This window comes from Bartonella krasnovii, from assembly GCF_003606345.3.
GTDB lineage: Bacteria > Pseudomonadota > Alphaproteobacteria > Rhizobiales > Rhizobiaceae > Bartonella > Bartonella krasnovii.
Window position 1 is genome coordinate 865069 of the sequence record NZ_CP031844.2, and the last position, 55024, is coordinate 920092.

Genomic DNA, 55024 nt, shown 5'->3' on the forward strand with positions numbered 1-55024 from the left:
TTTGTGGTTTAAAGCCTGCTGCTTTTGCCTTTGCCATATCACTAAACATCTCGCCTTCTCCAGTGACGATCCAATGAGGATTAATGTTATAGGCTGTATAATAAGCATTAATTACTGAGGACGGTGGCTCATGTGCTCCAATTTCGTAATTAGCAAGAGTACCTCGTTGTAAATTAAGGCGTTGCGCAAAAATACCCCGTTCTTCGTTTCCGAATATTCGTCTTATTTCACGCAACCGCTTTGCAAGTTCTGTTTGTGGTTCTCTTTCAGGACGTGCCAAAAAAAATCACTCCAATATCAAATATTTTATTTACAAAGTAAAATATTTGATATACACCTATTATTACCGCCCGATATAGAGGGCAGATATTTTACAATTAACCCCACAAAAAACGGATGTGGGAGCATCCGTTTGAAGCAGGAGCGAAAGTTATGACAACCACACAAACATGCATCCAAGTATGGGATCGCCATAGTATTTTAGCTGAGCTACGCCGCCGTAATATGACCTTGGCGGAGCTCGCGAAAGCTTATCAACTCTCCTCATCCAGTGTTCAACATATCTGGACACGGTCTAACGAGAAAGCCGAACGCGCCATTGCCGATTTTATCGGTTTGCCCGTCGAGCAGGTTTTTAGCGACCGCTACCCCAAAAGTCGCCGTCGCATTTTTAAAGCAGCAAAACATGCCAATACAGATTCTGTTGTTTCTTCCCTATCACGCGGTAATGCTGCTTGAGCTTTAGGCTCTGCGTGTTAGCGCATTTGCCATGTATTTAGATACCATAAGATAAAAAGGTTTATCAATGTCTAAAGATCAATACAAAATAGACAAGAAAAATTGCATACTGTTGCCTCATCAAGCGGCCGATTGGATGGGTTGTTTTTTAGGTTTTTGTGGTCAAGTTTTCTTTATCGGGGGTGGTGGTTATGGTTGCGGCTTATAATTTATGGACCCCAGATGTCAGACGCGATATCGTTAATCCTTATTCGGAAGTTGAACGATTACAAATTATGCTTTCCTGTTCTTTTAAGGCAGTGAGTGGTGGATTTCGGCATTTGCCAATCCGATATATTATTGACCCTCCACATGGCTTATTTGATGCGGCGTTAGCACGACAGATTGCTATTCATATTTTGCATTATCAGTTTGAGGTTCCACGGCGGCGTATTGTCGCTATACAAGAACGGCAGCGGACTTCTATTTCTCTGTCACTTCAAGTGATTAATCGGCGATTAATGGAACCAGTCTTTGCTAGAGCTTATCGAAGATGGGCGGGGCGTGCGATGGATTTGTTTTTACGAGAAATGGACAAGGCGGTTGGATAATGGCACGGTTTCAAGAGATTGCTTTAGATTTGATTGTTGTACCGGAGCGTATACGCCCTGTAGATGATGAGCATGCCAAGGCGCTTGCGCAATCGATGGCACGAGAAGGGTTGATGAACCCGATTACAGTGCGCCATACACCCAATGCGAAAGAGGGGCATTACACGCTGATTGCTGGCGCGCACCGGTTACGGGCTGCGGAGCTTTTGGGGTATAGCGCCATTGATGCCGTTGTGGTGCAAGCCGATAAAGAAAATGCTGCGCTTTTAGAGGTTGCGGAAAACCTCTTTCGCAATGAATTGTCAGTGATTGACCGCGCTTTGTTTGTGCAGACGTATCGCGAATTGTGGGAAAAGAAGTATGGGGAGATTCAACGTGGTGGTGACCATGGTAATCAATATACAAAGGACAAAGTGGCAAAGGGTCAAGTTGACCCTTTGCCAAATGATGGTGACTTAAATGGCAAAGTGCAAAGTTTGCACTTTGCCAAACATGTAGCAGATCGTATTGGTTTATCGAAACGTGCAGTGCATTATTTAACGAAAATTTCCCAGCATTTACAGCCGGAGTTGCGGTCTGTTTTGCGGGGGACGGCATTGGCGGATAATCAAGCGCAGTTGTTAAAGTTGGCGAAGATGGAGCCGGTTGCGCAACGGCGGGTAGCGATTGCTTTGCAACAGGTTGAAGGGGATTTACGGCGGGCTGTTGATTTGGTCAATGGGATTAATATACCCCCGAAAGTTAATGAGCAGGAACGGGTTTTTGCTCAATTGTTGGGGGTGTGGCAGAGAGCGGATGCACAGACACGGGCGCGGTTTTATGATTATTTAAATAAGCAATCGGGGGAGGAGCAGGCATGAAGACGCGTGGTTCTCATCAACTTGATTTTTTTCAACGTCCGGTTTTCCCCTGTCGTGAACCTGTTGCGCAGATTGATTTAGAGCGGTTTCGTTCTCGCATTAAGCGGGCGATGGCGCGGGCTTTTAGAGAATGCCGCTATGAGCGCAGTGAGGTTGCAGAGCGTATGGCGCATTATTTAGGCATTGGTTGTTTGAGTAAGGCAAGCTTGGATGCATATGTTGCGGAAAGTAAGCAGGTGGATATTTCCTTGCCGCGGTTTAAAGCTTTTGTGCGGGCGACGGGCGCTTTTTGGCTTTGGGATGAGGTGGTGAGTGAGGATGGTTTGCTGTTGTTGCAAGGGGATGAAGCGCGTTTGGCAGAAATTGCAAGATTGCAGCAGGAACAGCGTGAGATTGCGGCGCGGTTGAAAGCCATGCGTGCGGTTCCGGTTCGCATTAAAAGGGGGCAGCCATGAAGGAATGGTTTAGTATTGCTGAGTTGGCTGAAGCGGCTTTGCCAGGATTGCCGCAAAGTAAGGGCGGATTGCGTAAAATTTTGGCGACCACATGGCGTCATCAAAGTGAATTGATACGTAAAGTTAAAGGCGTTTCTCGTCCTGTTGTGGAGATTCATGTTTCCTTATTGCCGGAGGGGGCGCGGGCGGCGTTGTTGTTGCGGGCGGGTGGTGTTGATGTTTTGCGCAAGGCAGAGGAAAAGAGACAAAAAGAAGCGCTTTGGGTGCGTTATGAGGGGCTTTCAAAGGCGCATAAAAGCCGTTGTGAAGAGCGTTTGAAGGCGCTTTGTTTTTGGGAAGATTTACTCCATGCCGGTATGGGGGTGCATGATGGAGCAAGTTTGTGCGCGGTGCAGTTTGGGGTGAGCCGGATGTCGCTTTTTAATTGGCGGCAGATGGTTGAAGGGTATGAGAGGTGTGATTGGTTGGCAGCGCTGGCGCCTTGTTATGGTGAGGAGACTGTTTCGCCGTTTGCACCCTGTCATGAAGAGGCTTTTGAGGTTTTATGTTCGGATTATTTACGCCCTTCTCGCCCTGCATTTTCGGCATGTTATCGGCGGATGGTTTTGGTTGCGCGGGAGAAAGGTTGGGCGCCGATCCCTTCAGAGCGGGCGTTACGCCGTCGTTTTAAGGCGCAAGTTTCCAAAGCGGTTGTAGCGTTAGCGCGTGAGGGAGAGGAGACGGTAAAAAAGCTTTATCCCGCCCAACGGCGTGATCGGCGTGCCCTGCATGCAATGGAAGCGGTGAATATGGACGGGCATAAGTTGGATGTTTTTGTGCGTGTTCCTTGGACAGAAAAGCCTGTGCGGCTTTATTTGATTGCCATTCAAGATCTTTATTCAGGCAAGATTTTATCGTGGCGCCTATCGGATGCGGAGACTTGGGAAATCGTACGTTTGGTGATTGGGGATATGGTGGAGACTTATGGGATACCAGAGCGTATGACCTTGGATAATGGGCGTGCTTTTACCAGCAAATGGATTTCTGGGGGTGTCTCCAACCGCTTTCGTTTTAAGATTAAGGCGGATGAACCGCAGGGTCTTTTGACCAGTTTGGGTATTCAATTGCAATGGACGACCCCTTATAGCGGGCAGTCAAAGCCGATTGAGAGGGCATGGCGTGATTTGGCAGAAGCGATTTCCAAACACCCGTTATGTGCGGGGGCTTATACGGGCAATAAACCGGATGCAAAACCGGAAGATTATGGTAAGCGGGCGATGGGGTTGGCAGAATTTAAAGCCCATGTTGGGGCGCAGATTGTAGCGCATAATGCGCAAGCGGGGCGCAAAGCGCTGACATGTGCGGGGCGCAGTTTTGATGAGACTTTTGCGGAAAGTTTAAAGGCAGAAGGGACGATTGTTCGTCAAGCAAGTGCAGCACAGAGGGCTTTATGGCTTTTGACTTCAGAGGCATTGCGTACGCAAAAGGGCACGGGTGAGATTCATTTTTATGGCAATCGCTATTGGGCGCGGGCGTTGAATAGCTATGCGGGAGAAAAGGTGATTGTGCGCTTTGACCCGGATAATTTACATCAAGATTTGCGGGTTTATGATTTGAATAATCAGTTGCTTTGTATGGCGCCTTGCCTTGCGGATGTGGGTTTTTACGACCAACAGGCGGCGCGTTTGAATGGGCGTTTGCGTAAAGAATATGTGAAAGCTGTTAAAGCAGAAAAGCAGTTGGCGGCAAAACTTGCGCCGGATCAATTGGCGGATGTTTATGCAAAAGTTGCAAGGAGGGGGGATGATGCAAAATCCAAGCGTTCTGTTTCCCCAAAGGTAAGCCGTTTGATGCCAAAGAATGCGGGGAATCTGGCTTTAAAAGCCCCTGATGCAGTTTTAGGGGATGATGAGGCTTTGGATTCGGGAGAGTTTAGTCAACATTTGCACCAAGCTTTAAGGCGCCTTAGCGCTTCAAGTGAGGTGCATGAAGTGATCAAGTTTCCTAGAAGATAGGAAAAGAGAGGGGGGGACTTACAAGAGTGCCTATAAGGAGGGCTGGTTTTGTATCGCGTACCAGCTTGAAGCGTTAACAAAGAAAGGGGGGAGGAGAAGTCTTAATTCATTTCAATATTTTAAATCAATACAATTAAGTTTTCAGGTGTCTTTGCCTTGATTTGAGCGCGGAGCCTTGAAGTTAGCAAGTTCCTCGATGTGTGAGAAAGAGAGGGGGATTTGTCAGGTTAGCCGTTTTAGTATTGCGTACGGCTTTAAATGTTCATTGAAGACAAAAGACAAGGGGCAAGATTTTAGCCCTTCCCCTTGTCGATGTCTAAATCAATACAAGAGGGGAATATATATGAAGTACGCGATAAATGCAACCGTTGATAAAAATCCTTGGGCGCGCCCTAAAAAACAGCCCGATGGGACAGCCCAAAACCGCAATAGTGATGATATTGCTTTATGGAACACGCTTGTGGATTCAGTGATCGCTCTGGCACAGACGAATGACTGGACTAAAGCAGAAGTGGCGCGGCGTATTGGCATGCCGGATGGCACCTTTTCGCAGTGGTATGCGGGCAGTTATGCGGGGCAATTAGGCAAGCAAAATGCCAAAGTTCAACAATGGGTTGAAACATTAAAAGAAACGGCAGGGCTTTTGGAGATGATCCCTGAAAAGCCTGCGTTTCAAAAGAACCGTATAGCTTGTGAAATCATTGACACGCTAACACTGGCGCAAAGTACGGGGGATATGGTGATGATTACCCTTGATGCGGGCAGTGGCAAAACGGAAACTTGCCGCTATTACCGCGCGACTCGCCCGCATGTTTATCTGGTCACAGCAAGCCCGCATACACGCAGTGTTCACGGTATTTTGAATGATATGGCAGCAGAATTGGACGTGGTGGAATATAATCCCACCCGCTTAACCCGTGCTATTGGCAAGAGATTAGAGCGTGTGGGGGGTGGAACATTGTTGATCGTTGATGAGGCGCAAAATTTAACGGATGAGGCGATTAATCAGTTACGTCATTTTGTTGATATCAATGGTACGGGGCTTGCTTTGGTTGGCAATGATGAGATTTCGGGGCGTCTCGTGCATCGTCAAAATGGACCTTCTTATGCACAAATTAAAAGCCGTTTGGCGATGCATTTGAAACGTCGCAAACCTTATAGCGAAGATATTGCGGCGCGCATTCATGATTGGGGGATTGAAGATGCTGGTGCGATAAAGTTTTTGACCGGTATTGGTTTGAAAGCTGGGGCTTTACGGCAGATTGATAAAACCATGATGTTGGCGCGCATGGCAGCCCTTGGGGATGAGAGTGAGGTGACGCTTAAACATGTCAAAGCCGCATGGAAAAACCGTAATGTGGAGGAATTGGCATGATGACCTTAAGCCCTAAGGAATTATCCGATACGCTTGTTGGTCTTTATGATGATTATCAAAGTGGTTTGGATATTAGCGAAGAGCTTAAATTGTGTGTGGATTTGGCTTTATCGCTTGAATTGGAATTGAGTGTTCACCGTTTGGGGGAAACGGGTGCGGTTTTGGAACAAGAAGTTTCAGAAGTTTTGAGTGAGTGTGAAGGTTCTCATGCGGATAAGAGCAATCGTGTGATTTATATGGATTTTGGAGGAGATAAATAATGGAACGGAACCCTTATATGGTGAGAGATTGCTTGATTGCTTTGCGCTCTGGCTTTTTGAAATATGAAACAGATGGGATTTTTTTGCATGCACAAGATGTTCGAGAATTGAATGCGTATTTACGGCGCTTAGCAGGCTATAACCACATTTTAGGTCATGAGCTTATGCGGTGTCGTTGGCAATTGAAAGCGGGATACGACCCTTTATCGGGTGTTGTTTTGCCGTTTCGTCGTTTTCAAAAAACACAAGAGGAGTTTTGCGATGAATAAACAGATTGAACTTGATGGCACGCGTTATATGAAGGATGCGAAAGGCGCTTTGGTGCCGGTGGATATGATCCGTCCTGCGGATTTGTTGGAAGATGAGACGGTGCGTAAGGTTATGGGGTATGCCAAAGAGCTCTCAGCACGGATTGCGCGTTTTAACAACCATACGATTGCGGATTTGAGTGATTTTGATAATTTGCTTGCGCAAGAATATGGTGTAGCGCGGCGTGGTAAAAAGGGCAATTGTACTTACACAAGTTTTGATGGTTTGCAGCGTATTAAGGTGCAGGTACAAGAAAGCTTTGATTTTGGTCCGCAATTGCAAATTGCCAAAAGCCTTCTTGATGAGTGTTTGAATGAATGGTCTGCGGATGCGCGCCCTGAAATCCGCGCCATTATTACGCGTGCTTTTAATACGGATAAGGAAGGCAAGGTGAATCGGGGTGAAATTTTTATGCTGTTGCGTTTGGATATTAGTGATCCACGCTGGAGGGAAGCAATGCGAGCAATCCGTGAAGCCATCCGTGTGACGACCTCTAAGGAATATGTGCGTTTTTATGAACGAGACACATTAGAAAGCCCTTGGCGTGCGGTGACCCTTGATATGGCGAAGACGTGAGGGAAACCATGTCTTTAGCGGCACTTCATATGGGAAGGCGTGCTTTAGCGCTTGATGATGAAACCTATCGGGCGATGCTTTATCGCCTGACAGGCAAGCACTCGGCAAAAGATTTGAGTGTTTTAGAAAGACGTTTGGTCGTCGATGAGATGCGCGCGTGGGGCTTTAAGCCGAAGAGACAAGTTTTAGAGGGTAAATATGCCAAAAAGCTTCAAGCTTTATGGATTGCAGGGTGGAATCTTGGCATTATTCGTGATCGTTCAGATAAGGCGTTGCTAGCCTTTGTGAAGAGACAGACAGGGATTGATCATATTCGTTTTTTGCGTGATAGCGATGATGCAGGCAGAGCTATTGAAGCATTGAAAAGCTGGTTGCAGCGTGAGGGTGGGGTTGACTGGAAAGGAAAAAAGATTCAAGATTCTTGGCAAAAGATGCCAGGATATTTGATTTTGTATGCCCAATGGAAGCGTTTGCATTCCAGTGCTTTGTTTGATGGGGAAGCGTTTCATCAAAGTGTTATGGCGTTAAGTGGCAAAGCTTTGAGCGAGATGGATGGGGGCGATTTTATAAAAGTGATGAATGCTTGGGGGCGGGTTATCCGTAAAGGTGTTAAAAGCGAGGGGTAAGCATGCATGCACGAGGAAGTCTATAGCGATTTTCCTGCCTTATTGCGTGAAATAGCCGATGTTGCGGGCAGTGAGGCGGCGTGGAATATGGTGCGTGCTTTTGGCGGACGAGAAGTTTATATTCCAGGGCGGCTTGAGAATGCGGATTGGTTGATTGAAATTGTTGGGTTTGAAGAGGCGCAGCAATTGATCAACCATTTTTGTTTTAATGGTTCGGGTGTGCGCCTTCTTATCCCCCTTGGTAGAGATGCTGAACGGCGGCAAAAAATGATGCAAGCGCTGCAAAAAGGCTGGTCGGTAGATGCAGCGGCTGCGGTTTCTGGTATGCATGTGCGCACAGCCTATCGCTTGAAGAAGAGAATTTCTTCAAAAGAGCCACAAGGTTTATTATTTCCAGAGTTTTATGAGTATTGAGAGTTTTGACTGACAGTGTCAGGCTTATATGGGGGGCGTGAGATTTCATAAACTGCAGATGAATTTTATTCATTGAGTGGTTTTTTTATGATTTCAATAGATGCTTCTTTTCTTCATCAACTTGCGCCTAAACTGGCGCATCATGCGCGCCAAGATTATATTATTGTTGAGATGGCTCGTTTCTTGCCTGAAGTTTTGTCTTATGGAGCACTCACCACACCTTTGCGTATTGCACATTTTTTAAGCCAATGTGCCCATGAGAGTGATGGCTTTTTTACCCTTTGTGAATATGCTTCAGGGCGTGCTTATGAAGGACGGCGTGATTTAGGCAATGTCAACCCTGGTGATGGGGTACGCTTTAAGGGGCGTGGTTTAATCCAATTAACGGGGCGGAATAATTATCACCGTTTTAGCAAGTTTTGGGGCTTAGTCGATGAACAAGCGGTTGATTGTGAAGCATTTCCGGAAGTGGTGGAACAATTTCCAGCAGCGCTTTGGTCAGCTGTTTGGTTTTGGCAGGGGAAAGGCTTGAACAAGCTTGCTGATCAAGATGATTTGCTTAGAATTACCAAAGCGATTAATGGCGGGAAAAATGGACTTGTTCAGCGTTTAACGTATCTTAATCGGGCTAAAAAGCTTTTAGGGCTTTCATGCGAGGTGAAGTCATGAAGCCATCTTATCGGGGGTCTCGGCGTTATTTATGGTGGTCTTTTTGGTTTGCTTGGGGGGTTATTTTTTTGCTCATTTTGGGAGGTTTGTTTGGAGCACCCCGTATTGTTGATATGGCGGCGATTTCTATTCCTTCTATGGTGGCAATTATTGTTGGGAATTTGGGGGTGCATCGCGGTTTTGGTTCTTTGGATTTTTCCAATAGCAAGCGTTTTAATAAGCGGCATACCAGTTCCTATGATGACGGAGAGATAGCGCGGTGGGGGAATAAACGCAATGTCTAGCCTACTTTCAAAACTGTCTTTTGGGGTGCTTTTTTTTGCACTTTTCCTTTTCACGTTGTTTGGTTGGATGAAGGGGCAAATTTTAAAAGCAGAAAAAGCGCGTGATGTGTATTGGCGCTTAGAAATTGCCAAGGTTTCCCTACAAGCAGAGCTTGAGCAGCAACAGCAAAGAGAAGCCGCACAAAGGGCAGAGCTGCAAGCACAAGTGGTGATTTCTGCTTTAAGACAACAGCTTGCAAAAATGGAGGAGGTCAATGCAGTATTGCCAACTACTGGCGGTGGCATTGGGCTTGAGCGTGTGCGCTTGCTCAACACCCAAGCCAAGGGATAGTTTTGCTTATCAGTTTTTATCGGTTGAATTGCCGCCTGTTGTTCGCATGGTGTGTAGCCGCCCAGCTTTATTGCCCGAACGCGCTTTGAATGCACGCGAAGTGGTGCATTATTGGAGCCGTGATCGCGCGAACTTATTGATCTGCGAACAGCACAGACGAGCGGCTGTCAAAGCCATTTTAATGAAGTCAAGGAGGGGGTCGTGAATTTGGATATTAGTGTGGCCAATGGCTGGCTTTCGTTGTTGTTATCCATTGTTGCCATTTCTGGGGTTTTAAAAGCTTATTTTTCTTCTGGTACGAAGGAAATGCTCAAAGACATGATGGTGCTTAAAGAGCGTGTGCAAAAGTTAGAGACGGAGATGGATTTTTTGCCTGATCGTGATGCCATGCAAAGGCTGGAAGTGAATATAGAACGCTTAAATGGGCGTCTTAATACGTTTTCTGCACAGTTGCAACCGGTGGCAGCGATTGGTGAGCGCTTGCAAGAGTTTTTATTGGAGAATGCCAAGAAATGAAAGCAGATATGGATAAAATCATCCGCGAAGAAGCGCGGTTGATTATTTTAAAAGGGCTTGCTTGTGAGCGCAGCGAAACGTTATCGAGTGCGATGATTGAGCGGCTTTTATACAGTTATGGTATCCGGCGTGATCGCGATTTTGTGCACAATGAACTGGCTTTTATGGAAGAGCAAGGCGCTGTTACATTAAAATGTGTGGGGTCTGTTTTGCTTGCGGCTTTGACAGAACGGGGGGCACGTCATTTAGATCGTAGCTTTTCCATTGAGGGGATTAAGCGTCCCAAACGTTCATCAATAAAAGACGAGGTGAGGGATGCGCAAGGTCGGGCGTGGGCGCTTAACGGCGATTGATTTATTGCCACAAGCTTGTGATCAAATTATTGCAGAGGCGGCTGAAGCTTTAAATGGGCGTGAAAAGACGCAAAAAGCCATTTATGAGGAATTTAAAGCGGCTTTGAAGGCTTTAAAAAAAGAAACAGGTCTCAATTTTTCCATTCCCTCCTTTTCGAGTTTTAATCGTTATTCTTTGCGGCTCGCGGTGATGTCACGGCGCTTAGAACAAACGCGTGAAATAGCTGCAAGCCTTTCACAACGTTTTGATGCCAAAGCTTCTGATAATATTACTTTGTTAACAGCTGCAGCGATTAAAGAGCTTATTTTTTCCACGTTAAGCAGTGGGAAAAGCCTTTCGCCAAAGGCTGCTCAAGAGTTGGCGAATGCGCTTAAAGGGGTGTTGGCTGCTGAGCATTTATCGACCACCAGACGGCAAAGATTAGAGAAGGATTTTACAAGTAAGGCAAGCAAAGCGGTTGAGGTAGCAGCGGCAGCAGCGGGGCTCTCAGAAGAGACGGCGCGGGCTATTCGCGCGCAGGTGTTGGGGATAAAACATGGCTGAAGGGCGTGAGGCTTTTGAACAGACCCCTTTAAACAATGATGCAAATGGTGATCGGTTGGGTTTTGATCTTTGGCAGACAAGTGCTTTTTCAAAAGAGAAAGATCCTTTAGCTGAAGGGGTTTTGATGGCGCATCAACGGGCATGGATTGAGGATAAATCTCCCTTAAAGTTGGTTGAAAAAGGGCGCCGGACCGGCATTACTTTTGCAGAAGCTTTAGATGATACGCTGATTGCGGCGGCAACGCTTGAGGCAGGGGGTGATAATGTTTTTTACATTGGTGATACCAAAGAAAAGGGACGTGAATTTATTAGCTATGTGAGCAATTTTGCGAGAGTACTTACCAGCCATAGTGGGAATGTGGAAGAATTTTTATTTCCAGATCAAAAAGAGGATGGGTCGACAAAATATATCTCTGCTTATCGGGTACGATTTGCTTCGGGGTTTCGCATTGAAGCGCTTTCAAGCCGTCCTGAAAATATTCGTGGACTACAGGGCATTGTTGTGATTGATGAGGCGGCGTTTCATCAAGATGTGCGCGCTGTTTTGGATGCGGTGAATGCTCTGTTGATTTGGGGAGGCAAGATTCGTGTGATCTCAACACACAATGGGGTTCTTAATCCTTTCAATGAACTGATCCGTGAGGCGCGTGCAGGCAAAATTCCTTTTTCTCTGCATCGTTACCCTTTTAGTGTAGCGGTTAAAAATGGTTTGTTTAAACGGGTTTGCGCCATGAAGGGGGAGGGGTGGAGTAGAGGAGCAGAACAACAATGGGAGAAACAAATCCGCGCCTCTTATGGGGTGCGTTTGAGTGCCATGCGGCAAGAGTTGGATGCCATACCGGCTGATCAAGAAGGGGCAGCTTTAACACGTTTGCAGATTGAAAATTGTTGTACGCGAGATATTGCGGTGCTGCGTTTTGCTTGTGCGGATGGTTTTAAAAACCAATCGGATGATCAACGAAGCCAAGCGGCGTTTGCTTGGTGTGAGAAGCATGTAAAGCCTCTGCATGTTCGGCTTGATCGGCGTCGTCAACATGTTTTTGGGGTTGATTTTGCGCGCAGCAGTGATGCCACCTCGATTGTGGTGATGGAAGTGGGACAAGATTTGGTGCGCCGTGTCCGGTTTATGGTGGAATTGCGCAATATGCCGTTTGATCAACAACAATATGCCGTTTGATCAACAAAGAGAGATTTTATTTTATGGGGTTAGTGGACTGCCACGTTTGTTAGGGGGCGCGTTAGATGCGCGGGGCAATGGGGCTTATTTAGCCGAAAAAGCAGCGCAGCGTTATGGGGCGTGTGTGCAAGAGATTCAATTGTCACAAAGTTGGTATAGCAAAGAAATGCCGGCTTATTTAGAAGCCTTTGGGGATGGGTCCATTGTTTTGCCGCGCGATAGTGACATTGTGGCAGATCATCAGGCGCTTGCTTATGTCAATGGCATTGTGAAAATTCCAGACAATCATCGTTTTAAAGGCAGTGATGGTTTTATGCGCCATGGGGATAGTGCTATTGCTTGCGCTTTGGCTTATTTTGCCAGCCGCCAGACGCCGGAAATTTACGAATATACGCCTGTGAGAGAGGTTTATGGTTTTGATGAAAGCCCACTCTTTTCAACGCCTTTTTTTTCAACGACGAGATCAAAGATATATTGATGGGATAATGAGATGGTAAAACTGGTTGATCAATGGGGTAGGGCGCTTCATATCAAAGGATTGGAGCGGGAGGTGGCAAGCCCAAGCATTGGTGGTGTTCGTGATGTGTGGTCACAAACCATTGTCAGTGGTCTCACCCCTCTTCAACTTGCTGATATTTTGCAACAGGCAGCAAGGGGGGCGCCTGAACAATTTTTCCAACTTGCTGATGATATGGAAGAGCGTGATTTGCATTATCGTGCGGTGCTGGGCATGCGTAAAAATGCCCTCACAGGGGTGGAGCCTGGGGTGATTGCGGCAAGCAACAGTGCACAGGATAAAAGAATAGCCGATGCGGTGCGTGAAGTGATTAGTGCACCTACCTTTGTTGATGATTATGTGACGGATTTGTTAGATGCTTTGGGAAAAGGCTATGCGGTTGTTGAAACCTTGTGGGACAAGAGTGCTAAGGAATGGTGGCCGGTTGCTTGGAAATGGCGTGACCAGCGGTTTTTTCAATTGGATCGGCGAGATGGCTTTCATTTGCGTTTAAAAGAAGAGGGGTCTTTGTACGGAACAGAGTTGCCTGCTTATAAATTTTCCATTCACAGACCCAAGTTGAAAAGTGGCTTACCAATCCGCTCTGGGCTTGCCAGACTTGCGGCTTGGGCATTTTTGTTTAAGTCTTATACCTTAAAAGATTGGATGGCTTTCTTAGAAGTTTACGGCATGCCTTTGCGTGTGGGCAAATATGGTGCAAGCTCTTCTCAAGCAGAGCGGCGGGTTCTTATTCAAGCGGTGCGTGATTTATCCAGTGATGCGGCGGCAATTATTCCCAAAGAGATGGAGATTGAGTTTATTGAGGCAGCTGGGGGCAGTGGCAATGCGGTTTTTGCCGCAAAGGCGGAATATTTAGATCGACAGATCTCTAAAGGGGTATTGGGGCAAACGATGACGACGGATGATGGGTCGTCTTTTTCGCAAGCGCGCATTCATGAAAATGTGCGCCATGATATTGCCAGAGCTGATGCACGGCAATTGGCTTTGACAGCTAATCGTGATTTGATTGTGCCTTTTGTTGAGATTAATTTTGGGCGCCAAGAGCGCTACCCCCTTGTTTATTGGCCGATTTCGGAAAATGAAGATATTAAAGCCATTAGCGATGCTTTAGAAAAACTTGTGCCTCTAGGATTGCGTGTTGGGGCGCAAGAAGTGCGTAATAAGATTGGCTTTTCGCAACCAACAAAAGAAGAGGATGTTTTAAGGGCTCCGGATAATGCGCCTGATGATGCGGGGCAACAAAAAGCTCATGTTTGTGCTGATTGTGGGGGTGCTTTTGATGTTTCTGTGACAAGAGAGGGTAAGAGTGGAAAAGAGCAGGGTGGAAAACATCACGACGAATTGGACCGACTTTCTGAAGAGGCTTTAAGTGACTGGGAAGAGGATTTAGAGCCCCTTTTAGAGCCTTTTAAAAAGCTTGTGAGAGAGGCTAAAAGTTATGAGGATATCCTTAAAGGCTTGGATGAATTATTAGGCGAGATGGATCATCATGCCTTGGCAGCACGCTTGGCAAAGGTGCAAATGATTGCGCGGGGACTGGGGTATCATGGATGAGGAACTTTTTAAAACAGCACCCAAAGAGGTCACCCGTTATTTTGCAGCCAAAAATATTGTTCCAAGCTTTGATTGGCGGGATATAGCACCAGAAGAGCATGCCTTTTCCTTTACGGTGGCAAAATCGGTAGGTTATGACATTTTGGATGATTTTAAAACAGCGGTTGGAGATGCCATAAAGCATCAAGTTCCTTTTCAAGAATTTCAAAAAAATTTGATGCCGATTTTACAGGAAAAGGGCTGGTGGGGAAAAAAGACCAGCATTGATCCGAAAACGGGTGAAAAGAGTGTGGTACAGTTGGGCAGCCCGCGGCGTTTAGAAACGGTCTATTGGGCTAATACCATGAGTGCCCATGCAGCAGGTGAATGGGAACGCACGCAAGAGAATAAAGAGTTTTTACCTTATCTCACCTATGCGTTGTCGAGTTCAGAACATAAGCGTTTAGAACATGAAAGTTGGGTGGGGTTTACCGCACCGGTTGATGATCCCATTTGGGATTGGCTTTATCCCCCCAATGGCTGGCGATGTAAATGCAGTGTGCGGCAGGTAAGCCGTTATGAGGCAGATAATTTAGGCTATGAAGAGGGTGCAGCGCCACCCCATGTGGAGGAGCGGGCTTGGCGCAATAAGCGGACGGGGCGTGTTGAAAAAATACCCGTAGGCATTGATCCTGGATGGCATTCTAACCCCGGGAAACATCGCGCGCAAAATTTAAGCAATTTTTTAAGTGATAAAGTTTCCCTAATGGGGGATAATCGCAAACGCATTGCTATTGAAGATATTGTGGGCTCACCACTTTTGGAAGCGATGTTTGAAGGACATATGCCGCGTGGATTTATTCCCATAGCCCCGATGATAGAAAAGGTGCGTGATGTTTTTGGTGGGGACAATTCTCTTATTCGTTTATCTTCAGACAGTGTGAAACATATTTTGTTAGAGCATCAAGCACGTGCTCTTCACTTGGAGGATTTTCGGGGTGCCATTCAAACCTTCATAAAACCTTACGGTATCATCAGGCGAAAAGGTGTACCGAGCGTTTTGTTTTTTGGGGAAAGTGGTGGGGCATGGTGGCGCTTAGCGGTTAAATTTGTGGCAAGCAAACAAGAATGGTGGCTGACTTCTATGCATAAAAAGAGCTTTCGCGAAATTCAACGTTTGTTAGAGGCAGCTGAAAAGAAGGATGAACGGTTGTTGTAAAGAGAATACCGCAAAGCTCTGTTGGTGTTTGTGAAAAGAAGCGGTGTGAGGGGAAACATGAGAAGGCGTGGAGGGCGGTCAACTCCTCGCAGATCCGGCAAAGCCGTCCTGGTATAACTGGCTCACGCCTCGCGGGTAATCTAACAGTTTAAACGTTCAAAAGCAATCTTTAAAAAAATGGCTTGAGAGAGGCTTTTTCATATAAGATGATAAAGAGAATACCGTAAAGCTCTGTTAGCTTTGCAAAGAAGGAACCGGTGTGTGGGGAAACATGAGAAGGCGTGGAGGGCGGTCAACTCCTCGCAGATCCGGCAAAGCCGTCCTGGCAAAACTGGCTCACGCCTCGTGAGTACGCTAACAGTTTAAACATTCAAAAGCAATCTTTTAAAAAAAACGCGCTTTGAGAGAGGTTTTTTGTGTGGAGTGATAATTTGTACCTCTAACTTCACAATGGCGCTCTATCGCCTTTGAAGTGCCTTTGAAAACGATTTTATGAGAGGGTTTGGTATTGGGGTTTCTCTTACAGGCTATAAGAGGGAAAAAAAGTGCTTTTAAAGTGCTTTTTTAAATTTTTTGAAGAAGTGCTCTTTTGACTGACAGTGTCAGGCTTATGAGTTGAAGGGGATTTCGTGCATTGTATTGCCAATGATAATTGTAAAGCAATAGGCAATGTATGGAGCAAGAATTTTACGAAGATCAAAAAGAAGGGCATGCTGAGATATGTCATGACGAGACATTTCATGCCGCGTTCATAGATCTTTGCCCAGACGTTTTATGCCAAGACATCACCGTTAGCCAAGCACCGGAATGGGTCGAGCTGTTGCCCAAAGCGCCAAATGTGAAGGCGCGTGATGGACGGGAATGGCATTATGACCCACAAAGGATTTTAAAGGCTTTTGCAGCCAATAAAGGACCGCTTGTGATTGATTATGAGCATGGGCAACATCACAGAGCGAGGAACGGCTTGGAAGCACCTGCCAGCGGTTGGATTGAAGAACTCGCAGAGCGGGATGGTGCGATTTGGGGTCGGGTTAAATGGACCGATATGGCAGCTAAAAAGATTGTGGCTCGGGAATATCGCTATCTTTCCCCTGAGTTTCGTCATTCTAAAAATGGTGAGATTTTAAGTTTGGCAGGGGCAGGGCTGGTGAACCGTCCTGCCCTTGTGATGACGGCTTTAAGCCGTGAACACTCTTCAACACCCCCTTTAACGCCTCTTGTGGTGTCCCCAACAACTTTGACGGAGAAAATGATGGATTTAACAGCCATTGCCAGTGCTTTGGAGCTGGCAGAAGATGCAAAACCTGCAGAAATTTTAGCAAGCATTGCAACACGCGAAAAAGAACGGGTGGAATTAAATGCCCAATTAACAAAAGCGCGAGAAGATCTAGCGCTTTTGCGCGAAGAGCAAAAAAAGGCGACGATTGAGAGTCTTTTAGACAAAGCGATTGAAGAGGGCAAGATTTTGCCGGCTACGCGTGAAGACTATCGTGCCCTTTGTACCCTTGAAGGGGGCATGGAACATTTTCAAACTTTGGTTGAGAAATTGCCCGTTCTCGCATCGACAAGCCCTTTAGAAACATGTGCCTTGGTGCAAGAACATCAGCTTGCGCCAGAAGATATTGCACTTGCTGCACGCCATTATCAACAAGAGCAGAAGCAAAAAGGCTTCGACATCACCATTAGCCAAGCAGTTGATTATATTTATGAGCAAAAGGAGCGCCAATCATGAGTACGACGATTTTGATTAAATCTTTTCGCACTGCTGGGGAGATCTCGCCTTATTTTATTGTTGCAGCGCGCAGTGATGGAATGGTGGCAATAGCTACTGGGAAGGGTGATAAATTATTAGGCACTGCCGGCTCTTGCAAAGCCAAGGCTGGCGAAATGATTGATGTTGCTCAATGCGGTTGGGGCGAAGTGGTGTGTGGAGGCAATGTTTCCTTTGGTGACTTTTTAACCTCTGACCCCAAGGGGCAGGCTATTAAGGCAGAAGCCGCAGACCGCACCATTGGCATTGCCATGAGTGATGGTTCTGCTGGTGATGTTATTTCTTTTAAAATTAATTAATCGAGGCTTATGATGAACAGACCTTTTCCCATTGATCCAACCCTTACTGCTATTGCTATTGGGTATCGCAATCCAGCAGGTTCTCTTATTGGCGATAAAGTTTTGCCCCGTGTTGGTGTTTTAAGTGAAGTGTTTAAATATAGTGAATTTCCCTTGGCGGAAAGTTTTACGGTTCCTGAACTTGAAATTGGGCGGAAAGGACGCCCGAATGTGGTGGAATTTTCTGCCTTTGAACGGGAAGCTAGTGTGAGAGATTACGGGCTTGATGACCTTATTCCCAATTCAGATATTGAAGCAGCAGCCCGCGCACGGGCAGAAAAGCGCTCCCGTTATAACCCCGAAAAGACTGCTGTAGAGGGGCTTGCCAATTTGCTGGAATTAGGGCGTGAAGTGCGTGTTGCAGAACTTGTGCAAGATAGCAAAAACTATGCAGCAGAGCGGGTGATGACCCTTAAAGGTGAGAATAAATTCAGTGATTATGACAAATCAGACCCTTATGCCACTTTAGATGAGGCGAAGGATAAAGCCCTCGTCTATACACCCAACACCATTGTCATGGGTAAAGTTGTTTGGTCAAAGCTCAAACGTCATCCCAAAATCATCAAAGCCGTTAAGGGGGGTGGCACTGCTGATGGTTTTGTCACCAAAGCGCAATTTGCTGATCTGATGGAAATACATCCCGATCGTTTACTCATTGGTGAATCGCAAGTGAATTTAGCCCGCAAAGGGCGTACGGCGCAATTGGCACGTGTTTGGGGCAATAAGATTGCTCTGCTTTACATTGATCCCACCAAGCAACAGGCGGATGGTTCTCTCATCAGTTGGGGCTTTAGTGCTCAGTTGGGTGAGCGTATCTCTGGGGTGATTTCTGATCCAGATATTGGTTTGTCAGGTGGTAAACGGGTGCGTGTGGGTGAACGGGTGTGCGAATTGGTCGCCGCCAAAGATGCCGGTGTGTTGCTGCAAGATGTTGTTTAAGGAAAAGACTTAATGGCCTATGCAAGCAAAACATTGATTGAAGAGCTCTGGGGTGATGATTTCTTGAAAGACTTATGTGCTTTTGATGATGAGAATTCTGATCCAGTGCTTTTAGATCAAGCCATTGCCCTTGCTCTAAACCAAGCAAGTGGTGAGATTGATGTGCATCTCTCTCATCGCTACTTGGTCCCCATTGCTGGACAGCCGGCGGCTCTTGGCATGATCTGTGTCAATATTGCTGTTTATAATTTAGCCATACGCCATACGGCACTGACCACAACCATTGAAGATCGCTACAAACAGGCGGTTGATTTACTAAAACGCATTGCAGAAGGCAAAGCGGGTTTGGGGGTCGATGAACCTAAAATTATGAGTGAAGATGGACCGCTTCGTGATGGGGCTTTTTTCCATGCCAAACCGCGTGTGATGGGAAGATAACATGTCTGTTTCAACCCATATTGAGATTAAAGAAAGCGGGCTTGAAGCGGCTTTATCTTTTTTACAAAAGAGTGCTCATGCTCCGATGGGAACTTTATCACAAGGGGTTGGGCGCCTCATTCAAGAAAGCACAAGGCGGCGGATTCAAAGCGAAAAAACCTCCCCCCAAGGAGAAAAGTGGAAAAACAATTATGCTCGTACCTCCATTCTTTATGCCAGTGGGGCGCTCTCACGCTCCATTGATATGAAAGCCTCACCAGAACAGGTGATCATCGGCTCTGGGTTGGTTTATGCGCGGATTCATCAATTGGGTGGGGTTATTCGCCCGAAAAATGGCAAAACCCTGCGCTTCTTTCTTAAAAGCAGCAAGGCACAGCGTTTTGTTTGTGTGCCTCAAGTGACCATGCCGGCACGCCCTTATTTAGGGCTTTCAGAGCGCAATAAAGTGGAAATTGTCAAAGCAGCAGAGGATTGGCTGGAAAGGGTCTTTTCATGAGACAAGCTGTTGAGAGTCTGGGGCGCATCAATCAGTTTCGTGAGGCGGTGATAAGGAGCCTTAAAAGGGCTTTGCCAGATGTGCGCGATTGCGGCTGTCAATTTGGGCGTTTCAATTTAGAAGAGCTTGAAACACAAATGCTTGTTGCGCCAGCTGTGCGTGTTGCAGTGTTAGAAAGTCGTTTAAATCCTATGCCTTCTGGACAGATGAGTGCTGATCTTCATTTAGGGGCTTTTATTATCACCACGGGCAAAGAGCGGGATGTTTCCAGTTGGCTTTTGGCAGAAGCGATAGGGGTTTTATGCCATAGCGGACAATTGTGGGGGTTAACGCATGTAAGCGCCCCGCGGGATGTGTCAATTGACCCCATTATTTCTGCGGCGATTAAGCAGCGCGGTGTATCGATAAGCGTGGTGGAATGGCGTCAAGATTTGCATCATTTGGGACAAGATATTTTTGCGGATGCGGGACAAACGACAACTTAAAGCTGGGTTGATTGCCTGTGATGATGAGGTGTTTTCATGAATGATGCGCATTTATTGGGCGAGACTTTTCGGCAAATCATGAAGCGCCTTGATGCGCTTGAACGCTGTCTTGCCAACCAGCACATGATGGGGCGGGTGGCGCAAATTGATGGGCATAGGGTGCGGGTGAAACTTTCTTGTGAAAGTGCCAATGGTCAAGCGGTTTTATCGCCTTGGCTACAAGCGCAAGAAGCTGCTGGCGCTGTTTCAAGCAATATGCCTTTAAACATTGGTGATCCGGTGCGCTTGTTAAACCCCCATGGCGAAATTGGCTCTGCGTCTCTGGTTGTACGCGATAGCTATAGTGACGATGCACAAAACCAGGCACGCTCGCCGCAAGAGCTTGCGCTTTGTTATGCGGGTGGTGCACTGCGAATGACTAAAGATGAACTTATTCTCTCCCATGGTGAAAACCAAATCCGTTTGAGTGCACAAGGGCTCATGCTTTGTCATCAATCAACCCGTGTTGAATTAACGGACTGCGTGCAGATTCAAGCAGAAGATTTAAAGCACAATCAAAAATCTGTTGGAGCAAGCCATAAACATGGTGGGGTCAAAATGGGTCCCTCCACAACCTCTAGCCCTCTTTAAAGGAGTTTTATGATGCGTGAGAAAACTTATGTTATTTTAACCAATGCCGATTTTGTGGCAGGTCAGCGTTCACCGGGGAAAGGTGAGGAAATTCGTTTAAGTGAAGAGGCAGCGAAATATCCACTTCTTCTTGGTCAGATTGCTGAAAAACCGGCCCCAACGACTTCTCTTACAAAAACAACGAAGGGGGCTTAAATCATGCGTTGTGGGATGAGCGAAAAGGATGGCTCTCTCTTATATGGCTTTGCGCATTGCCAACAATCCATTCATAAATGTTTGATGACACGGGTGGGAACACGGGTTTTGCGTCGCCATTATGGGTGTGGTGTTAGAGAGTTCCAAGATGCTAATGCCAATCCTGCAACGATTTTACGTCTTTATCAAGAAATTGTACAAGCGCTTGATGATCCAGAATGCGGAGAACCTGGGTTTTCACTCCAGAGGATTGATTTGACCAAAGCAACGCGTGAGGGAACATTCCACTTTGTTTTAAGGGGCATTTTTTACCCCGATGGGCATTTGGGGGATTGGTCCCATGGGCAAGAGAGACAATTTCCGCTAGAGGTCTCCTATGGCAGAGCTTGAACATTTATCCCTTTCACAGCTTCCGCTACCACAAGTGATTGAAGAGCTTTCTGTTGAAAGGCTTTTAGAGCAAAAGATTAAGCGTTTAATGGATGTTTTTGCCGCTCATCATATTCCCTATAATGTGGAAAAGACCGCTTATGATCCCGTGGTCATTCAATTACAAGCGGCTGCTTATGAAGAATTGCTGTTGCGCCAGCGGATCAACGAGGTAGCACGGGATAATTTGCTCACATTTGCGCATGGCACAAGTTTAGACCATTTGGGGGATTTTCATGGGGTCACGCGCCTTTTAGATGAGGATGATGAGCGTTTTCGCCGCCGCATTCGCTTAAATAGACAAGGACATTCCACAGGGGGTACAGCACCTCGCTATCAATATTTTGCTCTCTCCAGTGATATCCATGTCAAAGATGTTTTTGTTTATCGTGTGGGCAAAAGCCCGCTTATTCATGTGGCTCTTTTTAGTGATTCCCCTTCAGGAGTGGCCGATGAGGCTTTGATTGCCAAGGTGCAAAGAGCTCTTGATGATCCTCATGTTAGAATGACCAATGATACCCTCTTGGTCAAAAGTGCCGTACAGCGGGTGATTGATATTTCGGCTAACCTTTGGTTGTTACCCGGTGAGCGAGAACAGCTTTTAGAAAGGGCAGAGCAGAATTTAAGAGAAGAATGGGCGCGTGCAGGCAGGCTTGGGCGTGATCTATATTCAAGTTGGATATTAAGCCGCCTGATGGTTGAAGGTGTGCACCATGTGGAGGTTACAAAGCCACAGGAAGATATTCTTGTTGCCCCGCATGAGGCGATAGCACTAGGGGAAATTGCTTTGTCAAAACGGGGGTATGCTTATTGATGTCTGCGTTGTTATTGCCCCAAAATTCAAGCTTGTTTGAACGCTGTTTGGCTGGGGCTATGGCTCTTTCCCCGCAAGTCAAAAGGGCGCTCGAAGATATTGTGCGTGCCAAATTGATCACGCGTCCCCCTTCTTGGTTGCCCTTCTTAATTGACGAATATGGTTTACAAGAACTCACACCTTATTTCTCGAATTCTTATGATCTTCTTGACCAGGGGATTGAATGGCAGCGGATACGTGGCTCTGTAGCTGCAATTGATCAGGGACTTCAATGGCTTGAACTTTCAGCACAATTCACACCCGCGTGGACAGAGCGTGCATGGTGGAATTCCTTTCAACTTGAATTTGACCACTTGCCTGAACGAGGTGATCTCGAGGCAATTGAAGCCATTGTCGACCTTTCCAAAAGCTTGCGCTCTGATTTTCGCCGTGGTGTCACTGGTTATGATGTGGAGGCTATGGAAGCCAATATGTCAAGGCTTGATGAGTGCATGCTGGATTTTGAGAGCGGCGTACGCTTAACAGCTGGAGGAACACTGTTTTCCTTTGGACGCACAACAGAAATCAATCACGTTCTCACAAAAGAAGAAGGCACATTGATTGGTAATTGGATTGATGATGGTGACGAAGAGTTAAGCTGGGAGAAAATTGATTATCCATGGGATTTGGCAAATTTTCCATGGTGTTCGATCAAAAAACACGAACGCGACATATTGATGGCAGAGTGGTTCCAAAACCGCACGCTTTATTTGGCTTTAAGAGACGTTGAAAATACTCTAATTGGCTATCGCCGATGCTATGCTGTAGCGCCTGTTGAACCAGCTTTGGAGGGTATTTACAGCCATTGTGGCAACAAATTTAGTCCTTCGAAAACTGGCACCATGCTGTTTCTTGCCGCCCGTACAGATTTTAAGGATGTTGATGACAAACAAGCCGCCTCTGTTTCCCTTCTCGTTCATGGCTCTGTGGCAGAGCAGACACCTCTAGGCAAACTTTGGTTAGGGGCTGATGAACTGCGTGGTGGTGTGGAGATCCTTAAAACACCTATCAACATTTCTTTGCGTGCTGATGTTCGCGAACAATTCAAGATTTTATTGAGGTTTTAACATGAAGCATGAAAGTGGCTTACCCTTTGCAATTGATCGCTCTCGTGGCAAAGATGAACAACAAAGCGTTGTGTTTTATGGACAACGCCCTTTTCTTCAAGCAGGAGAACTCAATGAAGTTCAAACCATCATAAGGGGGCGCCATAATCGTTTGGGGCGCCTTGTGGCACAAGAAGGAGACCGTGTTGAACGGGCGGACGCCTTTGTCAATAAAGATACAAGAACTGTCACTTTAACAGAGGGCAAGATTTATATCGCCGGCGATATTTTTCCTGTCTCAAATGCCGTCTTAGAGAATGTTTCTATGGTTGGACGCATAGAAATCGGTGTAAAACTGCAAAAAAGCTGGATAACTCATGAAGAGGACCCAGAGCTCTTAGGACAAGTTCCAGGATCTTTAGCAGAAGGAGAGGGAGGTGCGGCACGTGAGGTGGCAAAACTTGTCTGGGCTCTCAAAGATGATGACCAGCAAGGCACATTTTTTCCGGTTTATATTTTGCAAGATGGTGTTTTGATTGATCAAAAATCTCCCTCTCTGCTTGAACCAGCCATGCAAGCTATTGCGACGTACGACCGCGCCCATGGGCATTATATCGTGAATGGTTGCCGTGTCACAGCTTTGGGCCAAGAGGGACAAAAGCAAGTGTTCAGTATCCAAGAGGGAGAAGCCAATATCAACGGCTTTAAACGCAAACGCTTAGCCGCCTTGCGCCATGAAGAGATGGAAGACTTTTCGACAAGTGAAGTTCCTAGTGAAACCCATATTTTTGCGCCTCAAAGCAAAAAAACAAGCTTTACCTTTAAAACCTATTACACCCCCATTGCAGCTGTTCATTCCATTTTATTGACGAAAGAAAAAACCGTTACCCTGACCCGCGGGGCTATTACATCTGGGCGTGATGGCGTTCCTGACAAAAGTATCACTTCTTTTGTCAAAATCATTCAAGGAGGTAAGGAATTTAAAGAAGGCAAGGACTTTAAAAAGACCGGAGATACCATTGATTGGGCACCTATGGGCGATGAACCACTTCCTGGTAGTAGCTATACGGTGACCTATCGATATCGCGCAAGTGTGAAGGCTGATAAAGTTACAGCACAAGAAATCACTGTCTCAGATGGCGCGATGAACGGTGATATTATCGTGAATTACTCTTACAAACTCCCCCGCATTGACCGTATTGGATTAAATACAGGAGGTGATGTTGTTTATATCAAAGGGGTTTCGGCAGACCAACCCATGGCGCCCAGTGTTCCCGAAGATGTGCTTTCTCTTGCCACTATTACCAACAATTGGCTTGAAACACCCCTTGTGGTCAATGATGGCACACGTGTTGCCCCCTATGATGAGATGTGGCGTTATTTTCAACGCGTGCTCTCCCTTGACCGCTTGATGCAATTAGAGCGCATTAAAAGCAATGTGGATTCTAAAGAGCCAGTTGCCAAAAAAGGCATGTTTGCAGATCCTTTTCTCGATGACAGTTACAGAGACGAAGGTTTTGAACAAACAGGGGCTGTGGGAAACGGTATTTTACAGCTTGCCATTGACCCAACATTCTATACTGCTTCCTTGAACGCCCCTGTCACCCTTGACTGGACCAATGAAGTGATCATTGCGCAAGAATTGACAACAGCTTGCGAAAAGATCAATCCTTATCAAAATTTTGCGCCTCTCCCTGGTACAGTCACCCTGACCCCTGCAACAGATTTTTGGCATGTTGAGCGCACCGATTGGCTCTCCAGTGTGACCAATCAACTCAATATGGGGCAGAACCGTGGGAGAAGCATCGTTAAGACAGAAATCAGTGATGATTTGGTAAATACAACAAGCGAGCAAATCGACTTTTTAAGACAAATTAAGTTGAACTTTAAGATTGAAGGCTTTGGCAGTGGCGAAATCTTGGAAAGCCTTAGCTTTGATGACGTGAATGTCTTGCCAACAAGCCGCCTTAGTGCCGATAGCAAAGGCACCCTTGAAGGGAGTTTCAAGATTCCTCCAAACATTACGGCTGGGACAAAAAATGTGATCGCACGAGGGAAAGGTGGAACAACAGCAACGGGGCTTTTTACCGGTCAAGGGGTGATTGATGTAAAAGTGATGCGGCGCACCACCACGGTGAAAATCTGGACACAAGTAGACCCGCAAGCGCAAGTCTTTACCCCCGATGAAACACGGCAAATCACCGGCATTGATTTCCATCTTTGTAAAATTGGCAATCAAGCCCATGATCTCGTCATTGATTTGGTCACTACCGAAAACGGCTATCCCACGGCCGATATTCAAGCCCAAACCTCCTATTCCATGAAGGGCGCCAAAACCGGCTGGGCGAGTGCACGCTATAGTGTTCCTTTGTTAGTGCCCGATGATCGTCTCACCGCCTTTGTGCTTAAAACTGATGATGGAGATCATTCTGTCTCTCTCGCCAAACTTGGAGATTTTGATAAAGAGCACCAAAGGTATGTTTCAAGCCACCCTTATGTGACGGGTCCACGCTTTTCTTCTGTTAATGCACAGAGCTGGACAGCACACCAAGATGAAGCCTTGGCATTTCGGATTCTCGCTGCACGCTATAAACAAACAGAAAAGAGGGTTGATCTTGGCACCTTTGATCTTGTGGACTGCTCTGATTTGCAGGTGCGTGCAGCCATTGAATTGCCTTCAAGCGATTGTTCTGTCATCTTTGAAATTGAAAGAAACAACGGTACAGTTTACCAACTGCTGCCCTTTCAATTGCTTAGTCTAACCGAATATATCAGTGAAAAAGTCAAGCTTCGCGCTATTCTTAAAGGCACAGAGAAGCTCTCACCCGTCTTATTTGCTCCGGTGCAATTGATTGCAGGAAAGATTCATAAAACAGCAACCTATATCACAAGAGCTTTTGCCTTTGGGGAAAAGGCAAGGTTAACGAGCTATATCAAAACCTTCTTACCGGGCGGTTCCTCTTTCACCCTCGAGATGCAACTGGATGATGGTACCTTTGTCCCTTTAAAACTGGATGAGACAGAACAACTCTCTGAACCGCTTTGGACAGAGCGTAAATTTGTGAGCAGTGACAAAACAGCACGACAAGCACGCCTTAAACTTACCCTTACCGGTGGACCTGCTGCACGCTCCATGGCGTGTGATTTTGGCGCCGGCATCATATGATGGGAGAAAACACATGACTAAAACTAAAAAACTCGACATGGAATTGCCCAAAGAAGGACGCTTTATTAGTTCTGAATTTCCAATCTTGCGCGAAAACCTCACCAAACTAGATCAAGCGCTTATAACGGTTGAGGAAAGTATAGAGGGAAAAGCCCCTTCAAAGCATACACATACCATAAGTGATGTGACGGGTTTAGAAAGTGCTCTTCATGGCAAGATGGCAGCCGATAAAACCTTTACCTTTGCTGATTTAAGCGATATCGAGGGCGCCAAAGATGCCGCAAACAACTATGTGCTTTATAAATCAGGCAACAATAATTTTACCTTTGGCAGTGCCGTTTCCTTATTAGGGGCACACAAACATAAAACAGAAGATATCGTTGGATTAGATGACTTTAGAGCCAAAATTAACGAAGATCTGACAAGTTATGGACATCTCAAACAAGCCAATGAATGGCAAAATGATAACAAATTTACCAGTAAAGTCACCATGAGTGGTGGTTTGAAGATCGTCGATAACTCACCATTTAAGGCATCTTCCAGCATGAGTGGTGGTTTGGAGATCGTCAAGAATTCATCATTTAGAACATCTCCATTAGTTGGTTCATCCGCCGTCTCCATCGAGCTTAAAAGAAGTTTTTCAGTCTTAGAATCAGTGGTTACCCGTTTAAGCGCAAATGGAAGTATGCTGAAAGGACCACTAACTGTTGATGGTGATGTTGTTTATACCAAGGCGCAAGTGGATGCAGCCATCTTAGCAGAAATAAAGAGTCTTAAAAAAGATTTGATCGATAAAATCACCAATTGGCCGGCCCTTGCTGATGCTGAATTGCTCTATACACAGAACGGAAAAATTGAATGGCCCGATTGGGTCACGGATAAAACCAAAGTCGAAATTACAGCCTGGGGCGGCGGCGGAGGCGGTGGTGGAGCTTATTATGATTATTTAGGCGGCGGCGGAGGCGGTGGCGGTTGTTCCGTATGGTACGGCTATAAAGCCAGTTTAAACGGTCATGAGAATATCATCATTGGTAAAGGAGGGACTTCTGTTGCAAGGCATGGTATGACAGGCAATTCTGGAGGAATAACAACCATTGGTAAGGATTTTATTACGGCTACAGGAGGAAAAGGTGGTGGTGGAGCTTATTATTACAATTCATCTAATTACTCTTCAGGCTCTGGTGGTGTTGGAGGAGTGGGAGGAAATTTTGGTTTAGCAACAGACGAACATCCAGGACTTGCTAAAGGTGGAAATGGTTATGCTGGAACGAGAGGAATTACGAGCAAAACAAGCGGGTGTGGCGGGGATGCTGGGGGCGATACATCAAGGGGCGGCTCTGGAGGAATAGGGCAAGGTTCCTATAGTTCAGGAAAAGCAGGGCGTGGTTTTGGTGGTGGCGGGGCTGGCTCTCATGGGGATAATTCTCCAAGCGGTGCTGGTGCTGATGGTGCTGTCCTTATAAGATTATGGAAAGATTAAATACAAAACCAAAGAGAGCGCAAATTATCGTTCTTTTAAAGCTCTTTTAAAACCCTCTCAAAGGGCTTTTTTTGACTGACACTGTCAGTCTTATGAGGGAGTGCTTTTGGTTGCTATAGTCTCTTCATTGATTTGGAGAGCAAAATGGCAACAGAATTTAATCATGGTATTCGCCTCATTGAGGATGGTCAAGCTTCTCGCCCTTTAGAGATGTTTAGCCAAACCGCCATTGGGGCGGTTGTTACAGCCCCTGATGCGGATGCAAAAAACTATCCCCTTAACGAGCCCGTGTTGGTCTTTACCCATGAGACAGAAAAAATCCAAAAGCTTGGGACAAGAGGAACGGCCCTTGATGTTATCAATGCCGTGCGTGCGCAAGGGATTGAGGCACAAGTGATCCTTGTGCGTGTGGAAGAAAAATCCACTATGGCTGAGACTCAAACCGAAATGGTGGGGTCAAGTGTTGCTTTAACCGGTGTTCATGCGCTAAAACATGCTAGAGGGCATTTGGGTGTGGAACCTGGAATTCTCTTAGCGCCAGCTTATAGTGCAGGGCGCCTTGATAATGCTAAAAATCCACTAGCAGATGCTCTAGAACAGGTTGCTGAAAAGCTACAAGCGATTGCCGTGTTTGATACGGGGGGCAAAAATACGGAAGAAAGCCTTGCCTTTCGCGCAGATTTCTCCTCACGCTTTTGTTATCTGATTGATCCCTTTGTGCGGGTAGCAAATAGTGAGGGGGGCTTTAGTATCAAACCGGCAAGTCCCTTTGCAGCAGCAATGTTTATCAAACGAGATAAACAAAAAGGGGGTGTTTTTTGGTCTCCGTCCAACCAAGATGTTAAAGGTATTTTAGGCACAGCACGCCCCATTAGCTATTTTGATGGGGAAATTGATCATGAGGCTAATCGTCTCAATAAAGCCGATATTGCCACCTTTATTCCCGCCCGCCTTAGCCAAAATGCGCATGGGCAAATGGCTGCCAATGGGCGCATTTTATGGGGCAATCACACCACTTCGAGCGATCCACTCTGGCGTTTTGTCAATGTGGTACGCACCCGCGCAGCCTTGGAAAAAACCATCATTAACAATTTACGCCCTTGGGCGAATGACGAAAATCTTACCGGTCAACATGTCATTGCCATTACCCGCAGCCTTACACAGTTTCTTGATGATATGATTGCGCGCGGTGCGCTTTTAGGAGGACGGGTTTGGTTTGAGCGTGATTTGAATTCAAACAGCAATTTGCAATTGGGAAAATTGCGGGTGGAATTTGATGCAGAAGAAGTCCCCCCTCTCGAAGATTTAAGCTTCGGCAGCCGGCGCAATGGCGCTTACTTTAATCGGCTCTCTGAAGATATCCAAAATAAAATGACCCATACTTTTGGCGATACGCTTGAGGGTTATCGCAAGGCAGCAAGGAGTGATGTATGACTTTAAGAATTGTTCGTGGTTTTACCCTGATTGTTGATGATGATGTCAATCTTCACCTTGATCTTGAAACGCTCAAACTTCCCACGTTGGAAGAAATCACCGAAACCTATCAACCAGGGGGCTCTGACATGCAAATTGATGTGAGTGGTCTTGGTGTGAAAGCTTTAACCTTGCAAATGAAAATCCGCAGCCACACGCCAGAAATCATTGGTATCTTTGGTGGTCCTCCTGGTCTTCGTCATAAATTTACCGGCAAAAAACATGTGGTGTCTGAAGAAGATGGACGCGAGCATGAACATTCCATTGATGTCACGGGGCGTTTGGTCAAAGTCGATAGCGAAGGCTTAACGGCTGGAAAAGCCACAGGCTATGATTGCGAGATCAAGAATGTTTGGGATTACACAGAATTTTGGGATGGTTCTGTTTTGCACCGCTTTTCCTTTAAACGGGGCGGTTGGCTGGTGCGCAATGGGCAAGATATCGGCGGGCGCCGTCGCTCTATTCTCAATTTATAGGAATTAATCATGACAAGTTTACAAACAAGTGTTGAGGTGGAATTGCAAGTCCCCCTTGTTTATCAAGACAAGGATGGCAAAGAATCAACACGGCAAAAATTGATCTTTTATCGCCCAAACTTCAAGCAAGCACGCCAATTAGCTGTGTTGATTGGACCACAGCTGGCAAAGTTACTTTTGCCCGCTGTAGAAGAAGATAAAATACCTTTGAGCAATGATGTTCTTATTGCCAAGCTTTGTGAGGCTTTATTTACCCATGAAGCCATGGAAGGAATCACCGCGCTTCTGGCAGAGATGTCTCATGAATCTGTTGAACTGATTAATCGTCTTGATATTGTTGATCTTATGGCCGTGTTTAAGGTTTTTTTTGCTTTTTTTCCCAAACACCAATCCCCTATGCCGGACAATTTGGAGCAGAACTAGCCCTTTATTACCACTGGTCGGCTCTAGAGATCAATCAGATGGATTGGCTGGAAGTGATTTCCTATCGCGAAGAATTAGTGCGCTTGAAACAACAAGAATATGAAAGCCAAATGTTAGGATAAAATACGCTCATGGATGTTTCCCTTGTTGTCCGTTTTGTGAAGCATCTCCAAGAAGGGATCGCCTCTGCCAAGCGAGACCTGAAAGCCTTTAGCCTCGATATTGCGCATTTCCAAAACCAAACACGAAAGCATTTTAAAGGGTGGTTTGACCCTGAACATCTAAAGCAAGCCACAGCAAATGCAGAAAGTGCTTATATTCATGCGCGTGGGCGCATGGTGGGGGCAGTTGATCAAACGGCAACCTTAATTGCTCCGCTCTATAAAGCCATGCAATTTGACCAATCGATGAAGGGCTTGGAAAAGGTTCTGGATGCCCCCCTTGATCGTTTAAAAGAATTGCGTCGTTTTGCCCTTGAAACCTCAACAAAGATTCCTCTCGCCGCTCGTGAAGTTTTAGAATTGATGACCAGTGCCAGCCAAGCAGGGATTGGTGAACAAGATCTCGAGGCTTTTAGTATTTATGCCGCCAAAGCCGCGGTCGCCTTTGATATGAGCGGGGATCAAATTGGTGAGCGCTTTGCTAAATTACGCAATGTCTTTAAGCTTAATCAAGCAGGCATTGAAGATTTAGGCGATGCCATCAACCATCTTTCCAACCACATGGCGGCTAAGGCAAGTGAGGTGTCTGACTTTACCAATCGTGCCACCGGTGCGGCAACCATGTTTAAACTGACAGCCCGTGAAACCGCAGCATTTGGGACGGCGATGATTTCTGCTGGAATTGTTCCAGAGAGTGCAGCACGTGGTTTTAACTCTATGAGTGCGCGCATACAGGCGGGAGGTAAACATATTGAAGATGCTTTTACCAATATTGGTCTCTCTCGCCAAAAATTTATGGAAGATCTGGACAAAGACGCCACGGGTACCTTGGTGCGTTTTTTTGAAGCCTTGGGTAAATCAGAACAGGGAATGCGTTCGCTGATTGCTATTGCTGGACGAGACTTTACTGGTGATTTTGCTAAACTGGTGGGTAACCCCGAATTGTTAGGGCAAGCTTTAGATTATGTGAAAGACCCAAAAGTCTTTAAAGGCTCTGTCGAACAAGAGGCAGACAAACAGGCAACCGGTGCCATGCGGCAATTTGAACTGTTGCAAAACCGCGTTGTGGCTTTGGGGGTTACCATTGGTGAGGTGTTGTTGCCCCATGTGAACAGTTTAATGGAAACTGTTGGTGGTTTTTTAAACGTGCTGATAGCATGGGCTAATGAACACCCTGTTTTAACCGGTGTGATCATCAAAACCATTGCCGCTCTGATGGCTTTTAATATTGCTTTGCGGGTTGTGCGTTTTACTTTTGCCGGAACCCGCCTTGGGGTCCTGCAATTGATTGCCTCTTTTATCAAGCTTGGGTCTCTTAGCCGCATGCTGAAGGCAAGTTGGCGCGGGCTCTTGGTTTCAGGGCGCTCACTGGGCTTGCTTACCGCAGGGTTTGGGGCACGTTTCCTCAGACTTTTGCGCCCCATGACCTTATTGATGGGTGCTTTGCGGGGGATTGCCGTCTCAGGGGCGGCATTTGCGAGCAGCTTTGGTTGGGTAGGAACTGTGATCGAAGTGGTTGGGGCGGGCATGTCCTCTGTTGTGGGGGGTCTTTTTACCCCGGTAGGGGCTGTGATTGCTGCTGTTGTGGCTGTTATCCTCGCTGCTGGTTTTGCTTTGTGGAAATATTGGGACCGCTTTTCTTCTTTTATAAAGGGCTTTGCACGGGGGATAACACGGGCTTTTGGCCAAGCCTTTGAAGCCGTCATGCGTTTTTTTGGTGCTGATACCAGCACCATCACCCGTTGGAAGAATATCATTGCTTCTGCCTTTGATTTTTCTCAAAATTGGCAAAAGTTTAAACAAGGGCTTAGCGCTGTTGGCAGGTGGTTTGGCAACGTGTGGGAGGGGTTTAAACAAAGCCTTTCCAACTTTTGGAGCTGGTTGGGAAGTTTTTTTGCCCGCGAAAAGCTCTCGGAGAGTGTCAAGGCTGGTATGGAACAAGCCGGAGAAGATTTAGCGAGTTGGATTGTTAATGGCTTTATGTCGTCCATCTCACAATTGACGGACTTTTGTAAATCTTTACCTCACCGCATAAAGGGGTGGATTGGGTCGATTGATGTAAGAGATTATTTGCCAAGTTTTTTAGGAGGCAAAACGCCTCAGCCCCTTGTACAATTTGCAGGCGCTGGGCATGGCCATAGCTCTGTTCCAGAAGCAAAAGACAAAGAACGCGTCCCCATTACGCACAATCAAAATGTCACGGTGCATGTCAATGGCGCGCGTGATCCCATGGCGACCGGTTATGCGGTTCGCCATGCATTGCAACGGGCAGGGGCTAATGCCTTGCATGGTGGAACAGAATGAGGGGAGGGAGCATGCAAGATCCTTTGCTGATGCTAGGACCGCACCAATTTTATGTGGACTGGCTTAATTACCAATCTTTTGAAGAGGAATTCTCTGCCTCATGGGTTTGCTTAGAGCGTTTTGGTGGGGCCCCTGGTTTGCAATTTACCGGCTATGGCAATGATGCCAAAACCATCCATGGTGTGTTGTTTCCAGAAGAGTTTGGTGACCGGGTTGCCATTGATGCCATCACCAGAACCATACGTGCGGCTCAACCCGTTCAGATGATCCGTTGGATGAGCGATGATAGCTACAGTGCCTTAATGCTTGGATGTGTGGTGATTACCAGTGTCACGAAAGACCATGATTATATTAGCCGCTCTGGTCAATCGGGACGTATTCGCTATTCCATTAGCCTGTTGCCGTTTTTTGATGGGGGCAAGCCGCAAGGTCAATATCAAGTGGGGCAATACCAAGGGGAGCAAGAGGAGGATAGCCCATGAAAATCCCCGCAAAGCAGCTCGTGATCGAACTTGAGGATATGAGTTTAGACCTGATTTGTTATCATCATGCCTTGTCTGTTTTAGGAGATCGGAGGCAAGCGGGTTTACTGAAAGGTTATTGTGAAGCCACCCTGGAGGCTAATCCAGAGATTGCTGGGTATGATACTTTTTTACCGCGGGGTTTAAAGGTTCTTTTGCCTGAATTTATCTCCCATGAAAAGAACAGTGTGGTCAAAAGGCTATGGGATTAATGCGCACACATCCCTTTATTGAAGTGAGGGTAGGGGATAAGCTTGTTCATGAAGTTTTTTACCAACGTCTTTTAACGGCAACCATCACAGACAATGCGGGGAATGAAGCCGATACATTCGAGGCGGAATTTGATGATAGTGGCAATGATTTAGAGATTCCCTCCAGGAACAGTGCGCTCCATGTCACCTTTGGTTATGAGAACAGCATTCGTGCCTTTATGGGGCGTTTTGTTGTGGAGACGGTGATCAGTTGTGGAGGCAGTGATGGAGAGATTTTGCGCCTTTGTGGCAAAAGCGCTTCCATGCGTGCGGAGATCAAAGAACAGGGAAGCGAACATTTTGACCACAAAACCATTGCTGAGATTGTTGAGAGCCTTGCCAAACGTCATGGTTATCAAGCAAAGGTGAGCCAAAAATTTACCAAACAAACCTTGCCTTATGTGGTGCGCACCGATCAATCGGCGATTGATTTTTTAACCCGCCTTGCTGATCGGATGCAGGCGCGTTTTTTAATCAAGGACAATAAGTTTTTATTTTTAAGCGGGGACAATCTCCCCCTCCAGACCATTCATCAACAGGAATGTTCCCATTGGGAATTTAGTCTCGAGCCGCGTACCCAATACGGCATGATAGAAGCACGGTATTTTGATCGCGCAAAAGGGCAACAACACGCCGTCAAACATCACACAGGGTATACGGGGCCCATTCGCCGTCTGCGGACGTGCTATCCTTGTGAGCAAGAAGCACAAGCAGCAGCTGCCTCCGAATCAGACAGGCTTTGTCGAGCCATGGGCAGTGGCTCTTTAAGCCTTGAGGGGCATCCTGAAATCATGGCGGGCCAACCGCTTTTCCTACAAGGATTTCGAGGCGAAATCAATGGACCATGGCATGCTGCAACCGTGACCCATCGCTATGAAAAGCAAAGCGGATACATCACAGAAATAACCTTTGAGGCACCAAATAAGGGAAAAGAGGCATGAGAAACTTAAACGTGTTAGAAACAGAAAATCAAAGGTGCAACCTGCTCCTTTGATCGATCGTGATAAACATTTAGAGGAATTTGTGCGAGTTGCACCAACTGCAGAAAGGGCAATAGTGCAAACATTGCACAATTGCATCAATGGTACGCAATACGGTCAAGTTGACTGAATTCCTCCAAGCTTCTTTTGTTTTAATAATGCCTCAAAAAACCGAAAAGCTATCACGCAGTTTATGCTAAAAGAAGAGATACCATTTTATGCATGCTGCTTTTCAAATAATGCGATTCCTGTAATGCGATTCCTACTTATGACTGATTATCAAAAATTGTGATTTATAGGAGAAGAGAAAAAAGATTCATTAAAGGGTCTTTAAACACCCTTTGAAAGGTCTTTGAAGACCCTTTGAGCCCCCCTGAAAAATCATGTGAAATAAAATAAGTTGGTACAAAACCTGGTGTCAAAATATACAAAACCTGCTGGCAAGCTACACAAGCTACAATCAACAAGTTATAGCACGATAAAAGTACTGTGGCGGAGGGGGTGGGAATGCTATGTTTATATAAAATCAATAAGTTGTATAAAGGTAAGGGAATTTTATGGTTATTGATTTTATTAGCTTATTTTTCTGTCTATCCCGAACCTTTTTATAGATTATTTTCAATTATTTTATCCAAATATGAAACTAAATTTGGTTCAATGGTGCTTGACTCTTATTTTTATTAATCGTATAGTATTGATATACGATAAGGGGTGGTAATGGCAATTGTGAGTTTCAAACATAAGGGCTTAAAATTATTTTATACAACGGGGTCTACAAAAGCCATTCGAGCAGATCACGTAAAAAAATTGCGCGTTATCTTAACAGCTTTGACAAGTGCTACTACGCCCGAAATGTTGAAAGCACCTGCCTTTAAAATGCATCCTCTTAAAGGTGACCTTACAGGATATTATTCTATATGGGTGAATGGCAATTGGCGTGTGACTTTTCGCTTTATAGGAACAGATGTGGAGCTTGTTGATTATCAAGACTACCATTGATGAAAGGAACAAAATATGATGCATAATCCTGCACATCCGGGTGAAGTTCTAAAAGTAGCTTTCTTGGAAGAAATGGGGCTATCAATACAAAAATTAGCCGACCACCTCCATATGACAAGAGCTTCTCTATCAAGAGTGATTAATGGGCATGCTTCTATGAGTACAGAGCTTGCAATTAAATTAGAATTAGCTGGTTTTAGTAAAGCTAAATTTTGGTTAGATATGCAAACAAACTATAATTTATGGAAAACAATGCAACAGACACAACCGCTTATTTCTCCTCTAGTTTCTGAGGATAATCAAACACCGCTTTGATTTTGTTTATAACTTTTATGGTGCTTTTCTTTGTTTTTAGCTGCTACCCATTGCCTTAGTTTTTTTGAAGTTTTTTAATTGCTTCTATTGCTAGGCGTTTTCTATCGGCTGTTTTGGTATAAAGGGATGCCATTTTATCTTCTGTCCAGCCAAATAGTGCTTTCATTTGTGAAACTGTAGCACCAGCATTAGCAGCGCGTGTTGCTGCTAATTTTCGCAATCCATGCGCTGATTTTTTAATTCCCGCCGCATTACATGCTTCACGAAATAAGTTGCCAAAACTTTCTTTTACAAGCTTATTTCCACCTTTACCACAAATGAATGTTTCATTACCTATAGGACCAATTTTAAGAGTTTCTGCTAATTCAGGTAAAATTGGTAAAAAAACATCTGTTTTAAATTGGCTCTTTTCTGTTTTGAGATGAATAATATTATCTTTAACATCTTTCCAGCCAATGCGAACGGCATCACCACGGCGTAACCCGGTATAAAGAAGAACATCAATCCATACGCGCTCATGGGTACCGACAGACCAATGTTGATAATATTTATCTATGTCCTCTTCTAGCCATGGTCGCAATCCTTCAGTGTTAAGAGATTTCGGGGCTTTGATATTAAAAGCGGGGTTTCTGTTTAAAAGAGCATTATCAACCGCCCAATTAAAAAGACCATTTAAAGCCGTTAAAAAGTGTCTTGCTGCTGCGGGAGTATTGCGTCTTCTTTCTACAGCATCAAGAATATGTTGTTTTTCTATACTTTTATAGGCGCGATTACCAATATGTTTAGAAATATTATTTAGAATTCTATATTTAACTTTTTTCGTTGACTCTGATTGATTATGCCATTGCATGCTTTGTAAATACTGATGTAATAACCAATCGAAAGAGCCCTCTACAAGTCTGTTTTGTTTTGTTTTCTTGGAGGTGCCATTTTGCGCTTGCTTAAGGGCAAGTGTATAATTGTCAACGAATTCTTGTGTTCCGTAAGTTCCTGCAATCCGAACCCGTGGTCCATGACCAATACGGACATACCATATGATTTTACCATGGCGTGTACGTTCAAGAACAAGATAGGGTGGACGACGCTTTGGCATGGTTAGAATTCTATGCCGTCAACAGAGGGGCAAGAAGGGTGATTACTACATTCTTCTTGTTCATTTTCAAGAGGAGGAAAATCTTCAATACTGTAAGCATTATTCCTTGTTGTTGGTGATGTTATAGTTTTATTGATATGAATTAATAATTCTCCAGTAGGTTTTATTTCTACAACCTCTGCGCCTTGTTTTTTGGCTTCTCTTAAAGCGCGCGCAATGGCTGGTTGTGTTATGGTAGGTGGGCGGTGTGCCATGTCAGTTCCCCTTAAATTTAGCTGCAATTCACCCGTGTTGTGAATCATGATTTTTTTTGAAAATTTTGGTAAGAGGGTGGGGGTGCTGGGAGGAGAAAGCACCCCCATAACATCAAGCGGCTTTCGCTAAAATCTTTTGCATCTCTTGGTCTATTTCTGCTAAAAAGATTTCGACCGCTTGATTAATCCGTTCGATTTGTTCTTCATCACGATTGATGCGTTTGATCTTCATTCTCAAACCAGTGGATTTGCCTACAAAGTTTGGATTATAGCTCATGAAATCACACCATTTACGTCCCGTACAAGCCATTTGGAATTGCATTTGTGTGATATATTCGGGCTTGATATTACTATCTATAAAGAAGCGTAGATGATTTGATGATTGTGGGCATTTAATCTCAATTAAACCGTCCTCACCAATAAGCCCATCAGGACTAGCACCAGCCATTTGGATTGTAGGATGTTGAATGAAACCACACCTTGTGACCTCTGTATCATAAATGAATGCATATTCTCTCAAGGCATCTTCTTCATAGTCAATGCCCCATTGCATAGCTGGCGTTATATAAGATTGGCTTATTTCTTCTGTTAATCGCTCTGTCATAAGTTTTATTTTGTAGTCTTCATATTTGCTTGTAGGCATTCCCTTGGCTGTTTTACTGAGTACGTTATAAACGTTTGAAGCGGTGACTTTACCTAAACGGGCTTGAAACCATTCTGCTGTTCTTTGTTCCATTTCACACCGCCTTTTGTTGCTCTTGTTGTGCTTTATTCATTTGCGAGCGTTGCTTTTTTTTCAAAGCAAACAAAACGGTTTGGGCTTGTTTATAAGACATCTGTGTGAGATTTTTTACGCCTATAAAAGCAAGAATATCGTTTTCCTTTGTTTGTGTATGTTCTATTAATTCTTTGATTTCATTCATCTGTTCAAAAGAGATACCAGCAAGAATTGTGGCTCCATCTGTATCGTCTTCTTTTCTTGCTACATTAAGAAGCATGCCTAGCAGGTATCTTCGTGCATAGGTAATTGTAGAGCCAACCGCTTGTATGCTGTTTTTGCTCCCTGTAGCGTCAAAGGGAAATGTTCCTTGTGTTGATATTTCATTGCCAGATATATGCTTTAAAGTCATTTCTACGGTTATACCGTTTGAATTCTGTTCTTTGATCTGAGAAAACAAGGCAAAGTGATGTTTTGTAAGAGTTTCCTTGATTGCATCAATATATTTATCAAGCGTTGTATAGATACTTTTAGTATGTGTATTAAGGGCATTTTGTTCGATGTTTTTATATTCCATTTGCATAGCAGAAAGATCACGGACAAAGTCTTGGCGCTCTTGTCGTTCTATCTCCTTTTCTCGCAATTCGAGAAGACTCTTGAGACGCTCCAGATCAACATCACTTTGTAAGGCTCTTTCTAAAATAAGTTCCATAGCTGTAGAGTTGGTTTTACAAGCGTTTGTTTTTTCCATTAATTCCGTTTGTGTGGTACTTTGTTCATTCATCTTGATTTCCTCCATTTAAAGCGCAACTCACCCGTGGCGTGAATCACGCATGTGTTAAAAGTCGTTTGGTTATTTTTTAGTTGGTCGATAGAGATGCTATAGTTTCATCAGTAAGTTCATAGTTCTTTTCCATGATTTATTTCCTTTAAGTTAGACTCTCCCTTTGCCGCTCTTGAAAAGAACGGCATTGGTTTGTGTGATAATTTTTTGAAAAAGGGGTGCTTTTAGAAACGTGACGTATAGCTTGGGTAGTTTGGAAGGACATCCCAAGGAGTTAAACGGTGCTGTTGTTCATAAGTACCGTAGACCTCATCATTATATCTTTCTTTTGCTAAATCATCTAAAAGGTCATTGTAAGTATCACTTTCGCGTATAAAGTAATGAACCTTGCTCTCCTCATAGAGATGTTTGATATTTTCTTCTACATATGCGTCTGCAATTTCTTCAGAAATGTCTTCACAACTATTTTCAGAAGGATTTATACGAAAGATTTGGATAACATCATCTACCCCATTAACAATGCTTAGAATTTGACTTGCATCAAGCGGTCCAGATTCTGCAATGTGTTCATCTCTATCGAAGTAAACTGAATGAACTAAGAGAATTTCATTGGAATTAATAAGAATTGGCTTTTCCATAATTTCCCCTCCCTAACGCCTCTTGGCGATTGTTTATGCGTGGTTTATGGATATCTTAGTACATTATGAACGATACATAGTCAAGTACAAATTGTACTATTTTTTCAAAAAAAATAAAAAAATGACGAATCAGTACTTGTCTTGTTGATAACGTAAACAGAAAGCCATACTGCTTACATGTCAAGAATAGTACGTCGTACACGACCTATTATAGAGATAGCACCTTCAAGTTTTGGGGCTTTTATTGTTTTATCGTATGAAGCAGGCTGAAAAGGAGGATTATCATTGGGTCTGTATCGTTTATATGTTGCTCGGCCAGATTCATCTGAAATTACATAGCAGGCATTAGGTACAAGCTTTTTATCTTGCATATTTACAAATATTATAGAATCTGGAGGGCTAATTTTATTCATAGATGCACCATCTACACGCAATGCAATCCATTTACCGGCAGGAAGGTTAACAGCTTCTGTCATAGGATAATCTGAAAAATCCATTATCCCATCTTGCTCACTTAACTCTCCTGCACTAATCCATGAAATAAGAGGAATACTTATATTGAGGCTAGGATTCTCTTGAGGAGACTCACCATATAAAATCCATCCCGGATCAACGTTAAATACTTGTCCATAGAGCTCGGCTTTTTGGCGCGAAACAGGACGATTTCCATTTTCGTGACTAATAAGAGTATTTTGATTAAGAGCCGGTATAGCGCGTGCCGCTTCGCTTGGTGTTGCATATCCAGCGTTTTTACGTGCTATTTTAAGTCTATCTTTTGGCAAATAAGTCATTCGTACATTATCCACTATTTTTTTCATTCATTGTGTACTATTTTACCTTGATTTAAAATTGTACGTAATGTACTATTGTTGCCATGGTTAATAATTTTTGTATCAAAAATTTGATTGAATCTTGGGGATCTATACGCCGATTTGCTGAAGAAATCGGATGTAGCTATGAAGCTGCGCGTAAAATGCGTGACCGCAATAGTATTTCTCCAAAATATTGGAACATAATTATCCAAGTGTCTAAATCCAAAGGCCTATCTTGGGTTACATTAGATTGGTTTCTCCATAATTATGCGAATAAATACCATAGGGGTATTCATCCTATAACAAAGTCAAAAAAAGATATGCTCCATTTAATGAAAAAGTTTAGCACACCTGCCCCTACAGATAACAACGAGCACCAGCAGCAGCATTCACATTCTTAAACAGGCAAAAATAAAGAGATCAAATAAATAGATTACGCGTCATCATGCGCACGCATAAATACGCAACAGCCTTAAGGGGGGATTATGATCACTAACGCACAAACCATTCTCTGTCTTGATCTAGGCACTAAGACAGGGTGGGCGATACGTGGTGCTGATGGTCACATAACAAGTGATACAGAACATTTTCAATCACGCCGTTTTGAAGGCGGTGGTATGCGGGTACTGATGCAGCGCATGTTTACGGTGGCTTTCTAGCAACTTTAACGGCTTGGTGTGAACATCATCAGATACCGTATGAAGGCATTCCAGTTGGTACGATTAAGAAAGCGACAACGGGGAAGGGTAATGCTTCAAAAGAAGAAATGATTAAAGCGGTGTGTGCAAAAGGGCACGCGCCTAAAGATGATAATGAAGCAGATGCTTTGGCAATTTTATATTTAAAGAAAGAAGGGGGTATGCATGTCCAGTAAAATACCATGGACGAGACTTAATACAGATCAGTGGCTATTTAAACTTTCTGACTTACCACCTATGGAAGTCAATGTTTATGTGAAGTTGCGAATAAGAATGTTACACACGCGTGAACCTCTTTTGAATGATTCACGAGTATTATCTCATTTTACTTGTTGTACAGTAAAAAGATTTGAAAAGGCGTTAGATTATTTATTTAGATCTGGGCACATCATTTCTTTAGACGATGGTCGTTTGTGGAGTTCAGATGTTGAGGAAGAACTCAATAACTCAAATGAAAATATAAATAAATTTTCAGAGAGAGCACAGAAGGCAGCGCAAGCAAAATGGGCAAAACATCATAAAGAAAAAACAATTAGCGATGATCAAAATGCTAAGCATGATGCTAAAGCAATGCTTAATGATGCTAAGCATGATGCTAACGATATGCTTAAGCATGCTACAAGCAATGCTAATGCAATGCTTAATGATGCCATTAACAATAACAATAACATATATAATAAAAAAACTAATACTATCGTATTAGCAAAAAAAGAAATTGGTTCTGAAAATTTAGAAACAAACGATTTGGTTCAAGAGCCAATCGAGGGTGATACCCTCCAGAGCCGACCAGAACAAATCGAAGCGGGTGTAGAAAACCAACCTCCCATTCACGAGCAAGAAAACATTCCGAAAAAAGCAAAACAAGCGAAAGCTAATCGAGGCTGTCGTATCCCTGCGGATTTTGAACCCGATTACGATTTTGCACTCACAGAGGGCTTGCCTCCAGAGCGTATCAAAATCGAGATCGCAAAGTTTCGAGATTTTTGGAAAGCCAAAGCAGGCAAGGACGCACGCAAAACAGATTGGCAAGCAACATGGCGTAATTGGGTACGCAAGGCGGTTGATGATTTAGAAAAAACAAAAAACACAAACAACAATGGTGGAAACAATGGAAACTTTTCAAAAGATCAAAAAACTCGTGGTGGTACCGGAGAGACAATCCGTAACCTTATCCGTGAAGCAGGATTTAGCAACTCCACTTCAAGACATTGCACAACAGATGGCGCAATACGTCACAAGGGAGTATCCATGGACCTTGATCAGTGGCGTGAAATTGACACCAGCTCTAGAGGAACAAGCTTTCACAACCTATCAGACAGTCCAAAACTTACTTACCTTGAAAGCGTCTGTTGAAGACATTGCTGAGGCTCTTGATGTGCTTGAAGGTGGTTTGACAATGCAAAAAGTTTCCAATGCAGAAGCACGTGCAAAGGCTTATATCGCTGCTCTTAACGGCATTTCACTCTGGGCTTTGTTGCAGGCTGTTAAAAATCTTATACGTGGAGAAGCCAAAGGCATGTCAACAACGTTTGTCCCTTCATGTGCTGATCTTGTGCAGTATTGCCGTGATTTAGAAAACGGGCTTTTGGGAGTGGCTGAGAAAGTTTTCATAGCCATTGAAAATACTCGCAACAAGGCATTGGGTGGTAAACGTATTTCATTCACGAGAATAGGCGAGCCCGATGAAAAGCATCATAACAATTCAAAAGCAGCATAAAAACAGCAAAATAGTGAAAAGTGCTGATCATTTTGGGAATAGATATGCATTTAAATCAATAAAATGGCACCGTACAGAGCGATTTAAAGATTTTATAATAAATCCAATATCTGCAATACAAAACGCTCTATATAATCAAATTTGAGTCAAATAACCCTATTGGCAAATTTAAGGATAAAGACATGCAAATTTTACAACGTCTGTTCTTAACACAGAGTAAACAGACCATGCACAAAAAATTTATTGCAACAGCAGTGGGATATGCACCATGGGGATTAGGGGTTGAAGAGTATTTTTATAACCTTTACGAATATGAAGATGGAATGAGAGAATATGAGGAATTCGATGGTGGTCAATATCAAGATTATGAGATACCTGCGAATGTTGATTACAGTACCAAGGCGCAAGTGAAAGCATGGCTATACGGTGGGAATTTACCAAAAAGCGTATTGAATTTTGAACCGTTAATAGACGAGTTAAATGCAAAAATCAAAAAACGTACAAAAGATAAAAAACGTACAAAAGATGATGAGTTGATTTGTGAGATAACGAATGATGGTGAGAGAGGCTACCCATTATCGAGTGAAGAGATAGACAGAGAGCTAGAAAAAGCGCTTGATATTCAATTAGGTAAGTACAAAAAAGTGAAAAAATCGCAAAGTCATGTTGACAGTGAAAGAAAGTTCGTTTAAGAAGATTTCAAGTGTGTAGAAACACTTAGCGATAAGCGGGTAGATCACGATAAGATCTTTCCCATTTTTTAGAATACTGACTGTCTTTTATGCTGTGAATAGCGTATGATGATTCATGTCGGGTGTGGTTATGCCATACAAAACCCTTTTTAGGGGAAAGCATACAGCGGACTTATCGCCGTGTTTCTAGCGCCCGACGCCCTTTTAGGGTGTCAATAGAAACCTCATTACGATAAGGAAACATTCCAATGAAAAAATATGAAATTACAGACAGAACAAAACAAGTTTACGATATTGAAACTCGTCAACCTAAAAACCTTTATCGCATTCGTGCTTTAAGAGATTTTGATGATGTCAAGGCAGGGGACCTTGGGGGCTTTATTGAACATGAACGCAACTTATCCCATGATGGAGATTGTTGGGTTTATGATAATGCTATGGTTATTATGAATGCTTTCATTTCTGAAAATGCAAAAATACGTAATGACGCTGCTGTTGCTGACAATGCCAAAGTTTATGGCAATGCCAAGATTTATGGAAAAGCTAAGGTTTATGGTAGCGATACCCGTGTTTATGGCAATGCTCATATTTATGATAATGCCAACATTTGTAGTGACGTGTGGTGTCGTAGCAAGGGGCGGATTTATGGCAAGTGCGTGGTTAGTGATAATGCTAAGGTTTATGGGGACGCAAAAATTTGTGGTCAAGTTTGTGACAATGCCGTGGTTTATGGCAAAGCCTTTATTTGTATAGAGGCAAAAATTTATGACGATGCAAAAGTTTGGCATAGTGCTCATGTAAAGGGCTCTGTTTATGGCAATGCTAAAGTATCAGGATCTGCTCATGTCTGTGAGGGGTCTCATATTTTTGATAATGCTAGGGTTTATGGCAAAGCGGCTGTTTATAAAGATGTCAAGATTTATGGGAATGCACGGGTTTATGAGAATGCTCGTATTTATGGAAAAGTAGAAATTTATGATGATGCATGTGTTTCTAACAGGTCTATTATTGCAGAGGGTGTGAAAATTTATGGCAATGCCGTTATTAATGGCAAGCAAAAGATTTGTGATGATACTGATGGTAGTGAAAAAATTTTAGATAAAACAGCCTAAATTAAGGGGCGGGTAGCCGCCTTATAGCAAAAAAGCCGCGTCTTAAATGGGGGCGGCTTTTGTTTTGCTATAAAAAACATGTAAAAATGCAAGCGATTAAGTAACATTAATATTGTATATTCAGTTACTTATAATAACTATTTAACAAGAGCAATACCATTAATACTGATAATACATAAATATACGTTATTATCTTATTGAAATAATTGAAAAAATAAACAAATTATGCTAGGATTTTACGTATATAAAGTGCAAATCGAATGGAACTTACAAACATGTTGAATAAAGTGATCTTAATTGGCTATCTTGGAGCCGCCCCCGAAAGCAAAACAATGAATTCTGGTGCCGAAATAGTCAATTTTAGGTTGGCTACTTCTGAGAGCTATACAGATAAAAACACGCACCAAAAAGTAGAAAAAACTGAATGGCATTCCGTGGTGGTTTTTAATCCACATTTGGCAAAAATTGCGCTTCAGTATTTACACAAAGGTTCAAAAGTTTATGTAGAAGGCAAATTACAAACCCGCAAATGGCAAGATAAAAACGGTATTGACCGCTTCACAACAGAGATTGTCTTGTCACAATACAAAGGCGAATTGCAGTTGCTTGATGCAAAAAAAGAGCAATCCACTCCTTCATCCATTACTTCTCAAAGTTATGCTATCGCCTCTGGTGCCTCCGATTATAGCGTATCTCTTAATGACAGCATGCCGTTTTGATTTAAAGATATAGCAAAAAGAAAAAAATGTGAGTTTCCATAGATGAGGGGATGTATGAGAAAGCAAGATGCTTACATTTCACAAGTAACAGTACGTCAAGATCCTGTTAATCAATTGGCAATTGAAATGCGTGCAAAGCGCTTCTGCTTGACCATAGAAGAGGCTAAAAATCCGCTTTCTGGTACTTATGTTGGGCGGCTGTGTTTAAAAGGTGTGCTTACCCAAGAACAGTATGATGCTGCGCAAAAATATCTTGAAGTAAAAAATGACTATTCGTGTGCAAAAGGTTTGCCAAGCGCTGTGTATGATGAAATACCATCATCTTCTGATGAGACAGCAAGAGAAAAATGGGTTGAATTTGCAACAGAACAGTTTTCTAATATGCAAGAGGCGATAAAAGAAACACAACATCTCTATAGACAGTATAATCTTTATACGTCTTTACAATATCTTGTTGTAGAAGATCAAACATTGCCACATCTTGTGAATTCTTTGCGAATTGCTCTGAATGTTCTCCAGAAATATTTTGATCAAAAAAATAAATGGTAAATGTTTTACGAGTATTTTTATAAAAGCATCAAAAGCTCTTGAAATAGTTTTTAAGGTGTTATATTTTTATATAATATTTCAGAGAGGGTGTTTTATGTATACAACAAAATTACGTAAAGTTGGAGGGTCAGTGATGCTTTCTATACCACCTGTCTTGCTTGATGTTCTCCATCTTACTGAAAACACACAAGTGGGCTTGGCTGTTGATAATGGACAATTGATTGTGAAGCCACAAACATTTCCAAGTTACACTCTTGATGAATTATTAGCCCAATGTAATCCTTCAGTTGATTTTGCGGATGAGGATATAGAGTGGTTTGATGCTCAACCTGTTGGTAGCGAGCTTTTGTAATGAAGCGGGGAGAGATTTGGCTTGTATCTCTTGACCCATCTTCGGGTTATGAACAAAAAGGAACGCGTCCTGTACTGATTGTATCACCAGAAGCGTTTAATCGTGTAACGAAAACACCTATTGTCTTGCCTATTACAAGCGGGGGGAATTTTGCTAGAACAGCAGGTTTTGCTGTCTCATTAATGGGAGTAGGATTGCATACAACAGGCGTGATACGTTGTGACCAGCCACGTGCTCTTGATATTGGAGCGCGTCAGGGTAAAAAAATGGAAACAGTTCCCCCTATGATAATGAACGAAGTTCTTGCTAAGCTAGCAACATTTCTCACGTAGTTTTGTTTACGCATCTGAACGATGTTAAAGTAAGCAGTATGGCGTGAACTGTTTTCTGTACGTCTTTTAAATACTAGGAAAAATAATTTATTCTATGTGCAAAAAGCACCCTTTTTATTTCTGAAGAGGTGAGGAAAGAGCTTGGCTTGGACGATTAGAGACGATTAGATATAAGAAACTAAGAAAATTATCTATTATTTTGTTTCAAAAGGTGTGATTGTTGTTCTAATAATTCTGCTATAAATACCGCGTGAAAAAAGCTACATAATATATATACAAACATTTCAAAGCATGCGATATAAAACACAGTTTCCATAGATATGATTTTGCAAAACTGAATCCAAAGAATTAATACATGTAGTAAGAACAAATTCGGTAGCAATTGGATTCTATCTTGGATTGGTGCTATACAGACTGTAAGAGGAAGAGTAAGCACCAAAATAATTATTCCTATCAAATAAGGCGCAAAGGAGTGGGGAAAACATGTGGCAATTATATACGATGTAGACAAAATAATTATTAAAGTCGCTGCTGCTGCGAAATAGGATAATCCCACTAAGCGCAAGAGTAAAAATAAGCTGCGTTTGGCAAAGCGAAAGTAATAATCTCTTGTTTTTTCTCCGCTTTTTTTCTTAATCGCTCTATGTTTTTTAAATTCTTCTCGCTTTTCAATTATTTCATTCCATTCGCTTTTATCCTTTGCAAAGGCATAGTTAATAGTTTCTACTGTTGGTGATATTATTGTTAATAGTACGTTTCCTACTATACTTAGTAAGGTGATTAGAATTTCAAATATGCCCTTTAGCAATAATCCAATACCGCAAATTAATAATATAATAATATCAATTAATATTGGGATTATTAAGATAAGGATTACAATTCCTATAATAAACCACATTTTTCCCCCTTTTTATTAATTATCAGTTTATTAATTATCAGTCGTATAATTGATTCGTTTAGAAGATACAATTGTGAGTGGTTGGTTGTTAAAGATACTAGATTTAGGCAAGAAAATAAAAAAATATACAATATCGTGATTTTTTTGTTGACATGGTGTAAATAATGGTGTTTCATAGCGCTGCTGTACTGGTCGAATTGCGTCCAAAATTACAGTAGATCGTTTCTCGTTAAACCCCTTTTATAATGATATGATTGTTTAGAGCCCTGCGTTTGCGGGGTTTTTTATTATCTGGAGGGAGGAATTTATGACATCGGAAAACACACAACAGGTTTTACAGCCGACCAAAAAGCCTCTGCCACCCAATGCTGGTCAAGGGCGTGTTAAAGGGGTACCGAATAAGAATACACGTCTTCTTAAAGAGGCAATCATTAAAGCTGCTGAATTGGCAGGCAGTAAATATGGTAAAGAGGGATTGATTTCTTATTTGGAACAGCAAGCGATTAAATGCCCTGCGGCTTATTTAGCGTTGCTTGGTAAGATTTTGCCTTTGCAAGTGACAGGAGAAGATGGGGGAGGCATTAAGATCATAGGGCGTGTGGAAATAGCGCCTTTAACAATGAATGACGACAAGACAGATTAAGATTGTACCAAAGCTTATTCCACTTTTTGCAGGGGATGCTTTGGTCAGAGCGGCTTGGGGTGGACGAGGGTCTGGAAAGACAAGGTCCTTTGCTTTGATGGCTGCTTTAAAAGGCTATCAGTTTGGTATGGGAGGAATATCAGGGACTATCCTTTGTGCGCGTCAGTTCCAAAATTCGCTCGCAGAAAGTTCATTGGAGGAGATTAAGCGTGCTATTGAAGTCCATGATTTTTTGAAGGACTATTATAAAGTTGGAGAGGCTTCGATTAAGTCAAATGATGGTCGTATAGCCTTTCAGTTTTGTGGACTAGACCGTAATATCGCCAGTATTAAATCGATGGGGCGGATATTGCTCTGTTGGGTTGATGAGGCAGAACCCGTCACAGAGACAGCTTGGCAGACACTTATACCGACGTTGCGTGAAGAAGGAGAGGATTGGCGTGCAGAGTTATGGGTGACATGGAACCCGTTACGAGACAATGCTCCCGTTGAGAAGCGCTTTCGTTTTTCAGACAATGAGGCGATTAAGCGTGTAGAGATCAACTGGTCAGATAACCCGAAGTTTCCAAAGATCTTGAATGAAGCGCGGCTTGATGATCTGAGAAACCGTCCAGAGACCTATAAGCATATATGGGAGGGCGCTTATCTTACCGCTGTTCAAGGGGCTTACTACCAAAAGGAGATGTTGGCAGCCGAGCAGGAGGGGCGGATAGGGCGTGTTGCGCGTGACCCTTTGATGCAGATACGCGCCTTTTGGGATATTGGGGGCACAGGTGCCAAGGCAGATGCAACGGCTATTTGGATAGCGCAGTTTGTTGGCAGGGAGATCAGAGTGCTGGATTATTACGAGGCACAAGGGCAGCCGTTGTCAGAGCATATCGGCTGGTTGCGTGACAATGGTTATGAGAAGGCACTGATGGTGTTACCCCATGACGGTGCGACCAGAGACCGTGTGCACAATGTGAGTTTTGAGAGTGCGTTAAATGATGCGGGTTTTGAAACGCAGGTCATTCCTAATCAAGGGGCGGGAGCTGTCAAGATGCGGATAGAGGCGGTGCGGCGTATTTTACCTTCAGTTTGGTTCAATGAAGAGATGACGGTAGCAGGGCGCAAAGCACTGAATTGGTATCACGAGAAATGGGATGAGAAGCGCGGCATTGGTTTGGGTGCAGAGCATGATTGGTCGAGTCATGCAGCCGATGCCTTTGGACTAATGTGCATTGTTTATGAAGCACCACGTATTAAACCGCAACAAGAACGTTATTGCACTATGGAAAGAGAAGCGGCGTCATGGATGGCATTCTAAATCATAACTATAAAAAAACGACATATTTTGATGAATATGAACTCTATAGGCGCTTAAAATCTTGGTATAAGGAAGATATTGAACACGTTAATGAATGGCGTGAACAGGCGCGCGAAGATTTTGATTTTTATAATGGTCGTCAATGGGCAGAAGAAGATCTTGCGGTTTTAAAGGCGCAGCGGCGCCCCGTCATGACCTTTAATCGCATTGCACCCCTTGTTAATGCAATTGTTGGGGCAGAGCGTAACAACAAGCGTGAAGTGCAGTTTCAACCACGACAAGTGGGAGCAGCCATATCTAATGAATTGCTCACCGGTGCAGCAGAATGGTTTCGTGATGAGGCAGAGGCGGAATATGCCGATTCCGATGCTTTTCAGGATATGGTTATTTGCGGTATGGGCTGGACAGATACGCGGCTTGATTATGAAACAAATCCTGAAGGAACCCCCGCTGTTCAACGTTTAGATCCCTTAAAAATGGTTTGGGATGCCAATGCTGTAAGACCAAATCTCATTGACGCACAGCGTATGTGGTATGTTGATCGCAAATCCGTTGAGGATGCGAAAAGTCTTTTTCCTGATGTTTCTGTTGAAGATCTTAACGCCGATTGGGCTATCGATAGTACAACCGCTTCTGAGGATTCTCATGTGTCGCTTGATGCGTATCAAGATGATTCCAGTGCGTCTTCTCTCTCAGAGCCGTGTTCTGGGAAACGCTATGTTACGCTTGTTGAATGCCGTTGGTTTGAATATGAGACCACTTACAAGGCGCCTGATCTTCAAACCGGTCAGATGCGCAACTATAGCAAACAGGAGTTTGAACAGCTTCAAAGGGTAATGCCACAGTTACAAGGTGCGCGTTTTAATAAAAAAGTGGTGAGACGCGCTTTTCTGGGGCGGCGCCTTTTAGCAAAGCCCGATAAGCCATTAGCACCTGATGGACAACTTGGGTGGGAGTGTATCACGGGCACGCTGGATAAGCTTAAAAACCAGTTTTACGGGATTGTTCTCCCCGCAAAAGATCCACAAAAATGGTCGAATAAATATTTTAGCCAAGTGATGTATATCCTTAATAGCCAGTCTAAGGGCGGCTTGATGGCAGAACGAGGCGCTTTCGATGATGATCGCCAAGCGTTAGAAAGCTGGGCGAGAACGGATACGATTACTTGGGTTAAAAATGGCGCGCTTACAGGAGGGAAAATTCAACCAAAGCCAAGTGCACAATTTCCCAATGGATTTTTCCAGCTGTTTAATGAATCGCGTGAAGCGATAACGCATGTAACAGGGTTATCGGCTGAGTTTATCGGCACAAGAGAGGTTAATCAAGCCAATGTGCTGGAAAATACACGCCGGCAATCAACGCTTAATTTGCTTGCGGGGCTGTTTGATAATCTTAAGCTTTATCGATGTCGACAGGGAAAGATTATCCTTTATCTTATTCAAAATTATCTTTCTGATGGGCGTTTGGTACGTATTTCTGGAGCAGAAAATGCGCAGTATGTACCCTTAACACGTGAAGCTGTCACAACGCTTGAATACGACATTATTGTTGATGATTCACCGACAAGCCCCAATGAAAAAGAGAAAACTTTTGCGGCAATTACGCAGATGTTGCCTTTGCTTGGTGGGTTCTTAACACCGGAGATGATTCCAGATCTTTTAAAGCTTTCCCCACTACCGGCAACATTGGTAGCAAATTTAACGGCAAAAGCACAGCAAGCGCAACAAGAACAACAACAGCAGATGCAACAAAGCCAAGGAGCTCAATTAACGCCAGAACAACAAGCAAAGATTGCAGCTTTACAACAGGAGTGCCAAGCAAAGGGCAAACTTTATCAACTTGATGCACAGCAGAAACAAGCGGCATTGCAGCAGAAAAATATCGAACTTTTCTTGAAGCAAGAACAAGCGCAGATGCAACTTGAGTTGCAACAGGCAAAAAATGAGATAGCGCAGCGTGATTTAGAACGCAAAGCTTTACAGGCACAGTTGGAACACTATCGAGTTTTGACAAAAAATATAATAGTACATTGAAGGAACAGAATATGGAAGAAGAGTTTACACCTGAAGAACAAGCAATTTATGACGAACATTTTGCCAGTGATAATGCTGTTGAGTTGGTCGAGTCAGAGCAAGTTGAAGAGGTGTTTGAAGCAGAGGAAAGTTCTGAACAGCCACCTGTAGAAGCTCTTCAGGAGCAGCCAAGTTCTGATGCAATAGAATCTGATAAATTAGAGCAAGAGCGGCAAGCACGCCAAAAGGCAGAACAAAGCGCCATTGAAGCGCGTGAATTGGCTATTGAACTTGCGCAAAAATATGCTGCAATGCAAGAAGAAATCACACGCCGCCGTGATGAAAATGTTCCCTCTCTAAAAGACGACCCAGAAGCACATGTTGCATGGCTTAGTCATAAGGTACAGGAACAACAGAAATTGCTTGATGAGTTTTCTCATATGAGAGAGAGCCAAGAGCGCATGAGTCAAGAGGAATATGAACGTCAAAAGTTAGGGGATTATTTCGAGGAATCCAAAGCGCAGGTACAAGATAAATATCCAGATTTAGACAGTATCACGGACTATCTCTATGAAAGAGCAGACAATGTTCTACAAGCGCAAGCAAGCCTTTATCCGCAATGGAAAGACCCTGTAGCACGGCAACAGCAAATTGGTGCAGAATTGCGCCAAATATGCCAGCAGTGTCAGAAAGCCGGTATAAATCCAATTGAGGTGCTGGTGCAAAAAGCGAAAGCTTTTGGCTATAGTGGAGCACCAGTTAAGGACGAAGTGGGAGTCCTTCAAGAGCGCTCTCAAGCAGCGCGGACGCTTACGGCGCGTGGCGGGCAAGTTCCAACAGGTGGTATGGATGTGAGAACGCTCTTCTCCATGCCAGAAGCAGAATTTGCAGCATGGGTTGAGAAAAATCCCAAAAAATTTGAACAAATTATGAGTAGAGCATGAAGATGTGCGCAATGGCGCGACAGAGAGAACCCAAGTGATTTTTATCGTTTGGGGGAGCCGCAAGGCGAGTTTTAAAACCAAGAAAGGCATTGATTGAAATGGCAGTAACAGAAGTAAAGCTCAATGACCCATTAGCCGTTGGCGTTTGGGCTAAGATGCTAAACACAGAGACCTCAAAAGCGTTGCCTATTGCACCGCTGATGGGGGAGAGCAAAAACAGCATTATCCAAGTGTTGGATGTGCTCGGAAAATCCGCTGGTGACTCCGTTACGAGTGGATTACGCGTCCAACTTATGGGGGATGGCGTTAGCGAGGGACAAACGCTGGAAGGCAATGAAGAAGCCCTCCAATTTATGAATGAAAAGGTGCGCATCAACGAGCTTACTCATGCTGTGCGCATCAAATATGAAGGCTCTATTGATCAACAACGTGTTCCCTTTAATTTGCGTAAAGAAGCAAAAGATGGGTTGGTTGATTGGTATGCAGACCGTTTAAGCTTGATGTTTTTTATTCAGGCAGCAGGTTATACAGCACCATGGATTCATTTTGAGGGGCGTACCATAACGCTTAAACCGGTGCATTATGGCTTTAATGCACCATTAGAGCCAAGCAAGTTGCGTATTATTCGTGCCAATAAGAAAAAAACGGATGAAGACCTTACGAAAGAGGATGTTTTTACATTAGATCTTATAGATCAAGCTGTTGAACGCGCTAAACTTGCTAATCCACGCTTGCGTCCTGTTCGTGTCGATGGAAAAACCGCTTATGTGATGTATCTCCACCCAACACAGGTTACCCAATTGCGTACCAATACAAAGAGCGGGCAATGGTTAGATATTACCAAAGCAGCTTACGATGGTTCGCGGTCTAAAAACCCAATTTTTGATGGCTCTCTGGGTATGTATAACGGTGTCATCTTGCGTGAAGCGGAGCATGTACCAAATGGTATCAATTCAAAGACACAAGAACCTGTTCCCTCTGTTCGTCGTGCTGTGTTGCTTGGGGCACAAAGCGTTATCATGGCTTATGGGCGCGTTGGAAATGGAACAACAGGAGGTGATGGAAAAGGAGGGACACGCTATAAACTTGTTGAAGAGTTATTTGATTATCAACGTGAATTTGGTTTGGCAGCAAAAACCATTATTGGCATGAAAAAATCACGCTATACCTTGCCGCATTCTGATCAAGGGGGACAAGACTTTGGCACGATTGTTATCCCTTCTTTTGCTGAAATCAGCTGACAATTTTAATTTCATGAAAGGATGACAATGATGGCAAAAACATCACCAAATACAACGGAACCTGGTGAAAGTGTTGAAACCGTGGAAAGCGTTGCCATGATAGATGAGGGATTGCCGCCTGTTTTACAAGGACGCAACAATTGTACGCAGCAGGTTAGTTTTTTACGCTCGCGTGTTAAATGTACAGATCAAGGGTTGATAACGAAAATTGGTGTTCTCCCCCGAGGGGCTTTTATCAAAAGCATTACAGCTTATACTATGGAGGATTTTGAAGATGTAACAGCTACATTTGGAAAAGAGCCTCATGGTAATGATTATGGAGATGTGGACCTTACGCAATCTACCGATGGCAATCTGTATCTACCTATGGAGATACGGGATGTTCCATTAGAAGCTGAAAAAACGATTTATATGACACGAGACAAGAAAAGCGCCAAAGGTGATACTGAGGTGATTGTTGAGTTTTACACCAATCGTTAAAGGCGCAAGGGGGCGTTTATTGCTTGCGTCCCCCTCCCACACAAGATGCCCCAAGACATTTGGAAGAGAGTTATATGACGATAATAGTACAGACAGGTGGTCCGATTGGCGACAAACAGACCATTGTTCCTTGGGATAAAAATTTCATTCAGATGATGAACGATATTCAGGATGAAATAGATGATCAAACAGATGAATATGTTGATCAAGTGCAAAGGGCGATATTTTCGGCTATTCGCTTTTGCGAACGATTGCCTTTTTATTTCAATGAAAGTCGCGAAGTTGTTTTGACCACTCTCAAGGGGAAAAGCCGTTATGGAGCTGAGGAAAATCCAGTTATTCCAGCGGCTGTTCGCATTGTTGATGCTTATATTTATGAAGATAATCGCAGTAAATCAAAGCTTTTGCCTACAGACCCGCTCGTTATTGAAAACCTTGAGGACGACTGTAACCACAGTATGCCCACACGATACAGTTATTTTGAACAAAAGCTTGTCTTGTATCCAACACCAGACCGTATCTATTCTATCAGGCTTATTCTTGATCCTATCAGAATAAAAGATATTGAGAGTGCACAAGAAGCTTCAATATGGTTTTTGGAAGCTTATGAACTGATCAAAACGCGGGCAAAATATGAAATTTATACCAATATTATTAAAGAACCACAGATGGCAGCGGCAGCTTTTGCTATGTTTCAAGAGCAACTCGATGCGCTTCAAATCGAAACCTCACGGCGCAAGAATTTGCTCAAAATTCAACATACGGATTTCTGATGACTTTTATTCCTATTGCTGAATTTAGACCCGATATTGCATTTATTAATACGGGTTATTCTCGTGAGATCGTGAATGTTTTGCCTGCACCCAACTCCTATATTCCAGTTCCCAAAGTTGCACCGGTTTCAGAACCTTTTCCCGATGTCATTTTAGGGGTCTATGCAGTACGCTCATTAAGTGGTGTGCGCATTATTGTAGGAACATCAACAAAGCTTTACGAATATGATAACAACACGCGCGGCTGGAAAGATGTTAGCAAGATTGGAGAACAATATCATGCCAATGAAACAGCACCTTGGTCTTTTGCTCTCTTTGGCGATTACATCATTGCCGTTAATAACAATGACACACCGCAAATACTGGCATTACAGACAGCAGACAGATTTGACGATTTAGGAGGGAATCCCCCGCGTGCTGGACTTGTTCGTATCTGGGGAGATTTTGTCTGTTTGATGAAATTAACAGACAAGCCTAATCGTATTCACTGGTCCGGTCTCAATGATGCAACACATTGGACAGTTGGTGAGAAAAGTTGCGATTATCAAGATTTTCCCGATGGTGAGTTTGTTCAAGGGTCTACACAAGCAACCAATCCGCTGATTTTTATGCGTTCTGCTATTTATCATGCAACCTTTGTTCCAGGGTCTAAAATAATCTTTAGTTTTGTAAAAATAAAAGACAAAATAGGAGCAAAAAGCAGCAGCACAATTGCAAGTCGTGGTGACTATACTTTTTTTGTTTCTGA

Annotated in this window: 68 protein-coding genes and 2 pseudogenes (2 of these 70 running past the window's edge); 62 read left to right on the plus strand and 8 right to left on the minus strand. The window is 43.9% G+C overall.

Features of this window, described 5'->3' with window-relative positions:
* Window positions 1–280 carry the 5' portion of a helix-turn-helix transcriptional regulator gene (locus D1092_RS03525; RefSeq protein WP_120122209.1) on the minus strand. 251 nt of this gene lie to the left of the window's left edge, so 280 of the gene's 531 nt are visible here — the first part of the coding sequence; it begins with the start codon at window positions 278–280; its stop codon lies beyond the left edge, outside the window.
* 152 nt (window positions 281–432) lie between these two features.
* Here D1092_RS03525 and D1092_RS03530 point away from each other — a divergent pair, with 152 nt between their 5' ends.
* The 44 genes and pseudogenes from D1092_RS03530 to D1092_RS03740 all read left to right on the plus strand — a co-directional run bounded on the left by D1092_RS03530 (window position 433) and on the right by D1092_RS03740 (window position 35509).
* On the plus strand, window positions 433–738 hold the full coding sequence (locus tag D1092_RS03530) for a helix-turn-helix domain-containing protein (protein ID WP_120122778.1): 306 nt from the start codon (window positions 433–435) through the stop codon (window positions 736–738).
* A 67-nt stretch (window positions 739–805) separates the two neighbouring features.
* On the plus strand, window positions 806–946 hold the full coding sequence (locus D1092_RS09460) for a hypothetical protein (protein WP_167309296.1): 141 nt from the start codon (window positions 806–808) through the stop codon (window positions 944–946).
* Window positions 930–1328, plus strand: coding sequence for a hypothetical protein (locus D1092_RS03535; protein ID WP_120122210.1), 399 nt, complete (start codon window positions 930–932; stop codon window positions 1326–1328). Before D1092_RS09460 ends, D1092_RS03535 begins: the two co-directional genes overlap by 17 nt.
* Window positions 1328–2188, plus strand: a complete 861-nt coding sequence (locus D1092_RS03540; RefSeq protein ID WP_120122211.1) for a ParB/RepB/Spo0J family partition protein — start codon at window positions 1328–1330, stop codon at window positions 2186–2188. Before D1092_RS03535 ends, D1092_RS03540 begins: the two co-directional genes overlap by 1 nt.
* The gene (locus D1092_RS03545; RefSeq protein WP_120122212.1) at window positions 2185–2643 is read left to right on the plus strand and encodes a hypothetical protein; all 459 of its coding nucleotides are present in this window, start codon (window positions 2185–2187) and stop codon (window positions 2641–2643) included. The genes D1092_RS03540 and D1092_RS03545 overlap by 4 nt, the downstream gene beginning before the upstream one ends.
* Window positions 2640–4637, plus strand: coding sequence for a transposase domain-containing protein (locus D1092_RS03550; protein ID WP_120122213.1), 1998 nt, complete (start codon window positions 2640–2642; stop codon window positions 4635–4637). Before D1092_RS03545 ends, D1092_RS03550 begins: the two co-directional genes overlap by 4 nt.
* A gap of 343 nt (window positions 4638–4980) precedes the next feature.
* The gene (locus D1092_RS03555; RefSeq protein WP_120122214.1) at window positions 4981–6012 is read left to right on the plus strand and encodes an AAA family ATPase; all 1032 of its coding nucleotides are present in this window, start codon (window positions 4981–4983) and stop codon (window positions 6010–6012) included.
* Entirely contained in the window at window positions 6009–6272 is a 264-nt protein-coding gene (locus D1092_RS03560; RefSeq protein WP_120122215.1) for a hypothetical protein, read from the plus strand. The genes D1092_RS03555 and D1092_RS03560 overlap by 4 nt, the downstream gene beginning before the upstream one ends.
* The gene (locus tag D1092_RS03565) at window positions 6272–6541 is read left to right on the plus strand and encodes a hypothetical protein (protein WP_120122216.1); all 270 of its coding nucleotides are present in this window, start codon (window positions 6272–6274) and stop codon (window positions 6539–6541) included. The genes D1092_RS03560 and D1092_RS03565 overlap by 1 nt, the downstream gene beginning before the upstream one ends.
* A complete protein-coding gene (locus tag D1092_RS03570; protein WP_120122217.1) occupies window positions 6534–7157 on the plus strand; it encodes a DUF3164 family protein in 624 nt (207 codons plus the stop codon). The genes D1092_RS03565 and D1092_RS03570 overlap by 8 nt, the downstream gene beginning before the upstream one ends.
* A gap of 8 nt (window positions 7158–7165) precedes the next feature.
* On the plus strand, window positions 7166–7783 hold the full coding sequence (locus D1092_RS03575) for a regulatory protein GemA (RefSeq protein WP_120122218.1): 618 nt from the start codon (window positions 7166–7168) through the stop codon (window positions 7781–7783).
* Between the two features lie 6 nt (window positions 7784–7789).
* On the plus strand, window positions 7790–8197 hold the full coding sequence (locus tag D1092_RS03580) for a helix-turn-helix domain-containing protein (protein WP_120122219.1): 408 nt from the start codon (window positions 7790–7792) through the stop codon (window positions 8195–8197).
* Window positions 8198–8284: 87 nt separating this feature from the next.
* The gene (locus tag D1092_RS03585; protein WP_120122220.1) at window positions 8285–8866 is read left to right on the plus strand and encodes a glycoside hydrolase family 19 protein; all 582 of its coding nucleotides are present in this window, start codon (window positions 8285–8287) and stop codon (window positions 8864–8866) included.
* Window positions 8863–9150, plus strand: a complete 288-nt coding sequence (locus D1092_RS03590; RefSeq protein ID WP_120122221.1) for a hypothetical protein — start codon at window positions 8863–8865, stop codon at window positions 9148–9150. Before D1092_RS03585 ends, D1092_RS03590 begins: the two co-directional genes overlap by 4 nt.
* A complete protein-coding gene (locus D1092_RS03595; protein ID WP_120122222.1) occupies window positions 9143–9481 on the plus strand; it encodes a hypothetical protein in 339 nt (112 codons plus the stop codon). Before D1092_RS03590 ends, D1092_RS03595 begins: the two co-directional genes overlap by 8 nt.
* Complete coding sequence (locus D1092_RS03600) at window positions 9447–9686, plus strand: hypothetical protein (RefSeq protein WP_167309297.1); 240 nt, start codon at window positions 9447–9449, stop codon at window positions 9684–9686. The genes D1092_RS03595 and D1092_RS03600 overlap by 35 nt, the downstream gene beginning before the upstream one ends.
* Entirely contained in the window at window positions 9683–9997 is a 315-nt protein-coding gene (locus D1092_RS03605) for a DUF2730 family protein (protein ID WP_120122224.1), read from the plus strand. The genes D1092_RS03600 and D1092_RS03605 overlap by 4 nt, the downstream gene beginning before the upstream one ends.
* Window positions 9994–10350: a VpaChn25_0724 family phage protein gene (locus tag D1092_RS03610; protein ID WP_019221544.1), complete on the plus strand. Its 357-nt coding sequence runs from the start codon at window positions 9994–9996 to the stop codon at window positions 10348–10350. Before D1092_RS03605 ends, D1092_RS03610 begins: the two co-directional genes overlap by 4 nt.
* Window positions 10313–10894 (plus strand): phage protein Gp27 family protein, encoded by a 582-nt coding sequence (locus D1092_RS03615; protein ID WP_120122225.1) that lies wholly within the window; start codon window positions 10313–10315, stop codon window positions 10892–10894. Before D1092_RS03610 ends, D1092_RS03615 begins: the two co-directional genes overlap by 38 nt.
* Window positions 10887–12549 (plus strand): annotated as a pseudogene (locus D1092_RS03620) (hypothetical protein). The gene D1092_RS03615 and the pseudogene D1092_RS03620 overlap by 8 nt, the downstream one beginning before the upstream one ends.
* A 12-nt stretch (window positions 12550–12561) precedes the next feature.
* Window positions 12562–14142, plus strand: a complete 1581-nt coding sequence (locus D1092_RS03625; protein ID WP_120122226.1) for a DUF935 domain-containing protein — start codon at window positions 12562–12564, stop codon at window positions 14140–14142.
* Window positions 14135–15340 carry a phage head morphogenesis protein gene (locus tag D1092_RS03630; protein ID WP_120122227.1) on the plus strand — a complete coding sequence of 402 codons (1206 nt, stop codon included), beginning with the start codon at window positions 14135–14137 and terminating at the stop codon, window positions 15338–15340. Before D1092_RS03625 ends, D1092_RS03630 begins: the two co-directional genes overlap by 8 nt.
* Window positions 15341–16013: 673 nt before the next feature.
* Window positions 16014–17072: a phage protease gene (locus D1092_RS03635; RefSeq protein WP_120122228.1), complete on the plus strand. Its 1059-nt coding sequence runs from the start codon at window positions 16014–16016 to the stop codon at window positions 17070–17072.
* Window positions 17069–17410 carry a capsid cement protein gene (locus D1092_RS03640; protein WP_120122229.1) on the plus strand — a complete coding sequence of 114 codons (342 nt, stop codon included), beginning with the start codon at window positions 17069–17071 and terminating at the stop codon, window positions 17408–17410. The genes D1092_RS03635 and D1092_RS03640 overlap by 4 nt, the downstream gene beginning before the upstream one ends.
* A 12-nt stretch (window positions 17411–17422) precedes the next feature.
* Complete coding sequence (locus D1092_RS03645) at window positions 17423–18388, plus strand: major capsid protein (RefSeq protein ID WP_120122230.1); 966 nt, start codon at window positions 17423–17425, stop codon at window positions 18386–18388.
* A 12-nt stretch (window positions 18389–18400) separates the two neighbouring features.
* A complete protein-coding gene (locus D1092_RS03650) occupies window positions 18401–18826 on the plus strand; it encodes a gp436 family protein (RefSeq protein WP_120122231.1) in 426 nt (141 codons plus the stop codon).
* 1 nt (window position 18827) lies between these two features.
* The gene (locus D1092_RS03655) at window positions 18828–19322 is read left to right on the plus strand and encodes a phage virion morphogenesis protein (protein WP_120122232.1); all 495 of its coding nucleotides are present in this window, start codon (window positions 18828–18830) and stop codon (window positions 19320–19322) included.
* Entirely contained in the window at window positions 19319–19807 is a 489-nt protein-coding gene (locus tag D1092_RS03660; protein ID WP_241440228.1) for a hypothetical protein, read from the plus strand. Before D1092_RS03655 ends, D1092_RS03660 begins: the two co-directional genes overlap by 4 nt.
* A 36-nt stretch (window positions 19808–19843) precedes the next feature.
* Window positions 19844–20437: a phage baseplate assembly protein V gene (locus tag D1092_RS03665; RefSeq protein WP_120122233.1), complete on the plus strand. Its 594-nt coding sequence runs from the start codon at window positions 19844–19846 to the stop codon at window positions 20435–20437.
* 12 nt (window positions 20438–20449) lie between these two features.
* Window positions 20450–20632, plus strand: coding sequence for a hypothetical protein (locus D1092_RS03670; protein ID WP_120122234.1), 183 nt, complete (start codon window positions 20450–20452; stop codon window positions 20630–20632).
* 3 nt (window positions 20633–20635) lie between these two features.
* The gene (locus D1092_RS03675; protein WP_120122235.1) at window positions 20636–21022 is read left to right on the plus strand and encodes a GPW/gp25 family protein; all 387 of its coding nucleotides are present in this window, start codon (window positions 20636–20638) and stop codon (window positions 21020–21022) included.
* Window positions 21009–21875 (plus strand): baseplate assembly protein, encoded by an 867-nt coding sequence (locus D1092_RS03680; RefSeq protein ID WP_120122236.1) that lies wholly within the window; start codon window positions 21009–21011, stop codon window positions 21873–21875. The genes D1092_RS03675 and D1092_RS03680 overlap by 14 nt, the downstream gene beginning before the upstream one ends.
* Window positions 21875–22981 carry a phage tail protein gene (locus tag D1092_RS03685; protein ID WP_120122237.1) on the plus strand — a complete coding sequence of 369 codons (1107 nt, stop codon included), beginning with the start codon at window positions 21875–21877 and terminating at the stop codon, window positions 22979–22981. Before D1092_RS03680 ends, D1092_RS03685 begins: the two co-directional genes overlap by 1 nt.
* Before the next feature lies 1 nt (window position 22982).
* Window positions 22983–26126, plus strand: coding sequence for a DUF4815 domain-containing protein (locus D1092_RS03690; protein ID WP_120122238.1), 3144 nt, complete (start codon window positions 22983–22985; stop codon window positions 26124–26126).
* Between the two features lie 13 nt (window positions 26127–26139).
* Window positions 26140–27606 carry a Bgr_08870 family protein gene (locus D1092_RS03695; protein ID WP_120122239.1) on the plus strand — a complete coding sequence of 489 codons (1467 nt, stop codon included), beginning with the start codon at window positions 26140–26142 and terminating at the stop codon, window positions 27604–27606.
* 144 nt (window positions 27607–27750) lie between these two features.
* Entirely contained in the window at window positions 27751–29040 is a 1290-nt protein-coding gene (locus tag D1092_RS03700) for a phage tail sheath C-terminal domain-containing protein (protein WP_120122240.1), read from the plus strand.
* The gene (locus tag D1092_RS03705; protein ID WP_120122241.1) at window positions 29037–29555 is read left to right on the plus strand and encodes a phage major tail tube protein; all 519 of its coding nucleotides are present in this window, start codon (window positions 29037–29039) and stop codon (window positions 29553–29555) included. Before D1092_RS03700 ends, D1092_RS03705 begins: the two co-directional genes overlap by 4 nt.
* 9 nt (window positions 29556–29564) lie before the next feature.
* Window positions 29565–29978, plus strand: coding sequence for a hypothetical protein (locus D1092_RS03710; protein WP_120122242.1), 414 nt, complete (start codon window positions 29565–29567; stop codon window positions 29976–29978).
* A 131-nt stretch (window positions 29979–30109) separates the two neighbouring features.
* Window positions 30110–32443 (plus strand): phage tail tape measure protein, encoded by a 2334-nt coding sequence (locus D1092_RS03715; protein ID WP_120122243.1) that lies wholly within the window; start codon window positions 30110–30112, stop codon window positions 32441–32443.
* An 11-nt stretch (window positions 32444–32454) separates the two neighbouring features.
* Complete coding sequence (locus D1092_RS03720; protein WP_120122244.1) at window positions 32455–32925, plus strand: phage tail protein; 471 nt, start codon at window positions 32455–32457, stop codon at window positions 32923–32925.
* Window positions 32922–33176, plus strand: coding sequence for a tail protein X (locus D1092_RS03725; protein ID WP_120122245.1), 255 nt, complete (start codon window positions 32922–32924; stop codon window positions 33174–33176). The genes D1092_RS03720 and D1092_RS03725 overlap by 4 nt, the downstream gene beginning before the upstream one ends.
* The gene (locus tag D1092_RS03730) at window positions 33176–34156 is read left to right on the plus strand and encodes a phage late control D family protein (protein WP_120122779.1); all 981 of its coding nucleotides are present in this window, start codon (window positions 33176–33178) and stop codon (window positions 34154–34156) included. Before D1092_RS03725 ends, D1092_RS03730 begins: the two co-directional genes overlap by 1 nt.
* A 756-nt stretch (window positions 34157–34912) precedes the next feature.
* On the plus strand, window positions 34913–35194 hold the full coding sequence (locus D1092_RS03735; protein WP_120122246.1) for a type II toxin-antitoxin system RelE/ParE family toxin: 282 nt from the start codon (window positions 34913–34915) through the stop codon (window positions 35192–35194).
* Between the two features lie 15 nt (window positions 35195–35209).
* Window positions 35210–35509, plus strand: coding sequence for a HigA family addiction module antitoxin (locus D1092_RS03740; RefSeq protein WP_120122206.1), 300 nt, complete (start codon window positions 35210–35212; stop codon window positions 35507–35509).
* 55 nt (window positions 35510–35564) lie between these two features.
* Here D1092_RS03740 and D1092_RS03745 read toward each other — a convergent pair whose 3' ends face one another.
* From D1092_RS03745 to D1092_RS03770, 6 genes are all read right to left on the minus strand, one after another.
* Complete coding sequence (locus D1092_RS03745; protein WP_120122247.1) at window positions 35565–36602, minus strand: tyrosine-type recombinase/integrase; 1038 nt, start codon at window positions 36600–36602, stop codon at window positions 35565–35567.
* A gap of 2 nt (window positions 36603–36604) precedes the next feature.
* The gene (locus D1092_RS03750; protein WP_120121873.1) at window positions 36605–36856 is read right to left on the minus strand and encodes a hypothetical protein; all 252 of its coding nucleotides are present in this window, start codon (window positions 36854–36856) and stop codon (window positions 36605–36607) included.
* A gap of 112 nt (window positions 36857–36968) precedes the next feature.
* Window positions 36969–37592, minus strand: a complete 624-nt coding sequence (locus tag D1092_RS03755; protein WP_120122248.1) for a lambda exonuclease family protein — start codon at window positions 37590–37592, stop codon at window positions 36969–36971.
* A 1-nt stretch (window position 37593) separates the two neighbouring features.
* Window positions 37594–38358 carry an ERF family protein gene (locus D1092_RS03760; RefSeq protein WP_174767357.1) on the minus strand — a complete coding sequence of 255 codons (765 nt, stop codon included), beginning with the start codon at window positions 38356–38358 and terminating at the stop codon, window positions 37594–37596.
* A 224-nt stretch (window positions 38359–38582) separates the two neighbouring features.
* Entirely contained in the window at window positions 38583–38996 is a 414-nt protein-coding gene (locus D1092_RS03765; protein WP_120122249.1) for a hypothetical protein, read from the minus strand.
* 173 nt (window positions 38997–39169) lie between these two features.
* Window positions 39170–39787, minus strand: coding sequence for a LexA family transcriptional regulator (locus tag D1092_RS03770; RefSeq protein ID WP_120122250.1), 618 nt, complete (start codon window positions 39785–39787; stop codon window positions 39170–39172).
* Window positions 39788–39897: 110 nt separating this feature from the next.
* Here D1092_RS03770 and D1092_RS03775 point away from each other — a divergent pair, with 110 nt between their 5' ends.
* The 10 genes and pseudogenes from D1092_RS03775 (at window position 39898) to D1092_RS03820 (ending at window position 45979) form a co-directional block, all read left to right on the plus strand.
* Window positions 39898–40209, plus strand: a complete 312-nt coding sequence (locus tag D1092_RS03775; RefSeq protein ID WP_241440230.1) for a hypothetical protein — start codon at window positions 39898–39900, stop codon at window positions 40207–40209.
* An 84-nt stretch (window positions 40210–40293) separates the two neighbouring features.
* A pseudogene (locus D1092_RS03780) lies at window positions 40294–40682 on the plus strand (hypothetical protein).
* Window positions 40672–41859 carry a DUF1376 domain-containing protein gene (locus tag D1092_RS03785; protein WP_120122252.1) on the plus strand — a complete coding sequence of 396 codons (1188 nt, stop codon included), beginning with the start codon at window positions 40672–40674 and terminating at the stop codon, window positions 41857–41859. The pseudogene D1092_RS03780 and the gene D1092_RS03785 overlap by 11 nt, the downstream one beginning before the upstream one ends.
* Complete coding sequence (locus D1092_RS09610; protein WP_174767382.1) at window positions 41843–42223, plus strand: hypothetical protein; 381 nt, start codon at window positions 41843–41845, stop codon at window positions 42221–42223. Before D1092_RS03785 ends, D1092_RS09610 begins: the two co-directional genes overlap by 17 nt.
* Before the next feature lie 182 nt (window positions 42224–42405).
* The gene (locus tag D1092_RS03795; protein ID WP_120122253.1) at window positions 42406–42915 is read left to right on the plus strand and encodes a hypothetical protein; all 510 of its coding nucleotides are present in this window, start codon (window positions 42406–42408) and stop codon (window positions 42913–42915) included.
* 248 nt (window positions 42916–43163) lie between these two features.
* Complete coding sequence (locus D1092_RS03800; protein ID WP_120122254.1) at window positions 43164–44027, plus strand: LbetaH domain-containing protein; 864 nt, start codon at window positions 43164–43166, stop codon at window positions 44025–44027.
* A gap of 275 nt (window positions 44028–44302) precedes the next feature.
* Window positions 44303–44746: a single-stranded DNA-binding protein gene (ssb, locus tag D1092_RS03805; protein WP_120122255.1), complete on the plus strand. Its 444-nt coding sequence runs from the start codon at window positions 44303–44305 to the stop codon at window positions 44744–44746.
* A gap of 54 nt (window positions 44747–44800) precedes the next feature.
* The gene (locus D1092_RS03810; protein ID WP_120122256.1) at window positions 44801–45295 is read left to right on the plus strand and encodes a hypothetical protein; all 495 of its coding nucleotides are present in this window, start codon (window positions 44801–44803) and stop codon (window positions 45293–45295) included.
* 94 nt (window positions 45296–45389) lie between these two features.
* Complete coding sequence (locus D1092_RS03815) at window positions 45390–45647, plus strand: AbrB/MazE/SpoVT family DNA-binding domain-containing protein (RefSeq protein ID WP_120122257.1); 258 nt, start codon at window positions 45390–45392, stop codon at window positions 45645–45647.
* The gene (locus tag D1092_RS03820) at window positions 45647–45979 is read left to right on the plus strand and encodes a type II toxin-antitoxin system PemK/MazF family toxin (protein ID WP_120122258.1); all 333 of its coding nucleotides are present in this window, start codon (window positions 45647–45649) and stop codon (window positions 45977–45979) included. Before D1092_RS03815 ends, D1092_RS03820 begins: the two co-directional genes overlap by 1 nt.
* A 187-nt stretch (window positions 45980–46166) precedes the next feature.
* Here the strand turns inward: D1092_RS03820 and D1092_RS03825 are convergent, their stop codons facing one another.
* Window positions 46167–46877, minus strand: a complete 711-nt coding sequence (locus tag D1092_RS03825) for a hypothetical protein (RefSeq protein WP_120122259.1) — start codon at window positions 46875–46877, stop codon at window positions 46167–46169.
* Between the two features lie 307 nt (window positions 46878–47184).
* Between D1092_RS03825 and D1092_RS03835 the strand changes: the two genes are divergently transcribed.
* From D1092_RS03835 to D1092_RS03870, 8 genes are all read left to right on the plus strand, one after another.
* Entirely contained in the window at window positions 47185–47520 is a 336-nt protein-coding gene (locus D1092_RS03835; RefSeq protein WP_120122260.1) for a hypothetical protein, read from the plus strand.
* Window positions 47501–48826, plus strand: a complete 1326-nt coding sequence (locus D1092_RS03840) for a PBSX family phage terminase large subunit (RefSeq protein WP_120122261.1) — start codon at window positions 47501–47503, stop codon at window positions 48824–48826. Before D1092_RS03835 ends, D1092_RS03840 begins: the two co-directional genes overlap by 20 nt.
* Complete coding sequence (locus tag D1092_RS03845) at window positions 48811–50859, plus strand: portal protein (RefSeq protein WP_120122262.1); 2049 nt, start codon at window positions 48811–48813, stop codon at window positions 50857–50859. Before D1092_RS03840 ends, D1092_RS03845 begins: the two co-directional genes overlap by 16 nt.
* An 11-nt stretch (window positions 50860–50870) precedes the next feature.
* The gene (locus tag D1092_RS03850; protein ID WP_120122263.1) at window positions 50871–51782 is read left to right on the plus strand and encodes a hypothetical protein; all 912 of its coding nucleotides are present in this window, start codon (window positions 50871–50873) and stop codon (window positions 51780–51782) included.
* 98 nt (window positions 51783–51880) lie between these two features.
* Window positions 51881–53023: a N4-gp56 family major capsid protein gene (locus D1092_RS03855; protein WP_120122264.1), complete on the plus strand. Its 1143-nt coding sequence runs from the start codon at window positions 51881–51883 to the stop codon at window positions 53021–53023.
* Between the two features lie 30 nt (window positions 53024–53053).
* On the plus strand, window positions 53054–53503 hold the full coding sequence (locus tag D1092_RS03860) for a hypothetical protein (protein WP_120122265.1): 450 nt from the start codon (window positions 53054–53056) through the stop codon (window positions 53501–53503).
* Window positions 53504–53577: 74 nt separating this feature from the next.
* Entirely contained in the window at window positions 53578–54276 is a 699-nt protein-coding gene (locus tag D1092_RS03865) for a phage adaptor protein (RefSeq protein ID WP_120122781.1), read from the plus strand.
* Window positions 54276–55024, plus strand: partial view of a hypothetical protein gene (locus D1092_RS03870; protein WP_120122266.1) — the 5' portion only. The gene runs 709 nt beyond the window's last position; 749 of the gene's 1458 nt are visible here — the first part of the coding sequence; its start codon is at window positions 54276–54278; its stop codon lies off the right edge, out of view. The genes D1092_RS03865 and D1092_RS03870 overlap by 1 nt, the downstream gene beginning before the upstream one ends.

What these genes read in the sequence shown, in the direction of transcription:
- D1092_RS03530 (WP_120122778.1), top strand. Translation starts at nt 433, where the DNA reads ATGACAACCACACAAACATGCATCCAAGTATGGGATCGCCATAGTATT.
- D1092_RS09460 (WP_167309296.1), top strand. Translation starts at nt 806, where the DNA reads ATGTCTAAAGATCAATACAAAATAGACAAGAAAAATTGCATACTGTTG.
- D1092_RS03535 (WP_120122210.1), top strand. Translation starts at nt 930, where the DNA reads ATGGTTGCGGCTTATAATTTATGGACCCCAGATGTCAGACGCGATATC.
- D1092_RS03540 (WP_120122211.1), top strand. Translation starts at nt 1,328, where the DNA reads ATGGCACGGTTTCAAGAGATTGCTTTAGATTTGATTGTTGTACCGGAG.
- D1092_RS03545 (WP_120122212.1), top strand. Translation starts at nt 2,185, where the DNA reads ATGAAGACGCGTGGTTCTCATCAACTTGATTTTTTTCAACGTCCGGTT.
- D1092_RS03550 (WP_120122213.1), top strand. Translation starts at nt 2,640, where the DNA reads ATGAAGGAATGGTTTAGTATTGCTGAGTTGGCTGAAGCGGCTTTGCCA.
- D1092_RS03555 (WP_120122214.1), top strand. Translation starts at nt 4,981, where the DNA reads ATGAAGTACGCGATAAATGCAACCGTTGATAAAAATCCTTGGGCGCGC.
- D1092_RS03560 (WP_120122215.1), top strand. Translation starts at nt 6,009, where the DNA reads ATGATGACCTTAAGCCCTAAGGAATTATCCGATACGCTTGTTGGTCTT.
- D1092_RS03565 (WP_120122216.1), top strand. Translation starts at nt 6,272, where the DNA reads ATGGAACGGAACCCTTATATGGTGAGAGATTGCTTGATTGCTTTGCGC.
- D1092_RS03570 (WP_120122217.1), top strand. Translation starts at nt 6,534, where the DNA reads ATGAATAAACAGATTGAACTTGATGGCACGCGTTATATGAAGGATGCG.
- D1092_RS03575 (WP_120122218.1), top strand. Translation starts at nt 7,166, where the DNA reads ATGTCTTTAGCGGCACTTCATATGGGAAGGCGTGCTTTAGCGCTTGAT.
- D1092_RS03580 (WP_120122219.1), top strand. Translation starts at nt 7,790, where the DNA reads ATGCACGAGGAAGTCTATAGCGATTTTCCTGCCTTATTGCGTGAAATA.
- D1092_RS03585 (WP_120122220.1), top strand. Translation starts at nt 8,285, where the DNA reads ATGATTTCAATAGATGCTTCTTTTCTTCATCAACTTGCGCCTAAACTG.
- D1092_RS03590 (WP_120122221.1), top strand. Translation starts at nt 8,863, where the DNA reads ATGAAGCCATCTTATCGGGGGTCTCGGCGTTATTTATGGTGGTCTTTT.
- D1092_RS03595 (WP_120122222.1), top strand. Translation starts at nt 9,143, where the DNA reads ATGTCTAGCCTACTTTCAAAACTGTCTTTTGGGGTGCTTTTTTTTGCA.
- D1092_RS03610 (WP_019221544.1), top strand. Translation starts at nt 9,994, where the DNA reads ATGAAAGCAGATATGGATAAAATCATCCGCGAAGAAGCGCGGTTGATT.
- D1092_RS03615 (WP_120122225.1), top strand. Translation starts at nt 10,313, where the DNA reads ATGCGCAAGGTCGGGCGTGGGCGCTTAACGGCGATTGATTTATTGCCA.
- D1092_RS03625 (WP_120122226.1), top strand. Translation starts at nt 12,562, where the DNA reads ATGGTAAAACTGGTTGATCAATGGGGTAGGGCGCTTCATATCAAAGGA.
- D1092_RS03630 (WP_120122227.1), top strand. Translation starts at nt 14,135, where the DNA reads ATGGATGAGGAACTTTTTAAAACAGCACCCAAAGAGGTCACCCGTTAT.
- D1092_RS03635 (WP_120122228.1), top strand. Translation starts at nt 16,014, where the DNA reads ATGGAGCAAGAATTTTACGAAGATCAAAAAGAAGGGCATGCTGAGATA.
- D1092_RS03640 (WP_120122229.1), top strand. Translation starts at nt 17,069, where the DNA reads ATGAGTACGACGATTTTGATTAAATCTTTTCGCACTGCTGGGGAGATC.
- D1092_RS03645 (WP_120122230.1), top strand. Translation starts at nt 17,423, where the DNA reads ATGAACAGACCTTTTCCCATTGATCCAACCCTTACTGCTATTGCTATT.
- D1092_RS03650 (WP_120122231.1), top strand. Translation starts at nt 18,401, where the DNA reads ATGGCCTATGCAAGCAAAACATTGATTGAAGAGCTCTGGGGTGATGAT.
- D1092_RS03655 (WP_120122232.1), top strand. Translation starts at nt 18,828, where the DNA reads ATGTCTGTTTCAACCCATATTGAGATTAAAGAAAGCGGGCTTGAAGCG.
- D1092_RS03660 (WP_241440228.1), top strand. Translation starts at nt 19,319, where the DNA reads ATGAGACAAGCTGTTGAGAGTCTGGGGCGCATCAATCAGTTTCGTGAG.
- D1092_RS03665 (WP_120122233.1), top strand. Translation starts at nt 19,844, where the DNA reads ATGAATGATGCGCATTTATTGGGCGAGACTTTTCGGCAAATCATGAAG.
- D1092_RS03670 (WP_120122234.1), top strand. Translation starts at nt 20,450, where the DNA reads ATGCGTGAGAAAACTTATGTTATTTTAACCAATGCCGATTTTGTGGCA.
- D1092_RS03675 (WP_120122235.1), top strand. Translation starts at nt 20,636, where the DNA reads ATGCGTTGTGGGATGAGCGAAAAGGATGGCTCTCTCTTATATGGCTTT.
- D1092_RS03680 (WP_120122236.1), top strand. Translation starts at nt 21,009, where the DNA reads ATGGCAGAGCTTGAACATTTATCCCTTTCACAGCTTCCGCTACCACAA.
- D1092_RS03685 (WP_120122237.1), top strand. Translation starts at nt 21,875, where the DNA reads ATGTCTGCGTTGTTATTGCCCCAAAATTCAAGCTTGTTTGAACGCTGT.
- D1092_RS03690 (WP_120122238.1), top strand. Translation starts at nt 22,983, where the DNA reads ATGAAGCATGAAAGTGGCTTACCCTTTGCAATTGATCGCTCTCGTGGC.
- D1092_RS03695 (WP_120122239.1), top strand. Translation starts at nt 26,140, where the DNA reads ATGACTAAAACTAAAAAACTCGACATGGAATTGCCCAAAGAAGGACGC.
- D1092_RS03700 (WP_120122240.1), top strand. Translation starts at nt 27,751, where the DNA reads ATGGCAACAGAATTTAATCATGGTATTCGCCTCATTGAGGATGGTCAA.
- D1092_RS03705 (WP_120122241.1), top strand. Translation starts at nt 29,037, where the DNA reads ATGACTTTAAGAATTGTTCGTGGTTTTACCCTGATTGTTGATGATGAT.
- D1092_RS03710 (WP_120122242.1), top strand. Translation starts at nt 29,565, where the DNA reads ATGACAAGTTTACAAACAAGTGTTGAGGTGGAATTGCAAGTCCCCCTT.
- D1092_RS03715 (WP_120122243.1), top strand. Translation starts at nt 30,110, where the DNA reads ATGGATGTTTCCCTTGTTGTCCGTTTTGTGAAGCATCTCCAAGAAGGG.
- D1092_RS03720 (WP_120122244.1), top strand. Translation starts at nt 32,455, where the DNA reads ATGCAAGATCCTTTGCTGATGCTAGGACCGCACCAATTTTATGTGGAC.
- D1092_RS03725 (WP_120122245.1), top strand. Translation starts at nt 32,922, where the DNA reads ATGAAAATCCCCGCAAAGCAGCTCGTGATCGAACTTGAGGATATGAGT.
- D1092_RS03730 (WP_120122779.1), top strand. Translation starts at nt 33,176, where the DNA reads ATGCGCACACATCCCTTTATTGAAGTGAGGGTAGGGGATAAGCTTGTT.
- D1092_RS03735 (WP_120122246.1), top strand. Translation starts at nt 34,913, where the DNA reads ATGGCAATTGTGAGTTTCAAACATAAGGGCTTAAAATTATTTTATACA.
- D1092_RS03740 (WP_120122206.1), top strand. Translation starts at nt 35,210, where the DNA reads ATGATGCATAATCCTGCACATCCGGGTGAAGTTCTAAAAGTAGCTTTC.
- D1092_RS03745 (WP_120122247.1), bottom strand. Translation starts at nt 36,602, where the DNA reads ATGCCAAAGCGTCGTCCACCCTATCTTGTTCTTGAACGTACACGCCAT.
- D1092_RS03750 (WP_120121873.1), bottom strand. Translation starts at nt 36,856, where the DNA reads ATGGCACACCGCCCACCTACCATAACACAACCAGCCATTGCGCGCGCT.
- D1092_RS03755 (WP_120122248.1), bottom strand. Translation starts at nt 37,592, where the DNA reads ATGGAACAAAGAACAGCAGAATGGTTTCAAGCCCGTTTAGGTAAAGTC.
- D1092_RS03760 (WP_174767357.1), bottom strand. Translation starts at nt 38,358, where the DNA reads ATGAATGAACAAAGTACCACACAAACGGAATTAATGGAAAAAACAAAC.
- D1092_RS03765 (WP_120122249.1), bottom strand. Translation starts at nt 38,996, where the DNA reads ATGGAAAAGCCAATTCTTATTAATTCCAATGAAATTCTCTTAGTTCAT.
- D1092_RS03770 (WP_120122250.1), bottom strand. Translation starts at nt 39,787, where the DNA reads ATGACTTATTTGCCAAAAGATAGACTTAAAATAGCACGTAAAAACGCT.
- D1092_RS03785 (WP_120122252.1), top strand. Translation starts at nt 40,672, where the DNA reads ATGTCCAGTAAAATACCATGGACGAGACTTAATACAGATCAGTGGCTA.
- D1092_RS03795 (WP_120122253.1), top strand. Translation starts at nt 42,406, where the DNA reads ATGCAAATTTTACAACGTCTGTTCTTAACACAGAGTAAACAGACCATG.
- D1092_RS03800 (WP_120122254.1), top strand. Translation starts at nt 43,164, where the DNA reads ATGAAAAAATATGAAATTACAGACAGAACAAAACAAGTTTACGATATT.
- ssb (WP_120122255.1), top strand. Translation starts at nt 44,303, where the DNA reads ATGTTGAATAAAGTGATCTTAATTGGCTATCTTGGAGCCGCCCCCGAA.
- D1092_RS03810 (WP_120122256.1), top strand. Translation starts at nt 44,801, where the DNA reads ATGAGAAAGCAAGATGCTTACATTTCACAAGTAACAGTACGTCAAGAT.
- D1092_RS03815 (WP_120122257.1), top strand. Translation starts at nt 45,390, where the DNA reads ATGTATACAACAAAATTACGTAAAGTTGGAGGGTCAGTGATGCTTTCT.
- D1092_RS03820 (WP_120122258.1), top strand. Translation starts at nt 45,647, where the DNA reads ATGAAGCGGGGAGAGATTTGGCTTGTATCTCTTGACCCATCTTCGGGT.
- D1092_RS03825 (WP_120122259.1), bottom strand. Translation starts at nt 46,877, where the DNA reads ATGTGGTTTATTATAGGAATTGTAATCCTTATCTTAATAATCCCAATA.
- D1092_RS03835 (WP_120122260.1), top strand. Translation starts at nt 47,185, where the DNA reads ATGACATCGGAAAACACACAACAGGTTTTACAGCCGACCAAAAAGCCT.
- D1092_RS03840 (WP_120122261.1), top strand. Translation starts at nt 47,501, where the DNA reads ATGACGACAAGACAGATTAAGATTGTACCAAAGCTTATTCCACTTTTT.
- D1092_RS03845 (WP_120122262.1), top strand. Translation starts at nt 48,811, where the DNA reads ATGGATGGCATTCTAAATCATAACTATAAAAAAACGACATATTTTGAT.
- D1092_RS03850 (WP_120122263.1), top strand. Translation starts at nt 50,871, where the DNA reads ATGGAAGAAGAGTTTACACCTGAAGAACAAGCAATTTATGACGAACAT.
- D1092_RS03855 (WP_120122264.1), top strand. Translation starts at nt 51,881, where the DNA reads ATGGCAGTAACAGAAGTAAAGCTCAATGACCCATTAGCCGTTGGCGTT.
- D1092_RS03860 (WP_120122265.1), top strand. Translation starts at nt 53,054, where the DNA reads ATGGCAAAAACATCACCAAATACAACGGAACCTGGTGAAAGTGTTGAA.
- D1092_RS03865 (WP_120122781.1), top strand. Translation starts at nt 53,578, where the DNA reads ATGACGATAATAGTACAGACAGGTGGTCCGATTGGCGACAAACAGACC.